The organism is Proteus hauseri (genome assembly GCF_004116975.1).
Taxonomy (GTDB): Bacteria; Pseudomonadota; Gammaproteobacteria; order Enterobacterales; family Enterobacteriaceae; genus Proteus; species Proteus hauseri.
The window spans coordinates 3,460,286-3,517,956 of the sequence record NZ_CP026364.1 but is presented as its reverse complement, the minus strand read 5'-3'; the positions used below and the strand labels follow the sequence as shown (position 1 = coordinate 3,517,956).

The following is a 57,671-nucleotide window of genomic DNA, read 5'->3' as shown; positions in this document are numbered from 1 at the left end:
ATCTGGGGCTTATCCAGATGTATGATGGTAATCAGATCTCTCTTATTGATCCTCTTGCTATTACGCAGTGGGCGCCTTTTGTTGAACTATTAAATAATCCAGATATCGTTAAGTATCTTCATGCTGGTAGTGAAGATCTTGAAGTGTTCTCTCATCAATTTGGTTGTGTGCCAACACCCATGATTGATACTCAAGTTGTAGCGGCTTTTCTTGGGCACCCAATATCTTGTGGTTTTGCAACGTTAGTCGAAAAATACGAAAATGTAGCATTAGATAAAAGTGAATCTCGTACAGACTGGTTAGCGCGTCCGTTAACAGAAAGGCAGTGCCAATATGCCAGTGCAGATGTGTTTTATCTGTTACCTTTGGCTGAAAAACTGGTAGCAGAAGCGCAAGAAGCGGATTATCTCGATGCTATTCGTGATGAATGCGAAATGATTGCAGAACGCCGTCAAGAAATAGCACAACCTGAATTTGCTTATCGTGATATTGGAAATGCTTGGCAATTAAGAGGTCAACACCTTGCTTGTTTACAGATGTTAGCGCAATGGCGATTAAATCAAGCAAGATCACGTGATTTGGCTTTAAACTTTGTTGTAAGAGAAGAGCACTTATGGTCTGTCGCTCGTTATTTGCCTTCGTCATTAGCCGAATTAGATGCTTTATCGCTTTCAGGACAAGAAATTCGTTGTCATGGACGCCGATTACTTGATTTTGTGGTTAAAGCCAAAAACATTAACGATGAGGATTGCCCTGAACCCGTTCATAATTTAATTGAACAGCCTAATTACAAAAAAGCGTTTAAAGAAATTAAAGCGGTTATTCAAAAGGTGAGTGAAGGAAAGCGTTATAATCCTGAATTATTAGCATCTAGAAGACAAATAAATCAGTTGCTAAATATTCATTGGAAAATAAAAGAAGGCGAACCAGAGCTGTTTTCTCGTTGGCGGAAGGCATTACTAGAAGAACCCATTACGGAAATTTTAGCGCAATACCCTTAATAGAGATTTTATTAGAGGATTGCTACACGTAAGTGTAATAAATCGCGATAATAGGTAGAGAGAGTTTCTTATATTGATATCTTATTTTGTCCTAAAGATATCGATATATAGAGCTCTTATTTTTTGCCTATTTTGGGCATGAAAAAAAACGCCTATAAAATATAGGTGGTAATTTCCAGTGTAATAAATAGAAAAAGATTAATAGCTGTTTATTGCAATGTTACTCCCTTACTTATCGCCAATGATTAAAATAGCAATGAGATATGACGCTATTTGACCATTCGGATATATAGTTTCCCTATATAATTAAACACAGAGCCAATCAAATTAATTATAGTTCATGGCTGGCTCTGTGAATAATGGCTTATAGAGAGTGTTAAATGTAATTACTTTGTTGGCTCTTCATTTTCAGGCAAAGTGACATTCAGCTCTAAGACAGAGATATCATCGCCTTTTTGCTCAAATTGAACTGAAAGCATCTCTGGGTCTATCTGCACATATTTGCAGATAACACCTAATAAATCTCTTTTCATATCAGGTAAATAAGCTGGCTCGCTATCACCACGGCGGCGTTCTGCGACAATAATTTGCAGACGTTCCTTGGCAATATTGGCTGTCGACTTCTTACGCGACAAGAAAAAATCTAGTAAAGCCATCTTTTACCCCCCAAAAAGGCGTTTCAGAAAGCCTTTTTTCTCTTCTTCAATAAAACGGAATGGATGTTCTTCACCTAACAAACGATTTACGGTATCTGAGTAAGCTTTACCTGCATCAGATTCATGATCTAAAATTACAGGCTCGCCTTGGTTAGATGAACGTAAAACGGATTGATCTTCTGGAATAACACCCAGTAGCGGAATGCATAAAATTTCAAGGACATCTTCCATACTTAGCATATCACCCCGGCTGACTCGGCCTGGATTATAACGCGTTAATAGAAGATGCTCTTTAATTGGATCTTGGCCACGTTCTGCCCTACGTGACTTAGATGCTAGAATGCCCAAAATACGGTCTGAGTCGCGCACAGAGGAGACTTCTGGGTTAGTTGTGATAACAGCTTCATCTGCGAAGTAAAGTGCCATTAGCGCGCCACTTTCAATACCCGCCGGTGAATCACAAATAATAAAATCAAATCCCATTTCATCGAGTTCATCTAACACTTGCTCTACCCCTTCACGGGTAAGAGCATCTTTATCTCTTGTTTGTGAAGCTGGCAGAATAAACAGGTTTTCAGTGCGTTTATCTTTAATCAAGGCTTGATTTAAAGATGCATCACCCTGAATAACATTAACAAAGTCATAAACAACTCTACGTTCACAACCCATGATAAGGTCTAAGTTACGTAGCCCTATATCAAAGTCGATAACAACCGTTTTATGACCTTTTTGAGCGAGGCCGGTAGAAATGGCCGCGCTGGAAGTTGTTTTACCAACCCCACCTTTACCTGACGTAACAACAATAATGCGTGCCATGGAGTGATTCCTTGTCGATGCTCTAAATTAAGTTCTCGATAGTTAATTCATTCTCTTGCAAACTTAGTTGGACAGATTTTCCAACAAAATCAGCAGGAATTTGGTCGCTTAGCCAATATTGACCAGCAATAGAAACAAGTTCTGCAGATAAATGCGTACAAAAAATTTGGCTTTCTTTATCACCAGATGCACCAGCAAGTACGCGCCCACGTAATACGCCGTAGATATGGACATTGCCATCCGCAATTAATTCAGCGCCGGCACTGACATTGCTAATAACAACTAAATCACTATTTTGAGCATAAATGCGTTGGCCAGAACGCACTGGTGTATGGATGATTTTTGTTTTCTGACGTACCTGAATTGGTACATCATCCGTTTTATCGTTATTTACCTGAGTTGTTGGTTTGGTTATTTTACCCTCATTTAAGATAGGTAACTGTGCGGCAATTATCGCTTCTTTCTGTTGAGCGTCTGAACTGCCACTAATTCCCACAACGCGTAAGCCAGCATCTTCTACAATTCGCCTCAGTTTTTTAAAATCAATATTTTGATCTGCTAATGCAGAAACATTAATAACCACAGGGGCGTTTTTCAGAAATTGAGGCGCTTGTGCGATTTTTTCTGAAATAGCCTGACGAATAACCTTCGGTGTTCCATCATTTAAATGAAGTACCGAAAGGGTAAAATTACTGCCTTTTAACTCAATGGGCGTGTTTGACATCTATCTGACTCAGTAAATTTTTTATAATCTGGCACAAAAAACCAGAGACGATATTACGAAAGTATATAAGCATGTTATATTTACTAAAATATTCAGGCAAGTCGCTTATTTTAATAATTAGAGTTTAATGAAAATGATTTGTGCAATTTACCGTAGTACCAAGCGTGATCAAACTTATTTATACATCGAAAAAAAAGATGATTTCTCTCGAATTCCAGATGAATTATTACAAAGTTTTGGCGAACCTCAATTCGCAATGCTGCTGAATCTCGCGGATAGACAGCGTTTAGCACATGCGGACATTGAAAAAGTCAAACGGGCGTTAATTGATCAAGGATTTTATCTTCAAGTACCACCACCTGTCGAAAGCATGTTAAATGCTTATTTAGATGAATTGAAAAAATCAGAAAAAACTGAATAAATCATCGAGATAAAAGGAGCCTCAATGTTCAAATATTCGCTCATTGGCATAATTGTTTCTGGTTTTGTGCTATCTGCGTGTGCAGATAGCCAACAAAAGCAAGTGGAAAAAAGTGTGATAACAAGTGAAACAACTCCACTTGGAACACCCGCGCCACTTCGATGGAAACAAATCAATGTTAGTTCACTTGAACAAACATTTCCTAAAGATTCGCGTACACCGGCACAATTTCCTGCTTATGTTGAGGCGTTAAAATTAAAAGCAGCTCAATTAGGTTATAAAGCAGAAACGATAGATTTTGCATTTGCAGAAGTTCATTTTATTGAACGTGTGGTGAAATCAGACCGTAATCAGCCAGAAAAAAAAATAACGCTAGATGTTTATCTTCCCCGTATTGTGACGAATGGTCGCATTAATGAGGGGGCTAAATTATATCAGGCGAATCAAGAAGCCTTAAATCGTATCAGTAATAAATATGGTGTGCCTGCAAACTATATAGTTGCATTATGGGGACTCGAAAGCGGTTTTGGTAAAGTGCAGGGCAAAGAAGATGTTATTTCTGCATTAGCAACCTTGGCATTTGAAGGTCGTCGAGAAGAACTATTTAGCCGCCAACTAATGGCAGCACTTGAAATAATTGAAGGTGGTCATTTACCTGAAGGGCAACGCTTAAAAGGTTCATGGGCTGGGGCTATGGGGCAAACTCAGTTTATGCCTTCATCTTTCCTTACCTATGCGGCGGATGGCGATAATAATGTCACCATTGATATTTGGAATAGCCGTGAAGACGCATTTGCTTCAGCCGCGAATTATCTGGCAACAGAAGGTTGGAAAAATGGACTTCCATGGGGTGAACAGGTTACTTTAGCGATAGATTTTAACCAGCAACTCGAAGGCATTAAAGCTGAGCAGCAAAAAACGGTAGCACAATGGAAAGCGTTAGGCGTTCAATTGCCTGCTAATAGTCAGCTAACAGATAATATGCCTGTTTGGTTAATCATTCCTGATGATGATATGCACAGAAGCTATTTAGTGACACAAAACTTCCGTACTATTATGCATTGGAATAGTTCTTACTTTTTTGCACTTAGCATAGTCACAATGGCTGATGGCGTTGCTAATAAAATAAATTCACTACCTACTAAATAATAATCGGCTCTATAGTGAAATAAAACACAGCAAATTACCTATAAGGAAAATATTATGTATCAACACAGAGATTGGGAAGGTGCGTTGCTTGATTTTCCAGTCAATAAAGTGATTTGTGTAGGAAGTAACTATGCAAACCATATTAAAGAAATGGGTTCAGTACGTTCTGAAGAACCTGTTATTTTTATCAAGCCCGAAACCGCAATGTGTGATATTCGTCAACCTATTGCTATTCCAAAAGAGATGGGGGCTGTTCATCATGAAATCGAACTCGCCGTATTAATTGGACAGCCGCTTAAACAAGCCAATGAAGATCGTGTTGATCGTGCTATTGCGGGTTTCGGTATCGGTTTAGATCTTACTTTGCGTGATCTGCAAACCAAATTAAAAAAAGCAGGACAACCTTGGGAAAAAAGTAAAGCATTTGATGGTTCGGCACCATTATCCGGTTTTATTCCCGTAAACTCATTTGGTGATCCACAAAATGCAGATTTAACGTTACGTGTTAATGACGAAATTCGTCAGCAGGGCAACAGTCGTGATATGCTAACCCCTGTTTTACCCCTTATCAGTTATATGTCTCGCTTTTTTACCCTGCGTCCTGGTGATGTTATTTTAACGGGAACACCTGAAGGTGTTGGTCCATTAGAATCAGGCGATATGTTGGTATTAAGTATTAATGAGCATCAGCTGACAACGCGGGTTATTTAATTCGTTTTGATGAGCAATAAGGTAATAACGTAGAGATGACACAGGCTTTTTGGCAGACTAAAACTTTAGATGAAATGAGTGATGATGAGTGGGAATCACTGTGTGACGGATGTGGACAATGTTGTTTACACAAGTTAATGGATGACGATACTGATGAAATTTATTTCACTAACGTGGCTTGTAATCAGTTAAATATTAAAACCTGCCAATGCAGTAACTATGAAGATCGTTTTCGTTATGAGCCAGATTGTATCAAGCTTACTCGGCATAATTTACCTACCTTTGAATGGTTGCCAATGACTTGTGCTTACCGTTTATTAGCAGAAGGCAAAGCTTTAGCAAGCTGGCATCCATTAATTGCGGGTAATAAAGCAAAAATGCACCAAAGTAATATCTCAGTAAGATATATTGCTGTGCCAGAAACTGAAGTAGAAGATTGGGAAGATCATATTCTTAATCGACCTAAAGGTCGCGGTTAAATAAAAACCTATATTGATAGCCAATAAATAAAAAAAGAAGCTGAAGCTTCTTTTTTTATTTAGTTGAGTACAAGTCAAAGTCAGTATTATTGGTTATTTAACACAATTAACTGATGACGTTGATTGAAAAATTTCTTATAGGTTAAATAGCAGGCAATAATTGTTGAAAGGCTTGCGGTTGCCATCAACATAAAAGTAACCATAATTTGATATTTAACTGCCTGTAAAGGGTCGATACCAGCAAAAATAAGCCCTGACATCATGCCTGGTAAGCTGACAATACCCACTGTTTTTGCTGCATCTACAGTCGGAATAAGAGATGATTTAATACTATCTCGAATAATGCTCATTGAGGCTAATTTAGGTGTTGCGCCTAAACTTAGCATCTCTTGTATTTGTTGTTGTTGATTCTGAAAACGTTGACCCAAATTATTATAACAAAGACCCGTTGCTATCATAGCATTACCCGCGATCATACCGGTAATGGGTATAATTTGAATTGGCGTAAATGCAATTGAACCTGTTAATAATAAAATAGTTAACGTTAATAGTGCACCTGTTGTAATGGCGGTGAAAGAAATAATAAAAATATCTTTTACATATTTACTGCGTTTTTTCGCATTATGTGCTGCGTTATAACAGATAAACAACACCATTAAAAATGTCAGAATAAAATGGTCAACATGAAAAATATAAGTAAGGACATAACCTACAATCAGCAATTGGATAATTGCTCTGGCGGTGCTCCAGATAATGTCTTTTTCTAAAGAAAGCTTCTCTTTATGACTAATAAAAATAGCAACTAGCACAAGTAAGAGAGAAAAAATAAGGGATTCATTACTTATCGTATGTTCGTTCATAATAGTATGTTCGCTCATAACAAAATGATTACTCATAAAAATGCATTAATTCACAATTAAAAATTTTTTTCAAAAGAGTGAGATTAAGTACCAGAATGTGAAGGTAAGTGAATAACATCATCAGCATGTTTTATTTCATTCTGATCATGAGTCACCCATAAAACGGCAAGTTTTTGCTCTTTTACATATGTGTGAATAGTGTCGTTTACCTTCGCTTTATTATCTTCATCTAAAGCGCTAGTTATTTCGTCTAATAATAAGATTTTAGGTATAAATTGTAGATTTCTTATTAATGAAATACGTTGGCGCTCACCGCCTGATAGTTCATTAATGCTTTTTTTTACCATGGAACTTGGTAAACCAAAATAATCTAGATCAGCGATGATCTTCTTTTCATCAACGGCGAGCTTTCGTAAGAAATAAGGAAATTGCAAATTATCATAAACAGTACTGCCAAATAGCATGGGTGTTTGGGTACAGTAAGAGACTTGTTGGCGATATGATTCTGGCAACATCGTTAAATAATCTTTGTTTTCAAAAAATAGCGTACCATTCGTTGGTGATAACAGTGATGAAATAATCTTTAGTAGGGTGCTTTTTCCACAACCAGAAGGACCCGTGATAAGCTTAAATTCAGCTGGTTGCAGCGAAAAATTAATATTATCAAGAATAGTTTTGTTATCTATTTGATAGCCGATTTTATCAAGACGTAAAAGCGAATTATTACTTTCCATTCTTATCCTAAACCTAGAAGAGAGAATATTATCATTATACACAAATGACGCTTTAGCATATCTGAGCTATATCAGTCATTGGATAATTATACTTACCTTAAAGAGTAGGTGTCTTGAAAAAATTGGCAAGTGCAGAGTGTCAAAGCATTTTTCGAACAATAAAATAAAAAGCATTGTTATTAAAAAACGAAACAATACTTTTTATGATGAATATGAAGATCAGTTATGTTTTAGTACTATTTTTATTGTTTGGCATACCACTGTTTCATCATATTAATAATTTCATCAGTATGACGTAAGCCATCTTTTCCATAAAAACCATGATCTAACTGTTTATAACTCATAAATTGAATATTAGATTGCTGGATATTGCGGCTTAATTGATCAAATGCATCAACATCTACATTAATATCGTTTAGTGTTTGAACAATTAAAACGGGAGTGTGATTATTTTTTTGCATGACTGCTTGTAAATCGATAGATAAAAATTGGTGCCACCATAATTTACCATGCTCACTGATTATTTGGTCATTATCTAGCTCATTGTTTTTAGCGCTAATGGCAAATTGCTGAAAACCTTCTGTCGCCTCTTTAACGTATTCTGACGGTGTTGTATGACGAATATTATAAATAACATCATCGATAAAAAAGCGCCCACCACCATTTAATGCTATACCAGCTTTAATGTCGTTACGTCGGTCAATAATGAGGTGAACCATTATTGCACCTTCGCTGCCGCCAACTAACACTAGGTTAGGATAATATGGAGATAATTTATCTAGTACTGCTGAATAGTCATTAGTACGTTGTGTAGGATTGTCTTTTAACATGTATTCTAAAGGGCAATCTTTACGTTCGTCGTAATTTTTAAGATAGGGCAACTGTGCTGTAATACCATATTTTTCTACCATCAAAATATCGCTATCAGGTAGCCATTGACCAAAAGTTTCCTGAATAAACGTATTATTTTTAATACTATTACAATCTGAGCCTTGCAGAAGAACTAACAAGGTTTTATTGTTTTCGCCGCGTTTATCAATGTAATAGTGGATGTCACTTCCATCTTCACGTGTTAATTGATGTGTGGAAATATCTGCGTAACTTATAATAGGCTGTATAAATAGCGCTGAAAATAATAATAGCGATGAAATACGCATAGTTACCTTATTTAGTAGAAAGTCACAGGATAGTAAAATAGGGGATTAGATGGACTAAAATTAAAAATAGCCTGAGTAAATCAGGCTATTGAAACCAAGTATTAATGTATAGGTACATAGTAGTCAATTTCTAATGTTTTAGGTAATTTCGTTAAATCAATATCCGTTTCTATACAAATATAATTTTCAATATCAGCGCCTAGGCGGCGACATAAACCTAAAGCAGGTAATGTATAAAAATAGATTTTCATCGCAAATTGCTTATATTCTTCTAGCGTTCCTTTAAACTGGAATCTGACATAACGACCTGCTGGAATACGTTTTTTTCTAAATCCACCTGTTTTTGTAAAATGGGTTAAGTCACGTAAACCAATTTCATAATCAATTTGGATCTTATTTTTACGCTCAGTATTTGGTTGATAAGAAATAAGTACGGTACTTTCAGTAAAGTTTTTATCGGTATACAGTAAAAAATCATTCCAGAATTGATGACGGATCTCTTCGTGTAACTTGCCAATATCTTCAATGGAGCAAAAATATTGATATTGCATTACATAAACATCGCTTTCTGGTAAATCCATTATTTTGGGGATCGGTAAATCAGTAACCGCAAAGTTTATTGGTGGCTGAAAATTATCACCACATAAGATATCTATTCTACGATATTCAGTTGGAGTTACGCCAAATATTGCTTTAAATCGGCGAGTGAAAGATTGCTGAGAATCGAACTGATAACGTAATGCGATAGTTAGCACTGGTAGTTTAGTTAAACGTAATTCAGTTGCTGCTTTGGTAAGACGTCGCCCGCGAATATAAGATGCAAGGGTTAATCCTGTGGCTTGTTTAAAAACACGCTGTAAATGCCATTTTGTATAGCCGGATTTAATTGCAACATCGTCAAGTAACAACGGTTTTTCCAGATTCACCTCAATCCAGAGAAGTAATTCCTTGATAATTTCTATATTAAATGAGGATAAAGAATTGGAAGGGATAAGCCCATTGTACTGAGATGACATGATAATTTCCTGAAAAATATTTTGTACAGTTTACACAAAACTGATACCCATATATTATTACATACTTATGGTATGTTTTAAGGGTTTTATCATGGAAATAAAATCGCGGCAACAAGAGAATTCAGAACAAACACGCACCGCTTTAATCGAAGCAGCTCAATATTTATTTGTAAATCAAGGCTATTACGATGTTTCCATTGATGAAATATCACGTTATGCAAGAGTAACTAAAGGTGCATTTTATCATCATTTCAGTAATAAAAAGGCGCTATTAAAAGAGTGCTATCTTTTACAGGTTGAGTGCGCTGTTGAAAAATTAACAAAAATTCCTGTTAATGAAGATAAATGGGTTGAGCTAGAAGAAATTTTTTCACTTTGTGTCGATCATATCTATCAGCATAAAAATGAGCTGATCCCTTTACAAGATATTATTTCAGTACTGGGTTGGAAAGAGTGGGATGAAATAGATGCAAATATTCTTATTCCTCGAATTCAATCTTGTGTTAATGCTCTTTTTGAACGAAAGGAAATTGACACTTATTCACCCGCCATTGTTGTTAATCTTATTTATGGTTTTGTTACACATATTTCTATTAACTTAAAAAATGAAGCGACATTACCAGAAGATGCATGTAACGATTTTAAAGCTATATTTGCAGATTTCTTGGCTGGAATAAAGCAAGCATCAAATCGAGTAAAACAAGAAAACAAGCTTAAATAGCAGAATATGAAATGGCTATAACATTTTAATAAGTAAAACAAAAGGTAATAACAGATGGAGTTAAATAATATAAAAAGCCATTTTACTGCTACTGGTATTGTATTTAATAAAAAAGGGCAATTTTTATTTCACTTTCACCCTAAAATAGCGTGCTGGTTACCACCTGGTGGGCATATTGAAGAAAATGAAGAACCACAAGATGCGGCTTTAAGAGAAATAGAAGAAGAAACAGGGTTGCAATGTGAATGTCTTAGTTATCAGCCTGAATTAGCGCTTAATTTGGTGAACAAAGATGTTGTTGAGCTTATTAAACCTCTGGCTATTTTAAAAGAGCCCATTAATGATAAAAAAGAAGGATTTCACTATCATATTGATATGATTTATCTCTGCCGCCCATTACTGCATAGTAAATTAACCAATAATTCTTTTCATTGGCTGACTTTGGCTGAACTTAAAACAAAAGAAACCCCTGAAAATGTGATAAGACTTATTGAACTGACAGAAAAATTATTAAAACAAAAATTTATTAAGCTTTCTTAATAAATAAGAATAAAATTGAATTAATAATAGAATAAGGTGGTTATAAGAAACCACCTTATTTTTTTGGAAATTAATAATAAACTTCATTTGATTTTAAATGACTACTATGATTAATATAATTAACCTAATTAGGTGTTTATACCTATTCGTATATTAAATTTAAATTGAATAAGAAAAGAACTAAAACTAAAAAATAATTAATGACTTATCTTTTTATGAGTAAAATCATGGGCATAGCAGGATATTGTATAGCTAATTTTTTGCTTGGAAGTTAAATGAAGTGTTTATTTCATAAATAAAAAATATATTTCACTGCACCCTAAAGTTTTTTGTAAAAATTACCGACATTATAGATATGGGCAGTATTCAAACTGTCTCTATATTCTAATGAATGACTTTTAATCTTATTTTATTTACACCAGGGAATACTCTTTTTGTATTATAGGGTATTCCAATATCTTACAAATGTGCAGAAAAAAAACACCTGTATATTTTGATGGAATATGACCATGTTTAAGAACATCAGTATAGAAAAGACCGTAAAGGTCATGCTGGCCATTTTATTCACACTTATTATGAGCATCATTTATTTTAGTTATGATGCATCCACTCGATCTTATAATAACTTTGTTTCATCAAGCAATTTAAGCCAGCAAATGTTGCTTATGGGTAAAGCGCGTTATCAAATGGCTGTTATCCGAGCTAATATTAATGGTCTTGATGGACAGTTAAGAGTTAATGAAAAACCCTCGGCAAAATATTTTCATCAAACCGCCGAGTATATTGAAGTCACTCGTGAAGAAATTCATCGCTGGGCTGATGCCGAAAAACTCACAGTAGAAGGGCGTGAGTTAACAGATGAAATGACAAAACGATTTGATGAACTGCTTGATATTTTTAGTGGTGCGCTTGATAAATTGCGTAAAGGTGAATTAAGTACCCATTCCGCTAGTGCTAAAATGGATGAACTTAATGATATTACGATGACTTATTACGCATTAGCTAATAGCATTGAAAATAATTATATCGAGATTGCGAAAACATCACAGCAGCGCCTTATGATTATGGCAACTATAGCGGGTGTTATCGTTATTATCTTATTTATCTTTATATTACGTTGGTTCTCACATAGTTTTATTGGCAATATTAGGATCTTAATTAATATCTTCAGTAAAATGAGCCAAGGTGATCTCAGTATGAGAGTTGATAATCATGGTACCAATGAATTTGGACAATTATTCAATGAAATGAATAAGATGAAAAACTCATTGAGTCATATGATTTCATCAGTTAAAAATGCAGTTAACACAATTAGTGTTAGTGCGAGTGAGATAGCAACAGGAAATACCGACCTTTCTTCACGAACTGAAGAACAAGCGAGTGCATTACAAGAAACTGTTGCAAGTATGGAACAGATTAAAACAACGGTTGAGAAAAATGCAGATAACTCACGTGAAGCAAGCAAACTAGCATTAACCGCGACAAGTTCAGCACAAAATGGCGAAACGGTGATGGATAGTGTGGTAGAAACAATGTCTTCTATTTCTGAAAGTGCGAAGAAAATTTCAGATATTAATGACATTATTAATAGTATCGCTAACCAAACCAATATTTTGTCATTGAATGCCGCAGTAGAAGCAGCAAGAGCGGGTGAACAAGGGCGAGGATTTACGGTTGTTGCTGCTGAAGTGCGTAATCTAGCAAGTCGAAGTGCTGATGCGGCAAAAGAGATAAATGAATTAATTACTCATTCTGTTAATAAAGTTCAAGTAGGCTCACAGCAAGTCGCTCAAGCCGGTCGCTCTATGACTGAGATTGTAACAACAATTACACAGGTGAATGATTTTATGCAGCAAATTGCCCTTGCTTCTAATGAGCAGAGCATGGGAATTAACCAAATAGCAATGGCAGTGAGCGAAATGGATACAGTCACACAACAAAATGCGGCATTAGTTGAGGAATCTGCAGCTATTACTGCGAATATGGATGACGAAGCACATCAACTTGCCGACTTAGTCGCACAATTTAAAGTAGAAGAAGATAATCAAGACACCTATACCCGTGGTGTTATTGAGTCGATATCTACTGAAAAAGATAAAAAATAAAAGTTGTTATTTGTTAGTAATACAATAAAAAAATCCCCTTTCAAAGTAAGTAATGCTAAATGAAAGGGGATTTTTTATTTTTTGAAGATATATCTTATACAAATAGCATAGTTTTAATCTTAACTAGCTGTTTATTAAGCTTTTATTTGATTAATACATTCAACGCCGTTAACAACTTCTTTAATATTATGTAAGGTTGTTTCACTAATACTGATCAAGGCTTCTTCAGTTAAAAATGCCTGATGGCCTGTAAATAATACATTATGACAAGAAGAAAGGCGGCGGAAGATATCATCTTGAATAACGTCGTTTGATTTATCTTCAAAAAAGAGATCACGTTCATTTTCATAAACATCCATACCTAATGCACCTATTTTACCTTGTTTTAATGCATTAATTGCAGCCGCAGAATCTATTAAAGCACCGCGACTGGTATTGATGATCATCACACCATCTTTCATTTGTGAAAAAGCTGACTCATTAAGCAAGTGATGATTATCTGCAGTTAATGGACAGTGCAAAGAAATAACATGAGAATTAGCATACAGTGTTGCTAAATCAACATACTCGGCACCTAAATCTAATACGGCTTGATTTGGATAAGGATCAAAGGCAAGTAATTTCATGCCAAATCCTTTTAAAATACGTAGCGTCGCTAAACCTATTTTACCTGTGCCAATAATACCTGCGGTACGGTTATGCATATTAAAACCCGTTAATCCTTCTAACGAGAAATTAGCATCACGAGTGCGTTGGTAAGCGCGGTGAATACGACGATTTAAAGAGAGCATCATGCCCACTGCGTGCTCAGCTATTGCTTCAGGAGAATAAGCAGGAACACGTACAACAGTTATTCCTAATTCTGCTGCAGCTTGAAGATCTACATTATTAAATCCAGCACAACGTAATGCAAGAATACGAATATTTAAACTGGCAAGCTCTTGTAAAACAGGGCGGCTTGCATCATCGTTGACGAAAATACACACAGCATCAGCACCAATGGCATTTTTTGCTGTCTGTTCAGTTAAATTAAAATCAAAATATTCGATATCATAGTGATATCCATTATGCTGATTAACCCATTCCATGTGTTTCTGATCATAATGTTTAGTACTATAAGAAACGATTTTCATCTAGTCTTCTCTACTTTGATTAAATTTTTATTCTGAGGCTGGAAAATCAAGAATTATCCATCCTCAATATGAAAGAAATTAATACTATTATTATAAACGATTTTAACGAGATAAGTGGATGATTCTGGTTTGTTTAAAAGGAATACGATGTGTTGTTAAAAAAAACAATCAAATGGACAGGTACCATACTACTTGGTGCAGCTATAATTAGCACTACGTTATGGGTAACGATTCCCCATTGGTTGCCTGTTGTTGCAAAATCTTATTTACCAGAAGGGATATCCCTTACGCTAACCCAGCCTAAATTACAACAAATAGGCCTTTCAATTGATAATATTTCATTAAAAAGTGAAAGTTGCATATTAGCCAATATTGATGGCTTTGCTTTTCAATATAAAAAACAGCAAACAGACTCTTTTCAATTTAGTAGCCACAATTTGATGCTTGATGAGCAGTGTTTTTCTCAATTATCAGCAATAGAAAAAGAGAAAACGGCACAAGCTCCTCTTGAATTACAAACGTTATTAGCATCTATTCCAGCACTTTCTATTAATATTCAAAGTGTATTATTGAAAGGCTATGATGATTATCAAGGCTCGTTAAATTTAACAAGTGAAAAGAATGGGCGCTCAATCATTTATCAAGGTGATAAAGCTGAAATCCGCCTGTTTATTCGTGATAACCAATGGCTAGATATCCAACACTTTAAAGTAAATTTACCTGATGATAATTATATTGAACTTGCGGCTGAAATAGAATTACCTCTCGATATTGCTTCATTACCTGAAAATGGCTCAATTAACGCCACTCTATTAACCTCTCATTATACAAATCCGCTTGTTTTTGTCGGAGAGTGGAAAGGAAATGAGGGTACATTATCGTTAGCAGAGCAAGGTGGTGGACAAGCATTAATGCTGCTTCCTTGGCATGTCGATGCTAAGAATATTACTATTAAAAAAGGGCGTTGGGAGTGGTTTGGATTAGATCAACCATTACGTGGAGGTGTTGATATTAATCTAGCTCAGTGGCGAGAAGGTTTAGCTAATTTACGATTAACTGCACGACTGAATATGATGACAGAAGGGCGAGCAGGAAAAGGTAATTTAGTTATCTCTATACCAGAAACGCCAATTGACTTATTAGATGCACAAATCCCTATTCAGATAACCGGTGTTGTAAATAAAGAATTAATGCAAGCCAATGCACAATTACCAGTAAAAATAACAGGAATGTTGAGTGATCCAACGATTGAGTTTCTATCAGGCTCTTTATTACGGTTTAAAGGGCCTTTAACTGAAACATTAACTATCAAAGATGCAAGGTTGCCTCTGGCGGGCACAACATTTTCATCTCAAGGATTTAATGGCCGTTTAAATGCCATTGTAGTGGCTCAAGATTCAATTTGGGGTGATTATCGTATTCACTTTGATGGTAAAGCGGAACATTTCTTGCCTGATAATGGAAATTGGCAATGGCGTTATTGGGGAGAGGGTGATCTATTACCATTAAAAGCCCGTTGGGATATTGCGGGTACAGGTTATTGGCGGGACAAGACTGTCAGTTTTGAAACTTTAAACACTGGTTTTGATGTTTTAAAATATCAAAACACCACAATGACTGCGCCAAGGTTAACATTATTAAGTCCATTTCGTTGGTTACGGGATGATAAGAAACCAGCTTTTGATGGGAAATTAAAATTAACAAGCCAACGTGTTTCTTTTCCTTCTGGTGGTTTTTTAGATAAAACAGATTTTATTGCAACAGTTAATGGTGAGTCACCTTTTAATTTTAATCTAAAAGGTGAAATAAGCGCTAAACCCAATATCGGACCAATTGCAATAAATACACGTTGGGATGGGGCGCGATTAAGAGGTCAAATGCGTTGGCCTTCACAAGCAATTAATGCATTTCAATCTTTATTACCTGCAGAATTAGGTATTACGCTAGATAAAGGTGAATTTTATACTCAAGCTGGCTTCTCTATTGCACCAGAGCAAGGATTAGTTGCTGGTGGACATTTAGTTGTAAAACAAGGTGGAATGTGGCTAAAAGATGGTGTGTTAGAAGGATTAGATTTTATTCTGCCTTGGCGTTTACAGGGTGATGAATGGCAATTAGGTGTTAAGCAGCCAGTTCAACTTAGAATTAAACGAATTAATAATTTATTTGAAGTGACTGATATTACCGCTGACCTTCAGGGATTTTATCCAGCAACAGAAACAAAGCCGTTAGTCTTGTCTAACGTAAAACTGGCGATGTTAGAAGGCACTCTTTCAATGAAAAAGTTAGCTATCCCACAACAGGAAGAGGCAATTATTTCATTAGATAATATTGAGCTTAGTCATTTATTTACTTTATTAAAAGTGACCCAACTTGCAGCATCAGGCAAAGTAAGTGGTGAATTCCCATTTTATATAAATAATAATCAATGGATTATTAAAAATGGTTGGTTAGCCAACTCGTCTTATTTAACCTTGAGGCTTGATAAGGATTTTGTTGATTCAATAGATGACAGCAACATGTCGGCAGGTGTTGCTATTGCATGGTTGCGTTATTTAGAAATAAGTCGTTCTTGGACGAGAGTCAATTTAAGTAATTTAGGTGAGTTGATTTTAGAAGCAGAAATACAAGGAACCAATCCATTAGAAGATAAGCGACGACAAGTGAATTTAAATTATCATCACGAAGAAAATGTCTTTCAATTATGGCGAAGTTTACGTTTTGGATCGCAATTGGAAGAGTGGTTAGAGAAAAGCCTATCAGATTTAGGGAGTGAGTCAGAGTGAAACCATTATTTTTAAAAAAACTATTTTTATTAACGATCTTAATGATGGGAATATCGGCGTTAACAGGATGTATTCGACTAGAAGTCGCAACACCAGATAAACCTATTAATATTAATATGAATGTTAAAATTGAACATGAAATTAATGTCAAAATAGATCGACAAGTTGAAGATTTATTAAAAGATAACAGCGCAATTTTTTAAAGGATAAAAAATGAATTATAAACGATATCTACTAAGTGCTGTGTTAATGTTTTTATTTTGGAGTACTGGCGTTATAGCGCTTACTCTTGATGAAGCGAGATCACAAGGGCTGGTAGGCGAAACCTTTAAAGGCTATATAGAGCTTGTTCAACCTAATAACAAACAAGCACAAGTTCTTGTTGATGAAATTAATCAAGCAAGAAAAGCAAAATATGCTGAGATAGCAAAAACGAACCAAGTTGCACCTGAATCTGTTGCAAGGCTAGCAGGGGAGAAATTAGTTGCTAGAGCAAGTGAAGGGGAGTATGTAAAGGGAATTAATGGGTTATGGGTTAAAAAATAACTTATTCTAAATTTTTTTATTTTTTTATTTTTTGAAGCAGAACGTTATTTTTATTAACGCTCTGCTTTATTAGTTATATTTCGACAATTTCTTCACCAATCATTAAATTAAAAATAATGTTAGACTGTATTTTTCCAGGTTTGGGAGGGAGGTTATCTGTTTTGACATAATTTATAGCAAAATAAAACTCAGCATCACCATCAGTAATATTGGTAATAAATGTATTTTCACTGTTTAAATTAATAGCTCTTTCGTCATCATCGTAAAATAATTGAAATGTAACATTCTGACTGGCAGAGTTATCTAAAATATTATTTTTTAAATAACCCGTATTGGGATCAATTGAACGTGGATCTATTGTAAGCTTAATATCACCATTCTTAATTGAGCAGTCTAGCACTTCTAATATGATTGTGATGGTAGCATGTGTGGCTAATGCACCAGCTTGTTGAGAGGCAAAGTCATTAATACTAATAGTATTGTTATTAGCATTAATATATATATCAACCATACAATTTAGTGGCAGAATATCATCACCTCGTTGCTGCGCAGATGAAGAAAAAGAGATTAAAGAAATAAGTAATGTTATAAAAATATTTATTTTTTTCATAATTTATTACCTGTAATTAATTTAATTAAACTTATTGACAAACAATGTCTTTTTTAATTAACGTATCAACTTTCATTTCATTGCTAATATCATAATTAAACTGACACTGTTGATGTTGTTCATCACCCCATTTTACTTTTATCCATCCAACTTCAGATAAACCCGAAAAAAATATTCGATTATTATCAGAGACAAAGCTTTGTGCAATCATATTATTTTGGCTATCGAATGCAGTTGTTGTTGCAAAAAAAGGAATTTCTGAGGTAGATTGAAATAAAACTTTTTTATTTATTTTTAATGGGAATGTGATCTTGGAAATTGCACCTAATGTAGGTACGATTGATTTTGTATAATGAGTTGCTTCACTATATTTAGGTAATGTCGATGACTGCAATGTGATTTTATTTATTTTATAAGGCGAAATATTAGGTAGTATTAAATAACCAAAATTATCTGTTTTAAATTTAGTAGAATAATCTGTTTTTATACCAGAAAATCCTTGTGTATCTACTAGAACGAAAGTTTTTCCTAAGTATGGAGATAATGTAACACCTCCATTATGGATTAAAAATGCACCACTTACACCAAAATTTAAATGATAAAATTGATTATTTGATGAATGTGAACCACTTATTCTATAAGATTGATAATTTCCTTTGTATTGCATATTTGCCGAATAATTATGACTTTTATTTTTAGGTGAAAACTTATTTCTATAACCTATTGAATAATTAAATTCTGAATGTGGTGAAAATGAGCCGCCAAAACGAGTATTATTCGAATAGTGGTTGTTGTTATAACTAAATTGATTATTTATCCAATGGTAAGTATTTCTATGATTAAATAAGGGTAGTTGAAAATAAAATGAAAAGTGATTGTCATTATTTTTTTTATTATATTTATATTTAATTGAATAATTTATATTTTTAATATAAGAAGAAAAGGTTGTATCGATGATGTGGCTATTCTTATCAGTTAAGTAAGAGAAGTAATAGTAACTTAAAGATAAATGACCAACATTTATAAATGGTTGAGAAATAGAGAGTGTATATTTTTTTTCAGGAGCATTTTTTAATAGTTTATTTTCATGAGGTTTATTATATTTATAATATAACGAAGATAGTGTTAAACTTGTTTTTGTTGAAGTAAAAATTTTATTATAACGGATTCGATATTTTATATGACTATTATCTAAATAACTGACATCTGCTGCCAATCCACCTAATTCACCTAAACTAAAAATTAGGCCAGCTAAATAAGTGTGATGTTCTGTTTTTTTTCTAAATGCCGCATAAGAAGTAATTTTTTGATTAATACCATAAGCAAACTCACCAAGAAAATAAGGATGTTGGCTATCTTTTTTTTTGTAATAAGATTGCTGACTATAACCTGCAACTAAATTGTATTGATAATGATTAGTATTTAATTGATTAGGCATCATAGTAAAATAGTGAGTTGATTTTTTTATACGGCCATCAGCTTCTTTTATTTCGAGAGTTAGCTCAGAACTTCCTGTCGTAGGTAAGGCATTCAATACAAAAGGACCTGGAGGAACAGATGTTTCGTAGATAATTCTATCTTGTTGTTTAACACTTACTAAAGCGTATGTTTCTGCAATACCTTCAATAATAGGTTTATTCGCATAAAGAGAATGACTGGAAAGTAAATTATTAGAAATTAACTGTACTCCCATAATATTTTCACTAGCCAATAGACGGTTAGTGGGCGTAAATTTACCACCATAAATAAGTGAAGAAAGTGAATCTAATTGCTGATAAGCATAAAGTGTCTTTATTTTAATTTGGTTATTGTGGCCATTATAGATATATTTACTATTGTTGCGAATACGGACATAACCTAAGTTAATACCTGAGTTAAAATTGATTTCATGTATAATATTTCTGTTTTTTTGATATGAGCCAAAATAGTCATAATGGCTAAATAAAGCATTAATGCCATTGTCCCACAGCGATTTATTAGGTAAGTTAATTCTATTATTTGTTATTCCTTTTTGTGGAATGGTTAAATAAAGGGATTTGGTTGAAAATATATAATTAAATGAAATTCCAATTTCATTTAATGATAATAGCTCTGTTGAATTGCTTTGGATATTATAAAAGTCAGTATTAATATCTAAATTGATTAAATCTTCAATAGATAATTTAGGCGTAAGCTTGCCATCAACATTATCAAAGATAATGTTTTTAGTGAATTTTTTCTGATTATTGACAAATAGTGTTGTCGGATATGTGCCCGCTAGTTGTTGATTTTCAATTAATTGAGCAATAAGTTTAGCATCGATATTAGGTAAACTATATAGATAAAATGATGAATCATTATCAGCATATATATTGTAACAATAAAACATACTAAAAAATGAAATGGTAATACTATTAAGCTTAGCAATTTTACTCTTCATTAATAACCTCTTTAGATGGCATCTCAATAACATTTTCAAACTCATTTCTGATACTATAATTAATTATTGAAGAAGAGCTTAATTTAACTTTTGTATTATATTTTTTAAAAGGAGAAATAGTTTTGCTGTTCTCAATAAAATTAATATTATTATTTTTCACTGAAGTTAGTGTTATATAATAAGGTGTTGGGTTTTTAATAATAAGATAACCATTTTTGTTTTTTGAAAAAACAATATCACTGTAATTTTTTTCTTTATTACTTAATTTACTTGGTCTATAAAAAAGATTGTAAATCATATTTAATGAAACATGTAATAAGTTTTCTTTTTCTTCTTTATTTTTAATGATAGGAACTGATTTTATATTTATTTTATAAAGTGATTCTTTTTCTTTAATATTGATATCATCAATTTTAATTATATCTAAAAAAAAAGTTTCATTAGCACCAAGTTTGAAAAGAGGAGGGGATATAATAAAAGGTGCTGGGTCTTTGTTATCAATATTTGATTGTGTGACTACACTTTGAATAAAATATTCTTTATCTGAAGTGTTTTTTATTTCTATTCTTTCATTTTTAGTGTTTTCAATATAAATGAATTTATTATTATTTAGTTGAATTCCAGAAAAACTAAAAAAAGGGAAAAGTAAAAAAGTTAAACCAGTGACTAAGAGACTATGTTTATTCATGATTTTTTTCTTTAATTAAAATCACAAAGCCTAGAAACGACCTTGTGATTTGTACAAATATAATATAGCTGATAAGATAATATTTTATTATCTATTTTTACTCACTAAATAATATCACCATCTGATACCATAATAGATAGCGGTAATACTACTGCTACATTCCCTGGAGTTACCGCGTCTCCTTCGGGTTTAATATAATTTACAGGAATGCTTAAACTTGCGTCATTAGTGTCTGGAGAAATAACAAAATTATATGATACGTTCTCCGTGAGGTTTACTACCGCTCCTAAGTTATTAAGTACAGCCACTCCAACATTGCTACCCTCAAGATCTATATTTGTCATAGTCTCAGATCCTACTGTAGCGGTAATCCGGCCGTTTATTAGTCCTACTGAACAGTCTGTTAAATTAATTGAAACATTAGCACTGTCTTTGTTTGAAATACGACTTATGTCATCAAAGTCACTCACTTTAATGGTACCAAGTCGGACATTCTCAGTTATATTAACTAAGCAAGAGGAAGCATCCGCATCTACCCGCCCAGTGATAGTAATATTCTGTTGATGAGCTATTTGCGAGCCTACTCTTACATCTACAGCCATAGCCAAATTTGATACAGTGAGAGTAGATAAAATAACTAGTGAGATTAGCGATTTTTTCATTTTTAAATTCCATTTAAGTTTAAATTAAAAAATGCTCTAAATATTCAATTATCATAAGAGCCAAAAAATAATAAAAACAATACTAAACTATTACAATGAAATTTATGGTTATTATAAATATAATATGGATGAATGGATTATAAAAATTTGTTACCATAAATGTAAAGTAAATAACTTGAAGTTTTATTTCTATTTATTTTGGATAATTGGATTAAAATATTGTTAATATATTATCTTTATGGTTTTAATTGTTTGTTTTTTTAAATTAACTTATCTTTATTTTATTTGGTTCGTTTTTAAGTTATTTTTATATATAACATTAATGTAAGGTTGTTTTACATTTATTTTAATATAATAAAGGAGCTACTATAGCAGTGTTTTATTAATTGGTGAGAATGTTAGTCTAATTTAATTAATAATATGTTGTTAGCGAATAAGGATATCAATTTATTTTTCAGCTTGTTGCTCAGCTTGTTGAGCATGATCTTCACCATAAACGATATCTTCGGCTAAAATAAATTGGATATTCTTAATGCTAATAAAACTTAAAAGTTGGCTTAAAAATGATAAAACTAAATTAGAGGGGTGATCTTTATAAATAATATCACGGTCTGTGAGTACAATGACTTATTTATTTTCAATTAATCTAATAGCCTTGTCTCATTATGGCTAAAGGTTTTACCTGTGCGCACGATAAAATCAATGTCGTATTTTTAACTATTATAGATATTGAAAAATTATACATCGGGGCTGTAATAATAATCACATCATGTGTGTTAAACCCCACTATCAATTTTTCAGATAATACGCTTGCCATTTTTGTTCATTAGAAAGTATTGATGTATCTTTACCAGATACAAATATTGCGGCTTGATTAAATATTGGGACAGGATTTTTAACAAGTTCACGTATTGTAAATAGGTCATTAGGATTAATTACTTGCCAATTTTCAATAAGATAATCGGCCATTTTATTGCTATAAGATCCGTTATCTAAAACGCTTGATTTCAGCATAAGGATCTTTTTCATTTATATCTCTTTGTTTTATTTTTTTTAATGTAATTAAATATTATGTCAATAATTATATTTATCTGATAACAATATCTTATCTAAAGGTAAAAATATCACATCACGATCCTTTGACGGATCTATTCAAAATTCGGAGTATCACTTAATAAGCACAAGATAAGCACAAGAAATTTAATGAAGCCTTTATGTGCTGATAGGGTGTTGTGATATCATATAGCTAATAAATTAGACATAAAATGAGCTATAAAAGGACAATAAAAAGGTGACATTATCATCTGCCTCGCTCTATCAAGAAATAGAGCAATTATCGTTGCGTGATCAGCAGCGATTAAGAAAACGTCTACGTGGCGTTGCTAAAATTAATAATGAAGAGTCAAAACAAGCTGTATTAAATGCAATTAAGCAAGAGATTATCTTAGCACAACAATTAATTAGCTGCCGCAGAACTAACTGCCCTGAAATTACATATCCTGAAAATTTACCTGTTAGTCAGAAAAAAAAGGCTATATATGATGCAATAAGAGATAACCAAGTGGTTATTATTGCTGGGGAAACAGGGTCAGGTAAAACAACACAGATCCCTAAAATCTGCCTTGAATTAGGGCGAGGAATAAAAGGTTATATTGGGCATACTCAGCCTAGGCGTCTAGCTGCGCGTTCTGTTGCGGAACGTATTGCTCATGAATTAAAAAGTACATTAGGAGAATCTGTAGGTTATAAAGTTCGGTTTAGTGATCATGTGGGTGATAATACATTAGTAAAATTGATGACTGATGGGATTTTATTAGCAGAACTACAACAAGATAAACTGTTGTTACAATATGACACGATTATTATCGATGAAGCACACGAACGTAGTTTAAATATTGATTTTATTTTGGGGTATTTAAAACAATTATTACCTAAACGTCCTGATCTAAAAATTATTATTACCTCAGCAACTATTGATCCTGAGCGATTTTCTAAGCACTTTAATCAAGCTCCTATAATAGAAGTATCAGGGAGAACTTATCCGGTTGAAGTGAGATATCGTCCTATTGGTGGTGATGAACTTGATAGTGACAAAGATATGACGGATGGCATCGTCGATGCTATCAATGAACTGGGTAACGAAAGTGCGGGCGATATTCTCATTTTTATGAGTGGTGAGCGCGAAATTAGAGATACTGCTGATGCGCTTAATAAATTACAACTTCGCCATACTGAGGTGTTGCCATTATTTGCTCGACTTTCTAATAGTGAGCAAAACCGTATTTTTCACTCACATAGTGGTAGACGTATCATATTGGCGACTAACGTTGCTGAAACATCGTTAACTGTGCCTGGTATTAAATATGTAATAGATACGGGTTATGCGCGTATTAGCCGTTATAGCTATCGAACTAAAGTCCAACGATTGCCAATAGAACCCATTTCTCAAGCTTCAGCTAATCAACGAAAAGGTCGTTGTGGCCGTGTATCTGACGGTATTTGTATTCGCCTTTATTCAGAAGATGATTTTATTTCTCGCAGTGAATTTACTGATCCTGAAATATTAAGAACCAACCTTGCTTCTGTTATTTTGCAAATGACATCAATAGGTTTGGGAGATATTAGCGCATTTCCATTTGTGCAAGCACCAGATAAACGAAATGTACAAGATGGTGTTCGTTTATTAGAAGAACTAGGTGCTTTACAAAATGAAACGGATAGCCAGGGGGCGTATCATTTAACCCCTATGGGGAAACAACTTGCACAACTTCCTATTGATCCTCGTTTAGCGAGAATGGTACTTGAAGCACGAAAATATGGTGCTGTTAAAGAATTGATGGTAATTACATCTGCGCTTTCTATTCAAGATCCACGGGAAAGACCGATGGATAAGCAACAGGCCTCAGATGAAAAACATCGTCGTTTTCAGGACAAAGATTCGGATTTCCTCTCTTTTTTAAATATGTGGGATTACTTAAAAACTCAACAAAAAGAGCTGAGCCAATCGCAGTTTCGCAAACTTTGTAAGCACGAGTTTTTAAACTTTATGCGTGTACGAGAGTGGCAAGATGTTTATACCCAATTACGTCAAGTAGTTAAAGAATTAGGATTCCCAGTTAATAGCGAACCTGCTGATTTTAGAAGTGTTCATGTTGCACTATTAAGTGGTTTATTATCTCACGTTGGTCAAAAAGATGCTGAAAAGCAAGAGTTTACGGGGGCGAGAAATGCACGTTTTTCTATTTATCCCGGCTCAGGGTTATTTAAAAAACCACCAAAATGGACAATGGTGGCAGAACTGGTAGAAACTTCACGTTTATGGGGACGAATAGCTGCTCGTATCGACCCAGAGTGGATTGAACCTATTGCTGAACACTTAGTAAAACATCACTACAGTGAACCTCATTGGTCAAAAGCACAAGGTGCGGTGATGGCTAATGAAAAAGTGACATTATATGGTTTACCTATTGTTGCTTCTCGATCTGTAAATTACAGCCAAATTGATCCGCTATTATGCCGTGAACTTTTTATTCGACATGCTTTAGTTGAAGGGGATTGGCAAACTCGTCATGCTTTCTTTCGTGATAATTTGAAATTACGTACTGAAGTGGAAGAACTAGAACATAAATCTCGCCGTCGCGATATTTTAGTCGATGACGAGACTATGTTTACTTTTTATGACCAACGTATTCCTCAAGATATTGTTTCCTCGCGCCATTTCGATAAGTGGTGGAAAGAAGTTCAAAAAGCATCACCAGATTTGCTAAATTTTGAAAAAAGTATGCTTATCAAAGATGATGCCAAAAGAGTTAGTGCATTAGATTATCCAAATTATTGGCAACAAGATAATTTAAAATTACGATTAAGCTATCAATTTGAACCGGGTACTGCGGCGGATGGTGTAACAGTACATATTCCATTAGCAATATTAAATCAGGTTAAAGAAGAGGGATTTGATTGGCAAATTCCGGGTATTAGACATGAATTAATTGTGGCATTAATTAAATCATTACCTAAACCAATACGTCGTAATTTTGTGCCAGCACCTAATTATGCATCTGCATTTCTAGAGCGAGTACCAAAGCCAGAGGATCAATTGCTTGATCGGCTTGAAAAAGAGTTGCGCCGGATGACCGGGGTAACAGTTGATAGAGATAGTTGGCAACTTGATCAAGTTGCAGATCATCTAAAAATAACATTTCGGGTTATCGATGATAAAAATAAGACACTTGCTGAAAGTAAAGATCTTAATGCATTAAAGGAAAGCTTAAAGGAAAAAGTGCAAAAAACATTATCTGCTGTAGCTGATGATGGTATTGAACAACGAGATTTGCATATTTGGAGCTTTGGTGATTTACCACAACGCTATGAACAAAAACGAGGTGGTTATTCGGTTAAAGCATATCCAGCATTAGTTGATGAAAAAAATAGTGTTGGTATTAAGCTTTTTGAAACGGAATCTGAGCAACAAACTTCAATGTGGGAGGGGGTGAGACGATTATTATTATTAAATATTCCATCACCTATCAAATATCTTCATGAGAAATTACCCAATAAAGCTAAATTGGGTCTTTACTTTAATCCTTATGGTAAAGTATTAGATCTTATTGATGATTGCATTGCATGTGGTGTTGATAAACTTATGGCATCTTATGGTGGTTTGATTTGGCAAGGATCTGAATATCAAAAACTGCAAGATTATGTAAGAGCTGAATTAAACGATACTGTTGTTGAAATAGCTAAGCAAGTTGAAGCTATTTTGACTCAAGTATTCGCAATTAATAAACGATTAAAAGGGCGTGTTGATATTAGTGTTGCTTTTGCATTATCAGATATCAAGGCTCAACTTAGTCAGTTAGTTTTTCCTGGGTTTGTAACGTCACATGGTTGGAAACGACTTGCTGATATTCCACGTTATTTAAGTGCTATTGAAAAACGTATGGAAAAATTAGCTATAGATCCTAATCGTGATAGGGCACAAATGAGCCGAGTTGAAAATGTGATCCAACAGTGGCAGCAATGGCTAGGAAAATTAACCGAAAAGCAAAAGCAGCAAGATGATGTACAAAATATTCGTTGGATGATTGAAGAGTTAAGGGTGAGTTTATTTGCTCAACAAATAGGAACTCCTTTTCCAATTTCAGATAAACGTATTTTACAAGCAATTGAGCAAATAAGTTTTAATTAGTTTATAAATTGTAGTTACAAAAATAAAAATGGCCCATAAAAATTGTCTAAATTATGAGCCATTTTTTTACTGATAATTTAAATAAACATTTAACACTTTATTATTTAAACTAGTAGCAAACATATTATTTTTATTTAATATAAAATAACCTATTTCATTGTTATTTATTGATAAAGGATAAATTATTCCATTTTCTATTATTTTTATCATTTTTTTATTATAATTGAATAAAGATGGACATTTGAAAACTTCCAATATAATGTCTGATTTATATAGATGTGAAATAGTAAGGTTATATTCACAACTTGATTCATAAACATAATTGGCATATGAGCGTGGTAAAGATTGAAAAATACATAAACTAATAAAAGTAAGCACATGAATTTTCATATTATACCTTAATTATATTCTAAAGTAACATTTGCAAGAGAGTGTACTTTACCAGCTAATATTTTTTTATTTATCTTTATATAACCAACGGAGAAATTAAAAATATATTTAGATGTGGGTGTTCTGATGCTATTTATTATTTTTGAACCAAGAATATAATTTTTATTATTGTGCTTTATTAATAATCCAGTACCAGAAGATTCTTTGTTTAATAAAAGAGCTAAAATACTTTTACTCTCTGTTTTATATATTTCTGGACTGTCTATTTTCAATGTTATTTGTGTTTTATTTTTACAATCAACATCAATAGAAAAATTCTTTTCATTAATAGTTGTATAATAGTTCAAACGGTCTTTATCTACTGGCTCTAAATGAATGCTTGGTTCATTAATACTTAATTTACAATTAGCTACCCTGGGTAAGTCAATAAGTAATTGCGTATTATTGTATTTTTTACCATCTAAATATGCACTTATAGTAATAGGTGAGATAAAATTAAAGGATTTTAACGAGAGGTCTAACTCGCCGATTTTGACTAAATGAAGGTGAATACCATTCCAGCTTTCTTGACAATATCGAAAATCATAGCCATTTTTAACTTTTTGATAATTACAGTTATTGATATATGTTTTTTTTACGGTAATAATATTTTTATTTAGAGAGAAAATATCTCCATTACTAATTAATTTAAATCCTATTCCTGGGATCCCAGATTCAAAAATATTATCTTTATAATATTTTGCTGATATGAACCATTTTAGTTCAATGTTTTTTTTGCAATGAACAATTGTTAAACTTTCTGGTGCATAACGAAAATATGACTCGGACATGGTTTCATCAATATTCGCATCTAAATTAATATCTTGAGAATTAATTCTGAATAAGCTAGAAGAAATAAACTCACTATCATTTGAATTTTCATAAACACAGTTTTGACTATATGGCTTATCTACTGCATTAACGTAATAGCAGTTTAATAGTAAAAAAAGCAAAAATAATAGATGGCTAATTTTCATTCGTTATTCCTCCTTGTTACAATTTACTCTTTTAAAGTAAATATCGCTTTTTAATTCAGTTTGATTCAATTGATAATTGAAATAGCATTGTTTTTCTTTTCCTTTCCCCCATACCACTTTAACTCTTCCTGCAGGTGGCAAGTTAGACATATATAATTCATTATTTTCACTAATATAGAATATTTCAGATAAATAATCATTAGCTTCTTCTATATAGGCAGTAGCACCAAATGGAATATTTTCATTAAAATTAAATAACGCTTTTTCACCTGTTTTTACATTAATAAATTTAGAAAGAATAGCACCTTTAGTTGGTGTAAGGTGATATTTATAATTATTAATATTATATTTATTGTCTAATGATTTATCATCAATATAAAATGTATTTTTATTATATTCACTTAAACTTTGGATGATTAAATAGCCTCGTGAGTCTGATTCTGTAGTAGGTTGTCCGATATTCTTTATTTTTTTTCCACCATTAAAATTAACAATGGCAAAACTATTACTTAAACTTTGAGATAATGTAAGTCCGTTGTTATGAATGACCATTCCACCACTTAATCCATAACCTAATTGATGATTATTTTTATTAACTTTAGTATTTAATTTTAATTTAGCAATTCTACTTAAGTAGTTTGTATTTATTGATGTGTCGATTACTCCTTTATTATTTTTTGAAAGATTAACATTATAGCTTAATCTATTATTTTTTAGAACATGACCATTAATCGATAGATTATGCTCAAAACCTTTCTCTTTACTATTATATAAACTGCGTATCGTTAGCCAATGAGCTGAGTTTTGATCAAGAGGGTAATTGAGTAAAATAGAAAATTTATTGTTTTTATTATAATTATGGCTTTCACTACGATCATATTCAAATGAATAAGATAGGTTGTGATAATTTGATGTTCCACTAATAAAAAAACGATTTTCTTTTTTATTATAGTCAGAGTAATTAATAGTGCTATATCCACTTTGTAATGATAATTTATTATTTATCGGCTGAGAAAAATAAAATTCCACTTCATGTTTTTTGTTCCTAAGATGTGTATTTTTTCTCTTTTTCTCTAGATTATAAAAAGATGAATTAAAAAATAAACTTGTGTTTGTATAAATTAAATTTGTTTGATATTTAATATTATATTGTATAGACCTTTGTTTTTCTTGATCTTTTTTGTAGCTGGTATCAAGTGAAATAATACCAAATGAGTTTAGACCTATTGCAGTTCCTAATAACATATTGATATTATTCTTTTTTGTTTCTAATCCTCCCAAAGCAGTAAGTTGATTATTAATGCCATATGATAAAGTAGTTTGCGTTAGGAATTCTTTTTCCTTATTATAAATGTTGTTTTTTTTATCTATAACACCCAAAGAAAAATAGTAATTCCATTGATTTGGCCGTAATAAAGAAGTGGAAGAAAAATTCCAGATTTTAATTTTTCGAATTTTTCCATTTTCTTCTTTAATGGTGAGTATTAGCTCTCCATCAGAACCAATAGATGGAATATTATCAAGAATAAAAGGGCCTGAAGGTACAGAGGTTTGGTAAATAATTATCCCATCCTTCTCAATTGTTATATCAGAATAAGTATAAGCAATTTCTTTTATAATGGGAGAATAACCAATTAAAGATGACGGTTGCATAGATATATCGCTATTTAACTGTATACCAATTAATCTATAAGTATTTAAGTTTGGTGAATATGTAAAAAAATCACCTAATTTAAATATCGAATTTATTTCTTTAAGCGTTTTATAGGCATATTGTTGATTCATGGAAATTTTTTTATTTCTATTTTCATAACTTAAATATTGCCGAAAGCGCCATGCATATATATTAACACCATTATGGAGGATTAAATTATGTACATACTCTTCTGAGAAGTTGGATTTTTTGTTTTTATAGTAATGACCTTGATAATCATACTTAGAAAAAAAAGCATTGATGCCTTCATCCCACTCATCTCTGGAACTATTTAAATTATTACTTAAAGCAATAAAAGGTACTTTAAAATGAATTTCTTGTTTATTAAGATCTATATTTATTCTAAAAATGTCTTTTAAGATTTCATGTTCAATAATGTCATTCTTATCTTTAATTGCTAATTCTTTATAGTAATTAGTATTTATTCCCCATTCCTGTAACTCTAAAACTGTAATGATGGGATATAATTTACTATTTTCACTTTTGAAATTTATACTATGTTCACTCTTTTTTATATTGTTTATATAGATTGTGGTTTTATAGTTCCCCTCAAGAAAGTTTTCGTTAATAAGTAGAGATACATCGATATCCCCATTGAAATTTTCTATAGCTTGTAAATAGTGAGCATCTGCTTTTGTATATGATGAAAAAAACAGAAAAAGTGTAATTAATGGTAATTTTTTCATAATGTAAAATTACTTATTATCGATAGCAGTTACATTAACTTCATTTCCAAAATCATTAATATAACTCCAATTTAAAATATTAGTCTTAAAATCTACAATGCCAATATTTAACTCACTAAAAGGTTCTATCATAAATGAGATATCTTTCTTATTATTGGAGGTGAAAATACTAAGAATAGTAAAATGATAAACTGATTTGTTTTTTATAACTAATTCTTTTTGACTATTTATACAAAAAAATACTTTCTTTGTTGCTTCATCAATAGATTCTGGCAGCCCCGTAGGGCGGTAAAATAATTTAAACACTGATTTCAAAGATATATGCAAACTATTATTATCAGATTCTTTTAACGGTATTGCTTTACTATTTAAATAGAAAATACTTTCACGATTATTTTCTATTATAGGTTCTATTTTAGTTAATTTTAAAACTGAATCTTGAGAACCTTTTAATTTAAATAAAGGCGGGGTGATGATAAATGGTGTTTTTTTATTATTTTCTTTTGTTATCCAACTTTGAATTAAATAATTTTCTTGAATATTTTTATTTTTAACACTTATGGTTATATGATTGTCTGATTCATTGTAAATAAAACGTGTTCCACTATAAATGACATTTGCATATGTCAGAAAAGAAGAACACAGAATTATTGTAAATAAAATATATTGGTTATATTTTTTCATTTTATAATCCTGTGTTTTATTATAATTATTTATAAATAATATTAAAATTTGCTATAGCTGCAACTTTACCTGATGTTGGATTTAAACCAGTAGCAGCATAGTTTGCATAAAATTTATATGTTGTAGTACCATTTTCTATAGTGCTAACTATTTTTCTACTTTCATCTAATATAATAGCACCTTTTCCTTTGGCGTTATTATTATGAATACTAATACCAACATTATTAGCGGCTGAAGATGTATTATCTGTATTCATCAATATGTTTTTTTGTGGTGATAAATTATTACTGGTTATTGTTAACTCAGTAGTTTTATTTGAGGGGCCGCAATCTTTTAGTACAATCTCAAATTCTTTTCCTTTTGTATTTTCAGTCGCTAAATTATTATATTTAGGTAAATCTGATTTATTAATTGGAGGTAATGAAATGGTAAGATTACTCTTTTCTAAATTACAAGATGTAGAATTGATAGAACCATAAAAATTAATGGTACCAGATGCATTGCTAGCCATTACATTCATATTTGAAGAAAGTAGTAATATTGTAGATGCGATAGTTATGTGCAACTTAGTTTGCATTTTAATTTCCTTTATAATTTTTACAGGTGTGCTTTTAAGATAAATTAACTTGATTTAGTTCTATTCCATTTGGATGAGGCGAGATAATACAATTCATTGTAATTATATAAAAGTCAGAATTAATGCTTGTCATTGATTGTATTTTTAGTTATATGTGTCGAAATCGAATTGCTTTTTAGTTTAAATTTCTTTCGTTTATAATAATTTAAGTTCTATTTGCTAAAATATAAGAAAGTAACACAGCAAAAATGGCCTTTATATTAAAATAGTAATTCATCTTTTTTAGTTACAACATACTAATTGCTTTAACTATTTATACTTAAACTTCAGTGAATAAAAAAATAGCTTAACAGCATAAAAATATTGGTTTTTTCATATATAGCGGATATGCTATTTTGATAGAAGATAGAAGATAGAAGATAGAAGATAGAAGCCCCTATATTTCTCAGGGGCTAAGATTAATATTAAGCAATAGCTAGATAGCCAAGGGCTGGTATAGCACCAAACAATACCAGTCCTAGCATAATTTTTTCACTAGTATGTAATGGCTGTTTGTTTTTATATTGCTTACGGGTATATAAAAACATCAAAATACCAGGTGCGTAGAGAACAACAGACAGTAGTAAATTAATTACACCTGAAGCATAAAGTAACCATAACCCATATAAACTAGCTGGAATAGCGATAAGTAGTAAGGCTCTACTGCTACGAGCGATAGCGACTTTAAATAAAAATGCACCGACAAGAAAATAGGGTACTAGTATCATCTCAGATGCGATAGTTAATAACGTATTATAATTGCTACCAGTTAACCAAATGATAACTAGTGAGAGCTGTACAGCACAGTTGGTAAACCATAGCGAAGATGATGGAGCATCATTTTTATTTTGCTTGCTTAATTGTTTTGGAAAAGAATGATGTAAAGATGCAATATAAGGTACTTCAGCGGCCATTATCGTCCAACTTAAATAAGCACCACATACAGATAAAATAAGACCTGCTGCAATAATAATTTCACCTATGCTACCGACCAATTTAACTAATAGCGGAGCCATTGATGGGTTTTTCATCATCGCTAATTCTGGTTGGCTAACTAGCCCTTGAGATAATAAGGTGACAAGAATATAAATAATTAGCGCTACAACAACAGCAAGCACGGTTGCTAAACCGACATCTCGTCTATTTTTAGCTCTTGCAGATACTACTACCGCACCTTCGATACCAATAAATACCCATAAGGTAATTAACATGGTATTTTTTACTTGATCCCAAACGGGTACTCCCATATTTATGCCTTTAAAATCTAGCGTAAATATATCCATATTAAAAGCAAGTAGGGCAATAATGATAAATAGTCCTAAGGGGAGTAATTTTGCCATTGTTGCCATTAAATTAATGCTTGCTGCCGTTTGTACGCCTCTTAGCACTAAAAAGTGAACAATCCACAATAATATCGATTCACCGATTAATGCATAGAATGTATTTCCATCACCAAAAATGATGTTATCAGGTGTATCAGTAAAAAAACTGAACGCAGCAAAGACAATGACAAGATATGAAACGTTCGCGACCACAGCGCAAACCCAATAACCCCATGCAGAACAAAAACCAATAAATTCACCAAATCCCTCTTTCGCATAAGTGAATATGCCACCATCAAGATCAGGTCTAAGGCGCGAAAGTAGTAAAAGAGAAGTTGCGAGAAAGAGGATACCAATTCCGGTGATCACCCAGCCAATTATAAGCGCTGCAGGGCTAGCGACTTGCGCCATATTCTGAGGCAAACTGAATACGCCAGCACCAACCATCGAACTTAATACCAATGCAGTTAGTGACATTAAGCCAAGTTTTTTATTCAAAGATAATTTCCTGCGTGATTAAAATTGTAAACAAATAGCGTATTTTGTTGTTTTTAGCTTAATAAACAGAATAAATATGAATATATAAATTTTAGACAAAGGTAAAAACACTAAAAAACAGCGAGATTTTACGGAGAGTTGACTTTGTTGTCTATGCATAAAATCATAAAATTTATGCATTTTTATTAGTTGGGTGTGTTGGCTCAAATTTAGAATAAAAAAAACCTTGCATAAGCAAGGTTTTTTAATTGATACGCTGTGATGTTTTATTTAAACAAGTCAGCTGTAATGGTAACCGTACCACCATCACTCTGCCATTCATTCGTGATATGGTAGAATTTAGCACCTTTCTCAGCTGCACGTTTTGCAACTTGATAAGAAATTTCTGGTGAGTTAACAAAGTAGCCACTAAAAGTAATAGTATCAAATGGATCCATTAATGCTGCGGATGCTTTGTTAATTTCTTGAATCGCTGTGCCATCAGGTAAAGTTACAGTGTAACGACCGCCCATCGACGTTTGTGTTTCGGTAAATGTACCTACACTTCTGTCATAGTCGGTATTAGAATCCAACCCTGGTTTTTCAACTTTATTTGCAGCTTCACCGCCTTCAGCCATAAGAGCACGGCCTGCATCTGAGTCAAAGGGAACGATTGCTTCTGGAGCTTGAATAGCACGTTTAGGCGCATCTTTTTTATAGATATAAGCAGTAACTTCTTGGTTGCCACCATCATTTGTCGATACATTACGTACGATAAAGAATGATGCAGCACCTTTGCTTGCCGCTTTTTTCGCTATGGCATCGTTAATATCAGGAGTCGTTGGGTAATAACCTCTAATAGAAACGGTATCAAAAGGTTGCAGCATAATTGCTTCTGTTTTCGGTAGTTCTGTTACACCATGAAATACGCGATAGGTATCATCATCTGCTTTAGGCGCATCTTTTCGATACAAATCAGCAGTAACACTCATGTTACCACTGTCACTGACATCATCTAGGCCTTGAATATAAAAGCTATCAGCACCGATTTTATCGGCACGACGAGAAACTGCGTCAGCGGCTTCATAAATCGCGTTAAAACGACCGATAACTGTAATTCGTTCAAATGGTTTTAATTCTGCTGCCTGTTCTGGTGTCAATTCCTGTGCAGCCTGCGCAACAGTGATACTCGTTAAAGACAACATCGCTGCTGCGATGACTGAGGTTTTCAGCTTCATACAAAATCCTTCCGCCTTGCGCAATTAATATTGGTCATGTGCTGAACATAGTGATCTATCACATAGAGTGCAATTATTACATGTAATAATAGCATTTGTCGCATTATTTTATTTAGTGACTAACCACTTGGTCAAATGACCAGTATATGTTACCAGATATTTATCTGAAAATAGTGAATAATTCATTAATATGCCTTTTCGACTAAAATGATCTAATTAAGTTCAATTTTAGCTTTACACAGATATAGATTATTGGTTTTATTTTCAGTAGGTTATTAGAGCTCTTATTAATAGTATGCAAATGACTATTTTTAACACTACTTTTGCATATTTATGATATTAATAGAGAAATTTTAACAAATTTTGGATGGATAAGAAGGGAAAATTATGCGAATTGGTATACCCAAAGAGCGACTTTCTAATGAAACAAGGGTTGCAGCAACACCAGCTACTGTTACTCAACTCATAAAATTAGGATTTACGGTCGCTATTGAAAATGGAGCTGGAATTGCATCTAGCTTTGAAGATAAAGCGTATCAAGAAGCAGGAGCTGATGTTGTTAATCATCAAGATATTTGGCAATCCGATATTATTTTGAAGGTTAATGCTCCACTTGATGATGAAATCACTTTATTGAAAGAAGGCTGCACACTTGTCAGTTTCATTTGGCCTGCACAAAATGCGGCTTTGCTCGAAAAACTGACAGAAAAAAATATCAACGTTATGGCGATGGATAGCGTACCTCGTATCTCTCGTGCACAATCATTAGATGCTTTAAGCTCAATGGCAAACATTGCAGGTTATCGTGCTGTTGTTGAAGCGGCTCATGAATTTGGTCGATTTTTCACAGGACAAATTACAGCTGCCGGTAAAGTACCACCAGCAAAAGTAATGGTTATTGGTGCCGGTGTTGCAGGACTTGCTGCTATTGGTGCAGCAGGCAGCCTTGGGGCTATTGTGCGAGCCTTTGATACACGTCCTGAAGTAAAAGAACAAGTGCAAAGTATGGGGGCTGAGTTTCTTGAGCTGGATTTTAAAGAAGAAGCAGGCAGTGGTGATGGCTATGCCAAAGTCATGTCAAAAGCATTTATTGATGCAGAAATGGCATTGTTTGCTGAACAAGCAAAAGACGTTGATATCATTATTACAACAGCACTTATTCCAGGAAAACCAGCTCCTCGTTTAATCACGAAAGAAATGGTTGATTCAATGCGCCCAGGAAGTGTCATCGTTGACTTAGCTGCTCAAAATGGCGGCAACTGTGAATACACAGTACCGAATAAAGTTTTCACTACAGAACATGGTGTGAAAATTATTGGTTATACAGATTTAGCCGCACGTTTGCCTGCACAATCTTCTCAGCTTTATGGTACTAATTTAGTTAACTTGTTGAAATTATTGTGTAAAGAAAAAGATGGTAACATCAATATTGATTTTGATGATGTTGTGATCCGTGGTGTTACCGTTATTCGAGCCGGAGAAATTACATGGCCGGCGCCACCAATTCAGGTTTCAGCGCAGCCCAAAGTTACCCCTGCTGCTAAACCACAAGAAAAATCAGTGGCAAAACCGGTTTCTCCTTGGAAAAAATACGGTTTATTAGCTATCGCGTTTTTATTATTTGCATGGCTTGCTAATGTTGCACCAAAAGAATTTTTATCTCACTTTACGGTGTTCGCGCTATCTTGTGTGGTAGGTTATTACGTTGTTTGGAATGTAAGTCATTCATTACATACACCATTAATGTCAGTAACTAATGCAATTTCAGGCATCATTGTTGTTGGCGCATTATTACAAATTGGTAGTGGTGGTTGGGTAAGTTTATTTTCATTTGTCGCTATTTTAATAGCGAGCATTAATATTTTTGGTGGGTTCACCGTTACTCAACGTATGTTGAAAATGTTCCGTAAAGGATAAGGGAGGCAATTATGTCCAGCGGAGTTGTTACAGCGGCATATATTGTCGCCGCAATATTATTTATTTTTAGTCTTGCTGGTTTATCAAAGCATGAAACCTCTAAACAAGGGAATTACTTTGGTATTGCAGGGATGGCAATTGCGTTATTTGCCACTATATTTGGGCCTTATGCGGGCAATGTTGGCTGGATCATTATTGCAATGGTAATTGGTGCCGTTATTGGTATTCGCCTAGCAAAAAAAGTCGAAATGACTCAAATGCCAGAACTTGTTGCTATTTTGCATAGTTTTGTTGGTTTAGCTGCTGTTTTAGTCGGTTTTAATAGCTATCTAGATCACAATACAGCTATGGAACCCGTGATGGTTAACATCCATCTGACCGAAGTATTTCTAGGTATTTTCATTGGTGCAGTAACATTTACAGGTTCAATTGTTGCTTATGGTAAATTAAGTGGAAAGATGTCATCTAAGCCGATGATGTTACCTAATCGTCATAAATTAAACTTAGCAGCATTAGTGGTCTCTTTTTTATTAATGGTTTGGTTTGTAAAAACAGACAGTGTAGGTTTACAAGTTTTCCTTATTATCGTAATGACATTAATCGCATTAGCATTTGGTTGGCACTTAGTGGCATCCATTGGCGGTGCTGATATGCCCGTTGTGGTTTCGATGCTGAACTCCTATTCAGGATGGGCAGCCGCGGCGGCTGGTTTTATGCTAAGTAATGATCTGCTGATTGTCACGGGAGCTTTAGTGGGTTCTTCAGGTGCAATTCTTTCTTATATTATGTGTAAAGCGATGAACCGTTCATTTTTCAGCGTAATTGCAGGTGGATTTGGTACGGATGGTTCTGCCTCTGCTGAAGAAAGTGAAATGGGTGAATACCGTGAAACAACGGCTGAAGAAGTTGCTGATATGCTGAAAAACTCGACTTCAGTTATTATCACCCCAGGCTATGGACTTGCTGTTGCTCAAGCACAATATCCAGTGCACGATATTACAGAAAAACTACGTCAACGTGGAATTAAAGTTCGCTTTGGTATTCATCCAGTCGCAGGGCGTTTACCAGGACATATGAATGTGTTGTTAGCTGAAGCCAAGGTACCTTATGACGTAGTATTAGAAATGGATGAAATCAATGATGATTTTACCGACACTGATACTGTATTAGTTATTGGTGCTAATGATACCGTTAACCCAGCAGCTCAAGATGATCCAAATAGCCCAATTGCAGGAATGCCTGTATTGGAAGTGTGGAAAGCACAGAATGTTATCGTATTTAAACGTTCAATGAATACGGGGTACGCAGGTGTACAAAATCCGCTATTCTTTAAAGAAAATACACAAATGCTATTTGGTGATGCAAAAGCTAGTGTTGATGCAATATTAAAAGCACTGTAATACACAACAAATCACAACCATGTAATACAAGCATGTAAAATAAAAAACGCCCAATAGGGCGTTTTTTATTGGTTAGATTAAACGATTATTGCTTAATCGTGATCTTTATCAACTGTGATAGGGCAATTAAAACCATCTGGCTTAATTGCTAGCAAATCACATTTTATATGATCGATCAGCTGTTCTGCTGTGTTACCTAAAAACGCGGCCGAAAGTCCTGTTCTTCCTAAGATACCTAAAACAACAATACCCGCATTAAGCTCTTCACACATATGAGGTATCACTTGCTCGGGTAATCCTTCCTTAACATAGGTTTTTTCTTCCGGAATAGAAAACTTCTGGCGAAGTTCTTTCATCGCAATAAGATGTTGGCCTCGTAATGCATTGTTATAAAGATTAGGATCAAAATCGGGTAACTCAATAGCAATATTGATAGGGGCGACGGGATAAGCACTTAATAAACGCACATCAGGATCTTTCTGTATGCGATGAGATAAATCGTTAGTTAACTCAATTAATTTTAAATTAAGTGCATCGTGATAAGACTCTTCGTTAGATAAATTAGCTGCAACAACGATAGAACCGTATTCTGGCCACTCTTTATCTTTTACCATCCAAACTGGGCAAGGGCATTTTCTTAATAGTTGCCAATCGAGCGGTGTAAAAATAAGCGAACCTAATTTATCGTGCTGATGAGCCATCTTCAGTAATAAATCATGCTCATGAGCAATAACTTCTTCGATAATAGCTTCATAGGGACGATTATGCCAAATGACTTTGATATCAATTTCGATACCCGCTTCAAGGTAATAGCGTGCTTGCTGTTTTATCCAAGCCGCTTTTTGGCTAATAACACCTTTGCGCATTGCATTGCGTTCATCAGGAGATAAAAGGGTGGTCATATCATACGAGAGATCGTAAACCGGTAGAAAAGCTTTTATCCGCCCACCATTACGCTGAACGATATAGACCGCACGACGAAGTGCAGGTTGGTCATCTTGGTTAGGATCAATGACAACGAGAAGGTTTTGATATTTTTCCATTGTAATATCCTCTTTAGGGCTGGATTTATCCATCTACTTTTTAAAGATAACCCAAGAAGATAAAATGCAATAGTACAAAATAGAAAACGGGTCACAAATTTGTGTGACCCGTTATAAAAATGAAATATGTTAAATGAAAATTAGACTTCTGTAGAAGAAGGAAGCTTACCAGCCAACTCACTCAACAGCGTATTATCTTCAATGGTAATATATTTACCTTTCACGCTTAGCATTCCACTTTTTTGGAAACGACCTAGCAACCGACTAATAGTTTCAACAGTAAGACCTAAGTAGTTACCGATATCACCACGAGTCATCGTCAAACGAAACTCACGAGGTGAGAAACCACGCTGAGCAAAACGGCGAGAGAGATTATAAATAAATGCGGCCAGACGTTCCTCTGCATTCTTTTTCGATAACAGTAAGATCATCTCTTGGTCGCCCTTAATTTCACCACTCATTAAGCGCATCATTTGTTGACGAAGGTTTGGCATTTTGCCTGACAAATCATCTAACGTCTCGTATGGAATTTCACAAACCATTGAGGTCTCAAGTGCTTGCGCGAAACTTGGATGCTCTGTATTAATAATGGCATCAAATCCAACCAAGTCACCAGCCAGATGAAAACCCGTAATTTGCTCGTCGCCTTCTTCCGTTATAGTGTAACTTTTAATCGTACCAGAACGGATGGCATAAAGTGATTTCAGCTCGTCACCGGCTTTAAACAAAGTTTGACCTTTTTGGATGGGCTTTTTACGCTCGATAATATTATCGAGTTGATCAAGCTCATGCTCGTTTAAAGTAAACGGGATGCAGAGCTGGCTAATACTGCAATCTTGACAATGGATTGCACAACCGCCAGATTGGATTCGGCGAACGACGCGTTTTTCTGGGATCATAAGCTTGCTCATTACAAATAAAAATATTGATATGCGTCAATTTTAACACATACTGCTGTATTTAGTAAGGGGAATAATGGTACGCATAGAAATAATTCTGAATGTAACAAATCATGTATATTGATAAAAACAATGTTTTGTTTGGAGGCTGATTTAGAACAATTTGCGCTAACCCTATACTGAGTTGGTATATTATTCGATTTTTTAGGTAAGTCATAGCGGTATTGCTAAATTATCCCCGCCAAAAAGCAAAAATCAAGGTAGGCTCCAAAAAATTCTATCTTTATATTGACATTTCATTTACCTCTTTACCTTAAATTAGTGTTTTTTCTACAGTTCCTTTTATTTTATTAACAATCTTTAAGTGAGCTTAACTAGATGTATTTTTGATACAACTTAATACTAACTAGAGTTAGTTTTTCGTTATAAAAGCGTAGTTATACTGAGAATAAATCGCAATGACTGAAATATTCAATTACCTATTTAGTGGTATTGATATGTATCAATAAGGGTAAACCACCATATCCTATTATTTTCACTGACAAAAGTCGTTATGTGAGAATTATATGTTTATAAAAAAACAGAACAAAATCAACAAAGTGAAGGCGTTATAAATTTAACTCTCCGTCATTTTGTACAAGCTAGCGCAGCGTTATCAAGTTGCATGTAAAGATAAACATAATTTAGAAGCCGGTCGCCGTTTTCGCCTACACACTAACAATTTCTTGTAACCATTGTGACGACCCAGTATGTGTGAAGAATTGCCCAACAACAGCAATGCAGAATAAAAGATTTAAGAGAGAAGTATGGCTATTTAAGCCAAGTTCAAGGATTACTCAATGTCACAATAACTAATCCGAATTTAGTTATCAAACCACATACGGGGACGATAAAAAAGGAGGAAATCAAGCATGAGTGAATGGCCACTAGTTACTTTTACTTTGTTTGTTCAAAGCTCTGTTGGTGTCATTATTCTAACTGCACTTTACTTTTGCTGCCATTTATCTAGGTGCTTTATGTCTTTATACCTTATTGGTATTAATTAAAGGGCATATAAATAAAATCATTCTGGCTGTAATTGGTATATTGGGCATCATTGATATCTTCTGCATGGCATCTCTTTATTACCACACATCAATGCTGACATGGATGCATGCTAATACATACTTTATGTTTATTGGTGCACTATTTTCAACCGGTGCTGCAATTACTTTCCCTCACATGCCTATCATTGCGTATAATGAAACATTCGGATTAAGAATATCTGCATGGATATTGTTTATTCTCAGTATTGTTATGATTGGATATAGTTTGTGGAAATATCGCGCAGCTGTATTTACGTCAGGTTCACATCTGTTTTTAGCCGGTTGTGGTGTAACAATTATTGGTGAGATGCTTAATCGGTTTGCATTTCTTATAGTTAAGTAACGGAGTAGTAATGTATGAGGCGTTTTATTAAGGTGGATCTTCCCCCTGAACCTGTAATTAATGATAAATGTGTCAGGAAACGCCTCAAACAAAGCTTATGTGATAGCTGTTTAAGAAGTTGCCCTGTGGGTGCTATTACATTTGGTCATTTAAATGTTGAAATAGATAATGAGCTTTGTTTTCAATGTGGTAACTGTTTATTTACTTGCCCCGTTGATGCAATAGAAAATATCACCCCCCATGAAAGAACTTACCAAGATAACTTGTTAGTCGTTAGTCATGATGAGCCTCTCGCAAGCGTCGAAGAATTATTAGTTTGGCATCGCCAATTTCAAATTCGCGGTATGAAAATTACCGAACCTTTAGTCGACAAATGGCTTTCAGTTTTGGCTAAATTAAATTTACAACTTAAAACATTACAAGAACCTATTTGGCAGTTAGTTATTACTGAACCAATGGATGTGGATAGTGGGCGGCGCTTTATGCTTTTTCGTCAAAAACTTGATGAAAAGCCACTGAATAAAAACCATGTAAAAACAGGGTTAAATGCAAGAAAGCAGCTTTATCCTGAAGATAGTTGGTTTCAAATTAAGCTTGATAAAGAGAGTTGTATCCTTTGTTCTGCTTGTGCCAAGGTATGTGATGAAAATGCAATTGAACTTGAAAATAATGTTTTTACATTAGATGAGAAACGCTGCACAGGTTGTATGAATTGCCAAATTGTTTGTTTTCCTAAATCAATAATGATCGATGAACAAGCCGCAAAAAATAGTGAACCAATGCGTTATCATTATTATGATGCTCATTGTGAAAAATGCCGTTTAGCATTTCTAGCATGGGAACCTGAATCAAAACTATGCCCAATATGCACTCAGCATAAAAAACAGGGATGGTTATAATTTTCCATTCGTGCGCTAATATTTTACTTGTCAGTTTGATAAAACTATTATCGATTATATTGATAATAGTTTTTATTTAGTGGTTAAAACATCATTAAACTCTGATGACGAGTAAAATAGATAAGGGAAAACTAATGACTCAAAATCACTCCTTACCCAAAGAAATGGTCGAAATTGCGATAATTGAACCGGGTGGTATTGATAAACTGCAAGCACAAGTCGCTCCATTACCATTATTAGCACCTCACTACATGTTAGTTAAAGTAGGGGCTGCTGGTGTAAATCGGCCCGATATATTCCAACGACAAGGCAGTTATCCTCCACCAGCAGATGCATCTCCTATCCCTGGATTAGAAATAGCGGGAGAAATTGTTGCTTTGGGAGAAGGATGCTCTCAGTGGAAATTAGGTGATCGTGTTTGCGCATTAGTCGCGGGAGGGGGATATGCGCAATATTGCCTTGTACATGAAGATATCGCACTACCATCAATGAACATGAGTGATATTGAAGCTGCCGCATTGCCTGAAAATTTATTTACAGTATGGGCAAATCTTTTTCAATTAGGTAAATTGAAAAAAGGTGAGTCTGTTCTTATACATGGTGGTACATCAGGTATTGGCTCTATCGCTATTATGCTTGCCCATGCAATAGGTGCAAAAGTATTTACAACAGTTGGATCGGCAGATAAAGAAGCTGTGGCATTAAAGTTAGGTGCTGATTATGTTATCAATTATAAATTAAAAGATTTTGCTCATGAAATTCCTAACTTAACGGAAGGGAAAGGTGTTGATGTTGTCCTTGATATCATTGGTGGCGATTACGTTGAGAAAAACTACCAAGTCGCAGCTAAATTCGGCAGAATAATACAAGTTGGCATGATGAAAGGGATGCCTAAAAATTTAAATATGATGCCAATGATGATTAAACGCTTAATTCATACTGGTTCAACAATGCGTTCTCGAACAGTAGAAGAAAAAGTCGAAATAGCGCAAGAATTAAAGCAACAAGTCTGGCCATTGATTACTAGTGGTAAAATAAAACCTATTATTAATGCCATTTACCCTTTAGACGAGGTAGGAAAAGCACATCAATTAATGGAGTCGGGTGACTTAATTGGTAAGGTCATGCTCGAACTCTCTTGATATAACATAAATAGATGATATCAGACTTATAAAAAATAATTTGTTATAAGCAGGGCGACAATATTTAAGTCGTTGATCACGATTATTCTGAAAAAACACACATCTAATCTATTGTGTGTTTTTTTGTATCGAAATAAAAGCTAATGACTCTTAGTAAAAAAAATCCTCTTTATAAGAATAAAATAAATAATTATTACTTTGGAATAGATATTAGTCGATAAAAACAGTTGTATATTTAAATTAAGTTAGAGCTAAGTATTGACCACAGTGAAAATAAAATAATTTTTATAAAAATATAACTTAAATCAAAATTGATAATGAAATAGTGTAATTAACGAATAAAATTGATTGGTTTGTCATAAGATAGTGAAAATGTAATCATAGAATCTTAAAATCTTATCTGATATCAATAAAATAAAGAAGATTATTACTCATCATGTAGTATATCATTTAAAAAGATATATATTAATTATGCTAAATAAGCACAATTTTCATTAGAATTAATAACAAAAATTTATATATAGGTGCGATGATGGCAAACAATAAAGAAATCTGTCTGAGTGCTACAGAACGTGTATATCATTCTAGAGCGACCGATACTCTCGTATGTTATCATCGAGAGATGACAAAAATATTAATGGATAGTGAATATCTTTTTTCTAAAGCCCAAAAAGCAAAAATAAATAGTAGCGATAACATTGAACACAAAACAAAAAATAACGCTTTGGAAAAAAGAATAGTTGATAATGCTTATGACAATATTCTTACTACATTAAAACAGCAAATATTTAATAACCAACCCAATATAGAACCTTATTTTTCGCATCATAATTCACAAGTGATGCAGTTGGCAAAATTAGGGTATCTTAGCGCATTAGCATATAGCTCAGATAATGTATTTAACAATCACTCGCCGCTACAAAAACAACAAGAAAAAGAAATTACGAGTGATCTTTTCCAATTAATTGGATTTGATGCAGATAAAGCTTTTGGTCATATCACCACAAGTCATATTCTTGCATGTTACGAAATACTTTGGGCGTTACGAAATTTAAAAACATTGCCGATGGCAATTGCAAGACATCCAAAATCACGAGATTTAGTCGCAGATAAAAAAGCATTTGAATTATTTAATATGTCTGTAGGTGATATTTTATCGATAGGTGAAAAATTGTATGAACGAGGTATTTTTGATGATGTGAGTCACCTCACTTGCCGAGGTACAGGTATGACTCGAACAATGCATTTAGGTAAATTACTTGTTCCTATTTCTCGGTTTGAATTTTGGAAAAAAGCAATGGATATCTTAGGGTTAGGTTATGATAATCTAATTGCATTACCTATAGACGAAACATTTAGAACAGATACAAACAAAACGAAAGAAATAATTTTACGACTGATTGAACAGGGAGAGCCGATTCTTGGCGTGATAGGCGTTTTAGGGTCGCCCACTTACGGTAGTATAGATATGTTAAAACCACTGTTTGAATTACGCGAAGAGTGCAGTCGGAAATTTAATAGTTCATTCTATATTCATATTGATGCGTCGCAACTTGGTTATATGAGAAGTTTATTTCTTGATAAAAATAATAGAATAATTCCTTATGAAATATTGAGTAAAAAACTAAAAAAAGAAGTTCCTGAACTCGAATTACAGCCGGATGTTTATGATAGTTTTACTTATTTATCATTAGCTGATTCGGTTTCATTTGAGCCTTTCCAAGCAGGATTCTCACCATATCCTACTGGGATCGTTTGTATTAAAGATGCACGTATGAGCCGTTTTTTAGCAAATCCACCCAAAGTTTGCCCTGAACAAGCAGATGCCGCCTATGAAATAGATGGAATTCAATCCGCACCAGCTGTTGCATCAATTTGGAGTATTCATCAACTTTATTCATTTAATTCTTTAGGTTTTGGTCTACATGCACAAACATTGTGGGCAGCCAGAGTAAAACTTGAACAAGTATTAAATAAGGCAAAGGAAATAAAAAGAAATGGTAAGTCTTATATCATTAAGCCATTACTGACTTCTGATTTTAATAAACTTAGCTTCGCGATAGTTATCAAAGGTAATCGTTCTTTAGATGTACAGAATAATCTAAATAAGGCTATCTATGAAAATTTGATTTTACAAAGTAATCATAAACAAGATTTAAATTTACTCACACTTTGTGCTCGTAATAGTGATGATATCCCTGCCAAACTTTGTCATGACTGCGATTTAGATAAAAGTGAATGGCAAGAGGTTAAACATTTAAACCTACTTCAATTAACCATGAAAGATGCTGAAAAATGCGGAGATCAACAAATCGAAGAAGGGTATCAATATATTAAACAGGTTATCTTATCTGCATTAAAAAACAGTTTATAAAGAGTAATATTTTATTGATATTATGTTGCTCAAACAAAAGGTGGATGGAAAATCCACTTTTTTGTTATGCATTATTTATCAAAAACACATTAGTGACAGTGTCGCTTATATTCACTGCAAATTCCACAATCCTTTTATTCCTACATTTTTTCTTAATTTTTAATTTCGATAGCGCTATCTCTATAGATATTTACGTTTTTATCTAATTTTAGTGAGATTTTCATCGTCAGTTCACTTGTATAGCACAGAACACTAAGTTAGATAATGAGAATCATTCATAATAATTACCATTATTTAAAATATATAATCATAAATAAATCAACTCGTTAAATTGAGTTATAATTTATACCCCAAAATAGATATATCTAAAACTTGATCATTTAGATATATCGGATTATATTGCTATACATAATTTCGATATATCTAAAACAATGAGGGAATATTTATGATGATTCGAGCATTAAACTCACTTTACCAACAACATGCTGATGATGGCGAACATGGTGGTTATGGTAAAGGTCGTTGTGGTGGAAAGGGTAAACATAATAAACACCATGAAGGTCACGGCGAATGTTGCCATGGTGAGCACGGTGAACACGGTAGACACCATGAAGGTCACGGCGAATGTTGCCATGGTGAGCGCGGTGAACACGGTAGACACCATGAAGGTCGCGGTGAATGTTGCCATGGTGAGCGCGGTGAACACGGTAGACACCATGAAGGTCGCGGTGAATGTTGCCATGGTGAGCGCGGTGAACATGATAAACAACATGGCCGTGGTGGTTGTGGTAGTCGAGGTAAAGGCCAAGGCCGTCAGTTAAAACGTATGTTTGATCATGGTGATTTACGTGTTTTATTACTTAGCATGATTGCGAATAAACCTAGTCATGGTTATGAAATAATTCGTGGTATCGATGAAGCATCCTCAGGTTTATATGTACCAAGCCCAGGTGTTATTTACCCAACATTAACATTGCTCGAAGAGCAGGATCTCGTTGTGGCAAACATTGCTGAAAAAGGCCGTAAAAATTACAGCATTACACCTGAAGGAAGTGCTTTTTTAGCTGAACATCAGCAAATTGCACAGAATATTCAAACTAAACTTGCCTACGCAAGAGATTTATCTCAAAACGCAGGTGGAGTATCTGAAGAAATTGAATCTGCTGTTGGTAAATTAAAAGCCGTACTGCGCCATAAATTGGTATTAAAAGAGCTCTCTGTTGAAAAAGCAGAACGTATCGCATCTATTCTTAATGATGCGGTGGAAAAAATTGAATCTATTAATGAGGCCTTGATCTCTGAGGAAAGGGAAGATGAATAAAACGGAAACTCAACCGCAAGGTAGAAGAAAAAATAGTGATATAGAAAGAGAGGATTTAGAAAATAATCCTGCTGTAAAAGAACAAATTTGTCCTAAAATGCCAGTATCTTATTTTCGCCGAGCATTACGTAAACCCGGTAGAATATAATGATAGATAGACGGAGGTTATAATCTCATGACCTCTGTCAATTTTTAATCTTTGCTGTAACAACCCCGCCTCAACAATCTAGCATCTAGTTAAAAATAGTGACTAAAACGAGTTGTTCAATTGCAAAAGCCAATTATCACTTCATCTTCCACTACATATAAATATCTGTGCTAACTTCTCTTAGTCAAATACATATTCATCACTTTAAGATGTATGAACATGTAATTTATCCTCAGTTATTGAACTCACATCAAAAAAAATAAAATTGGTTATGGAAATGTTCCATATTAACGACTATTTTATACAAATCATTTCTATAACTAATAAAAATAGAAAACACAAACCAGAACTAAACTCAGAAGAAGCATTAAAAACAGAACACCTTTAAATAGGGCTTGTTAAGAAGCACTTAAGCGAGAATAAGTGTACTTATTTAATTTGAATAACAAGCTTTATGTGGCGTAACCATTTTTTAACTGCTTAATGAAGAGAGTAAGATGTGAATAACTATCTGATACTAAGGTGAAAAGTACAGAAGAGAAAATCATAATAATAATTCCATCAATTAAAGCAATAGGTCACTCAATTGAGTGCTCTGAGTTTCGTTATGCCAATTTAAGTCCACTTTGCTGATTTTAGGAATATTTGAATGAAAATGAAGTCATTATCGCTAGCTATTGGTTTTGCCTTAACAATACCGCTGTCTGCGTATGCTCAAACAGATATGAGTGCAATTGAAGCAAGATTAAATGCACTTGAGCAACGAGCGGCCAATGCTGAAGCAAGAACGGCTGTTGCTGAAAAAAAAGCGGCTCACCTTGAACAACTTATTATGTCTGGTACAGGTTCAGGTAAATTGATTCAGTTAGAAAATAATTCATCAAACAATATGGAGCAGAGGATCGCTGTATTAGAACAGCAATCTGAAGATACTCAAGCGAAAGCAACACAAACCCAAACAAGGCTGGATGAATTAGGGCAACAACAAGTATCGACATCTTCGAATAAAGAAAACCAAGGTCTTTTTTCTACCAATACAGATTGGGGAAATCTTAAATTATATGGAGACGTTGAATATAATATCGACGCTGCAAGTAAAAAAGGTCAGTTAACATCAATGCGCTCAATGCCAGGAAACCAAAAAGAATTTTCTGATAGTGAAAAATGGAGCCTTAATGGACGCATATTAATTGGTGTTGATGGTGAGCGAGAATTACAAAATGGCAATTATGCTGGATTTAGTGCTCAACCAATGGCTGATATGACCGGAAAAATGAATCTTGATGATGCTGTATTTTATTTTGGTCAACGCGATAAATGGCAATATAAAATTGGGCGTTATGAAGCTTATGATATGTTCCCGTTAAACCAAGATACCTTTGTTGAATATTCAGGTAATACCGCCAATGATTTATATGGTGATGGTTTCGGTTATATATATATGATGAAAGAAGGGCGAGGCCGTAGTAGTGACGGCGGTAGCATGATGGTAAATACTCAATACGATAATTGGTATTTTGAGCTTAATGCGCTAGTTGAAGATGGTACTTCTGTATTTAAAGATAGTGAGTATCACGGGCGCAAACTTGATAATCGTAAGAATGTTATTTATATGCGCCCAGTGGTGGCATGGCAAAAAGATAATTTTACTATTGCCGCGGCTGTAGATGGTAACGTTATCACTAATGCTTATGGTTATGAAGATGCGGATGGTAATTTTCAAGACCAATCACGCCGTACTGGCTATGGTCTTACTTTAAAGTGGGACACTCTTTCAGAAGATCCAATTAATGGAATTGTGGCTAATTTAAGTACAGCCTATCTTGATGCCAAAAATGAGAATGATTTCTCTATTGGAGGAAACGTTTTATGGCAAAAATTCCAACTAGGTTATATTTATGCGCATAACGATATCAAAGCTTATGATAAAAAAGTAATAGGCAGCAATGATAGTTATCTCACAATTAACCCTGGAAAATATAACATCAATACTGTTTTTGCCTCTTATGAACTTCCTAATATTTTAGGCATGGATAATTTTAAAACTTACTTAGGTGCTTATTATTCCCACATTGATGGCAAAGATGACATTAATGTAGAGAGTGGCGATAAAGATCGCTATGGTGCAAGAGTTCGTTTTAAATATTTCTTTTAATTCTTATACCATTATTAATACCGGTCTACTGTGTAGATCGGTACTTTTTTTTCATAATTTCATCCCATATTGCCCAAGTTGTGATAATCCTCGAAATTTTGAGTCGCAGTAAGATAGATGACTGATTTTTCAGATGCTAATGTTTTTATTCTTGTCATAATATTGCAAATCAGCGTAACCAATAATAAAGAATAATGTAGCAATATATTATCATTGACTGAGTAATAAATTATGCTTCTATGCACGCACACCAACTTACTAACACTATTACTACTAACAACAGTTTTACTGCCAATAACCTCTTTTGCTAATGATCTTTCAATTCTGCCACAAAAAGATCGTGTCGAATATTTCACTCAAGCACAACAAACAGGCATAACAGGATTAGCCATAAAAACAAAGCCAGTATTAGCTCGGCTTGCTCAAGAAGGTGAAGTTATTACCACTGTTATTAAAGGTGAAGGGGTTGAAACTATTTCTGCACCAGCGAAACAAGGTGACTGGGTTGTACAAAATATTTGCCCAGAAACGGGTAATGAAGAAATTTTAGTAAGAAAAGAGAAGTTTGCTCAACGTTACAATGCCGTTGAACAGAGCGAGGCAAAGATAAATTCTAACACGAATCAATATCAGCCATTTATCCCTAAAGGTGTTGAAATGAATTATTTTATTGTTCCTGACTCAACACCTGCTTTTGTTATGAAAGCGCCTTGGGGAGAGCTACAACGTTTTCAATCAGGTGATGCGGTTGTTCAATCCACTACTGATAGCCAAGATATTTATCGTATTCAAAAATCCGCGTTTGAGTGTACATATACAATTATTAAAAAAGCAAAATAAAATCAATAGATTATATTTTTTATTGCTGTAATTAATTTATAACATTGGTCAAGATAATTACTTGAGTTTATCAGCGCAATGAATAAATTATCTTTTATGATTGATATGCGTTATCAGCTACATATTGTTAACTTATCTCTATCAATTTCTTCAACTCATTAGGCAAAACCTATTGATACGATAGCGGGAATGTATTAGCTATTACCAAATGGAATAGGTACATTAGGTCCATACCAAACAGGAGGAAATACAATGTCTTTAATCAATACCCCAATCAAACCATTCAAAAACATGGCATTTAAAGACGGTCAATTCGTAGAAGTGACTGAAAAGGACGTCGAAGGCAAATGGAGCATTTTCTTCTTCTATCCAGCAGATTTTACCTTTGTTTGTCCAACTGAGTTAGGTGATTTAGCTGACCATTATGATGAATTTCAAAAAATGGGTGTAGAAATATTTTCTGTTTCTACAGACACTCATTTTACTCATAAAGCATGGCATAGCAGCTCAGAAACTATTGGCAAAATCAAATATGGCATGATTGGCGATCCAACAGGTGCATTAACTCGTAACTTCGAAAACATGCGTGAAAACGAAGGTCTTGCAGACCGTGGTACTTTTGTTGTTGACCCACAAGGTATTATTCAAGCAATTGAAATCACTGCTGAAGGTATTGGTCGTGATGCATCAGATTTGCTGCGTAAAGTTAAAGCGGCTCAATATGTAGCTAGCCACCCAGGCGAAGTTTGCCCAGCTAAATGGAAAGAAGGTGATGCAACTTTAGCTCCATCACTGGATTTAGTTGGTAAAATCTAAAAAAGAATTAAGCCACTAAAAAAGTTGTTTATCGGGTGTTTCGGCACCCGATTTTATTGAGGGTGCAAAAATGTTAGATAATAATTTAAAAGCTCAACTGAAAGCTTATTTAGAACGATTAACCCAGCCAGTTGAGTTAGTAGCAACATTAGATGACAGCAAACATTCTGTTGAAATTCAATCTCTATTAAAAGAGATTGAAATATTATCCGATAAAGTGACTTATCGTGAAGACAATAGCGCCAATGTGCGTAAACCATCTTTTCTTATCACCAATCCAGGGAAAGAAACAGGTGTTCGTTTTGCAGGTTCGCCACTAGGGCATGAATTTACATCATTAGTCTTAGCATTACTGCAAACAGGTGGTCATCCATCTAAAGAAGCACAAGATTTACTTGAACAAATTCGTCAGTTAGACGGTGAGTTTCATTTCGAAACCTATTATTCGCTCTCTTGTCATAACTGCCCAGATGTTGTTCAGGCATTAAACTTAATGGCGATTTTAAATCCGAAAATCACACACACTGCGATTGACGGAGGCATGTTCCAAAATGAAATTCAGGAACGTAATGTGATGGGCGTTCCTGCTGTATTCTTAAATGGTAATGAGTTTGGTCAGGGTCGTATGACACTCGCTGATATCGTTAATAAAGTAGATAGTAATGCAGAAAAACGTGCTGCTGAGGCTTTAAATAAGAAAGATGTTTTTGATGTTCTTATTGTCGGTAGTGGTCCAGCAGGTGCATCAGCAGCAGTTTATTCAGCACGTAAAGGCTTAAATACGGGCCTTATCGGTGAGCGTTTTGGTGGGCAAGTTCTTGATACTGTTGATATTGAAAACTATATTTCTGTACCCAAAACAGAAGGTGCTAAACTTGCAGGTGCATTAAAAGCGCATGTTGACGATTATCAAGTCGATGTAATTGATAGCCAAACTGTTAGTCGTTTGATCCCGGGGGTTTTAGAAGGTGATTTACACCAAATTGAAACTGCATCGGGTGCGACATTAAAAACACGTAGCTTAATTATTGCAACAGGTGCTCGTTGGAGAAACATGAATGTTCCCGGCGAAAATGAGTATCGTACTCGTGGTGTAACTTATTGCCCACACTGCGATGGTCCATTATTTAAAGGCAAAAGAGTTGCTGTTATTGGTGGTGGTAACTCAGGTGTTGAAGCCGCTATCGATTTAGCTGGCTTAGTAGAGCATGTCACTGTATTAGAATTTGCGCCAGAAATGAGAGCAGATGCCGTATTACAGAAAAAACTGCGTAGCTTAAGTAATGTTGAAATCATTTTAAATGCACAAACAACAGAAGTGTATGGTGATGGTACTAAATTAACAGGACTTAAATATAAAGATCGCACTAATGATTCTATGCATGATATCGCTTTAGCGGGTATTTTCGTTCAAATTGGCTTATTACCTAATACACAGTGGCTAGAAGGCACTGTTGAGCGTAATAAAATGGGCGAAATTATTGTTGATGCTCGTGGTGAAACGAATATTAAAGGTGTATTTGCAGCGGGTGACTGTACAACCGTTCCTTACAAGCAAATCATTATCGCAGCAGGAGAAGGTGCTAAAGCCTCACTCAGCGCCTTTGATTACTTAATTCGCACCACTGCAAAATAAGCAAATCTAAAATAATCAATATGTTATACAGAAAGGCGTCTTTTTTAAGATGCCTTTTTTTGTACATAAAATCATCAAAAAGGGCTAAAAAGTGCTCCTAAGCATTCAAGTGTGGACAATATGTGGACACTCTAAACCAGTAATTCTGTACACCCTTTCAATGGGTTATATTGAATCGCATCTTGTAAGAAGTCTGGAGCAAAGTGTGCATAGGTCAACGTTTGTTGCAAATTAGAGTGTCCTAAGATGCGTTGTAACGTAATAATACTTCCGCCGTTCATCATAAAATGCGTGGCGAACGTATGACGTAATGCGTGCGTTGCCTGACCTAATGCCATACTCGGTTTCACTTTTTTAATTGCTCTACGAAACATATCATAAGACGTTTCAGTAAAGAGCAATCCTGATTTCTTTGTACAAATCATGTCTGCAACAGCTTGAGAAATTGGTACAATTCTTGGCTTATTGGTTTTGGTGTACGTAAATCTCACCTTATTTTGGATCACATGTTCACGTTTTAGTTTGAGCGCTTCACCCCAACGGGCGCCAGTACTTAAACAGAGAACGGCAACTTTTAGGTTGTCACCTTTCAATAATGCTAATAATTGCTGAATTTCCTCATCTGTTAGATATGACATTTCTGTTGTTTGCTGTTTTAATCGTGATATTCCTTGAACGGGATGTTTGCTTAAAAAGAAATCCGTTTTTTTAAGAGCGGTAAACATGCCACTGAGTGCGGATATATCTCTATTTATCGTTGAGGCCTTTACGCCAGAGGCCAGTCTAAGCTCACGATAGAGTACCAATTGCTTATCGGTTAATTGGCAAACAGGGGGATTATTCAGTGATTCAGCAATACGTCTCACCCTTAGATGTGTCATTCTTCCATAAGGTGTATTTTTGCCGAACACTTCCCACCAAATATCAATTAAATCGCTAAGAGGGCGAATATCGGTTGATGTTTCTACCCAATCTTTTGTTTGCTGATTAGCCAGTGAATAACGTTCAAATAAAATTGCTTCTTGCTTCTTTTCAAAGCGTCGTCTGATCCGTTTTCCGTGACGGCCAGCCGGTCTAATGTCCACTTCATATTGACCATTTTCGAGTTTCTTAATTGTCATAAGAAAGCCCTCCAATGGAACAAATACTTTGCGAATCAATAAATTCACAAAATGCTTGATGTATTGTTATCCAATTTTCTTTTCTGAGTGGGATGATTGCATGTTGTCTTGCCCACTGTGTGCGAGAGCTGGTGCGATTTGCCCAGCATCGGGATTCACTTCATCAAACATAAACCAGTCTCGATACTTTCTAAATTGTAGATGTTTGAAGAACTTCATTGCAGATTCTAAAGACATTTTAGCTTTTCCACTTTCATAACCATGATAAGTAACATAATTAATACCAACTAAATCTGCCGCTTGTTTAACATTTAGTCTTTCTGATTCACGTATGAGCTTTAGTTTTTCATTATCGTACATTGAATTATCCTATTTTTTTGTCTGGGTTTATTTCTTCCATTCTATCGTGTGCCAGTGCCGGCGCGATTTGCCCAGCATCAGGATTCACTTCATCGAACATAAACCAGTCTCGATATTTCCTGAAGATTTGGCGGAAAAGATTTTCACACCTGATTCAAACGTCATTTTCGATTTGTCACTTTCATAACCGTGGTAGGTTGCATAATTTAGCCCAACCAAATCAGCGAGTTCCTTTTTTGTCATCTGTTCGGAGTTACGCATTAATCGTAATTTCTCACCTTGTGATCTTGACATTATGTGGAGTTCTCCATATTGCATTGAGTGTTAGATGTTTCCTTGCAATAAAGCAAAGAGTCCCAAAGCGCCTGATATAAGGAGGGTAGCAGTTGTCATAAGAAAGCCCTCCAATGGAACAAATGCTTTGCGAATCAATAAATTCGCAAAATGCTTGATGTATTGTTATCCAATTTTCTTTTCTGAGTGGGATGATTGCGTGTTGTCTTGCCCACTGTGTGCGAGAGCTGGTGCGATTTGCCCAGCATCGGGATTCACTTCATCGAACATAAACCAATCTCGATACTTTCTGAATCGTGGATGTTTAAATAATTTCATGCCAGCTTCCATAGGCATTTTAGCTTTTCCTGTTTCATACCCATGATAGGAATAGTAGTTTAATCCAACTAAATCAGCGACTTCCTTTACTTTTAGTCTTTCTGACTCACGAATTAATTTTAATTTCTCGCCTTGATCTATTGACATTTATTGGAAGATCTCCAATTATAAAACCAGATATTACACTCTTTTGCAATAAAGCAAAGAGTCCCAAAGCGCTATAAAGCGCCCGATATAAGAGGGTAGCAGATGAGAGAGAAAATCGTAAGTCTGTCAGATGGTGTGACTGAGGAAAAATTTGCTGAATTAATTGGTAAGCCGGCAAGTGCAGTTGCAGATATGCGCAAAGCAGGAAAATTACCCATTATTCAAATGAAAAGACCGGGTTCAAGTAGAGCCGAAAACTATGTTTATCTGCCTGCATGGAATCACGGTTTAAAGATGGCTTATGAATCTTTGCCAAAAGAGATGCGTGACGGTTGGTTAGTGTGGTTAGGGCTGAAATCATGATACGACAAATAACTGAGCATAGTTTTCTGTATCGTGGCTTTACGATTATTAAGTTACCAAGAAAAGCAGTAACACCGATAACTCGTTATCACGTTTGGTTAGATGATCAGTCATTCGGTAAGTTTGATGCAATGGCAGAAGCAACTAACTATATCGACTTATTAAAAGGTGACATTCAATGAACCAATTAATTAAGCAAAGAAATAAATATAAATTAAGCAGTGAATCTTTTACTAATAAAAGTAAAAAGTATTCAAAAGCTGATAAAGCAACACTGGTTTTATGTGCCATTGTTATTGTTTCGTTTCTTGTGAAAGTTTCTATTTAGATGTTGTTATGAATGCCACGGAGCTTATTCAAGCAAGAGAGCAACTACAAGGCAATGATGATTTTTATCAGTCTAAAGTTGTAAAGCACTATCGCAATGATGGTCTTTCATTTGATGAGCGCGTCAGTGGTATGAATAAAACAGCAGAAGTTAGGGCTGATTTATTAAGTAAGTTAAATAAAAATAGTGATGATATTTTGATTGGTGAGTTTCTTGATTATTTAAGAAATGAAAATAACCGTATATATCAGATGATTTATTACCTTGCTGAGATAGAAAAAGAAAAGAACGGGATAGATTATTTATTATTAAAGAAGAAAGACAAAATAAAAATAATTAATGGACTTCATCAAATAAAAGTATTGAGCGCATTAATCCCAAATAAATTAGTAATGCCTATTTAATTACACCTAAAAAATAAATGACATTTATTTGTCAGGACTTTTTATATCTGATTATCAGAGGTCTGATTATGTCTAAAGAAAGTGATGTAACCGATTTAATTAATGCCGTTCGAGAAGATGAAAGAAAATCTCGGGCGGTTCTTTTTTCTGCCCGTTTACGCAAATTAGCATCAAAAGCACTAAGTGAACGAATGGAGCCCTCACAAGTATTTCAATTATTAGAAGGTGAAGCCGAGTCTATCGAACATCAAGCACAGGAATGGAATTATGTCTAAAGAAATCGATTTAGCCTGCGAACAATCACAGTTATTGCTTGATAAACAAATAAAAGCAGTAACGGGGCGTTACGTCGGTGTATCAGCGTTTGAATTTGAAGATTGCGGTCGTGAAATACCCGAAAAGCGTCGTATTGCAGTAATGGGATGTATCTGCTGTGCGGATTGTCAGACGGTGTATGAATTGAAATCTAAGCATTATCGGAGTGTGTGAAATGGAGAATAAAACCATTCTGAAATGGGCTGGCTCAAAAGCTCGTATCATGGATAAATTAATCCCGCATTTGCCAAAAACAAAGCGCTTAGTTGAACCGTTTGCGGGTTCTTGTGCTGTTATGATGAATACGGAATATAACGAATATTTAATTGCAGATGCCAACCAGGATTTAATCAACGTATATGAAATCATAGCAATACAATATCTAGAAGACACGGCTAATAATCCTGCGCAAAGATATTTTTTATCTGAACTCGGTCGGATATTCGAAAATGGGAATAATAAAGAAACATATTACGAATACAGACAAAATTTTAATGAGAGTAATAAAGCAAAGCTAAATGCAGCATATTCATTTATTTATCTAAATCGTCATTGCTTTAATGGGTTATGCCGATATAACGAAAAAGGTGAATTTAACGTACCATTTGGAAAATATAAAAATGTTTATTTTCCAGAAAAAGAAATTTATCAATTTGCTGAAAAAGCCACTAATGCCATTATCGCCTGTTTAGAATGGCAAGATACTTTATCACTCGTTGACTTTGAGGATGGTGTTTA

At 34.2% G+C, this 57,671-nt stretch carries 55 protein-coding genes and 2 pseudogenes (2 of these 57 running past the window's edge); 32 read left to right on the top strand and 25 right to left on the bottom strand.

Going from position 1 to position 57,671, the window contains the following annotated elements:
* Positions 1 to 1,001: the 3' portion of a ribonuclease D gene (gene rnd / locus PH4a_RS16100; protein WP_129041204.1), read on the top strand. It extends 118 nt beyond the left edge of the window; only the last 1,001 of its 1,119 coding nucleotides appear in the window; the start codon falls outside the window, past its left edge; it ends in the stop codon at positions 999 to 1,001.
* Positions 1,002 to 1,387: 386 nt separating this feature from the next.
* Here the strand turns inward: rnd and minE are convergent, their stop codons facing one another.
* From minE to minC, 3 genes are read right to left on the bottom strand one after another with little or no spacing between them, the layout of a single operon-like run.
* Entirely contained in the window at positions 1,388 to 1,657 is a 270-nt protein-coding gene (gene minE / locus PH4a_RS16095) for a cell division topological specificity factor MinE (RefSeq protein ID WP_064720015.1), read from the bottom strand.
* A 3-nt stretch (positions 1,658 to 1,660) separates the two neighbouring features.
* The gene (gene minD, locus PH4a_RS16090; protein WP_064720014.1) at positions 1,661 to 2,473 is read right to left on the bottom strand and encodes a septum site-determining protein MinD; all 813 of its coding nucleotides are present in this window, start codon (positions 2,471 to 2,473) and stop codon (positions 1,661 to 1,663) included.
* Between the two features lie 22 nt (positions 2,474 to 2,495).
* The gene (minC, locus tag PH4a_RS16085) at positions 2,496 to 3,197 is read right to left on the bottom strand and encodes a septum site-determining protein MinC (RefSeq protein WP_129041202.1); all 702 of its coding nucleotides are present in this window, start codon (positions 3,195 to 3,197) and stop codon (positions 2,496 to 2,498) included.
* Positions 3,198 to 3,330: 133 nt separating this feature from the next.
* Between minC and PH4a_RS16080 the strand changes: the two genes are divergently transcribed.
* The 4 genes from PH4a_RS16080 to PH4a_RS16065 are packed head-to-tail and all read left to right on the top strand — an operon-like array spanning position 3,331 to position 5,957.
* A complete protein-coding gene (locus PH4a_RS16080; RefSeq protein ID WP_064720174.1) occupies positions 3,331 to 3,618 on the top strand; it encodes a YcgL domain-containing protein in 288 nt (95 codons plus the stop codon).
* 24 nt (positions 3,619 to 3,642) lie between these two features.
* Complete coding sequence (locus PH4a_RS16075; protein WP_129041200.1) at positions 3,643 to 4,767, top strand: lytic murein transglycosylase; 1,125 nt, start codon at positions 3,643 to 3,645, stop codon at positions 4,765 to 4,767.
* 54 nt (positions 4,768 to 4,821) lie between these two features.
* Positions 4,822 to 5,478 carry a fumarylacetoacetate hydrolase family protein gene (locus PH4a_RS16070; RefSeq protein WP_129041198.1) on the top strand — a complete coding sequence of 219 codons (657 nt, stop codon included), beginning with the start codon at positions 4,822 to 4,824 and terminating at the stop codon, positions 5,476 to 5,478.
* A gap of 35 nt (positions 5,479 to 5,513) precedes the next feature.
* Positions 5,514 to 5,957, top strand: coding sequence for a YcgN family cysteine cluster protein (locus tag PH4a_RS16065; RefSeq protein WP_129041196.1), 444 nt, complete (start codon positions 5,514 to 5,516; stop codon positions 5,955 to 5,957).
* A gap of 86 nt (positions 5,958 to 6,043) precedes the next feature.
* On the opposite strand, the gene fetB is transcribed toward PH4a_RS16065, so the two are convergent.
* The 4 genes from fetB to PH4a_RS18430 all read right to left on the bottom strand — a co-directional run bounded on the left by fetB (position 6,044) and on the right by PH4a_RS18430 (position 9,724).
* Positions 6,044 to 6,817: an iron efflux ABC transporter permease subunit FetB gene (gene fetB, locus PH4a_RS16060; RefSeq protein WP_129041957.1), complete on the bottom strand. Its 774-nt coding sequence runs from the start codon at positions 6,815 to 6,817 to the stop codon at positions 6,044 to 6,046.
* Between the two features lie 83 nt (positions 6,818 to 6,900).
* Positions 6,901 to 7,551 carry an iron efflux ABC transporter ATP-binding subunit FetA gene (gene fetA, locus PH4a_RS16055; protein ID WP_129041194.1) on the bottom strand — a complete coding sequence of 217 codons (651 nt, stop codon included), beginning with the start codon at positions 7,549 to 7,551 and terminating at the stop codon, positions 6,901 to 6,903.
* Positions 7,552 to 7,793: 242 nt separating this feature from the next.
* A complete protein-coding gene (locus tag PH4a_RS16050; RefSeq protein WP_129041192.1) occupies positions 7,794 to 8,708 on the bottom strand; it encodes an alpha/beta hydrolase family protein in 915 nt (304 codons plus the stop codon).
* Positions 8,709 to 8,809: 101 nt separating this feature from the next.
* Positions 8,810 to 9,724, bottom strand: a complete 915-nt coding sequence (locus tag PH4a_RS18430) for a helix-turn-helix domain-containing protein (protein WP_064720007.1) — start codon at positions 9,722 to 9,724, stop codon at positions 8,810 to 8,812.
* Between the two features lie 91 nt (positions 9,725 to 9,815).
* Here PH4a_RS18430 and PH4a_RS16040 point away from each other — a divergent pair, with 91 nt between their 5' ends.
* The 3 genes from PH4a_RS16040 to PH4a_RS16030 all read left to right on the top strand — a co-directional run bounded on the left by PH4a_RS16040 (position 9,816) and on the right by PH4a_RS16030 (position 13,090).
* Positions 9,816 to 10,445, top strand: a complete 630-nt coding sequence (locus PH4a_RS16040) for a TetR family transcriptional regulator (protein ID WP_129041190.1) — start codon at positions 9,816 to 9,818, stop codon at positions 10,443 to 10,445.
* Positions 10,446 to 10,499: 54 nt separating this feature from the next.
* Positions 10,500 to 10,985: an NUDIX hydrolase gene (locus tag PH4a_RS16035; protein ID WP_129041188.1), complete on the top strand. Its 486-nt coding sequence runs from the start codon at positions 10,500 to 10,502 to the stop codon at positions 10,983 to 10,985.
* 509 nt (positions 10,986 to 11,494) lie between these two features.
* Complete coding sequence (locus PH4a_RS16030; RefSeq protein WP_074379350.1) at positions 11,495 to 13,090, top strand: methyl-accepting chemotaxis protein; 1,596 nt, start codon at positions 11,495 to 11,497, stop codon at positions 13,088 to 13,090.
* A gap of 134 nt (positions 13,091 to 13,224) precedes the next feature.
* Here PH4a_RS16030 and PH4a_RS16025 read toward each other — a convergent pair whose 3' ends face one another.
* A complete protein-coding gene (locus PH4a_RS16025) occupies positions 13,225 to 14,223 on the bottom strand; it encodes a 2-hydroxyacid dehydrogenase (protein WP_129041185.1) in 999 nt (332 codons plus the stop codon).
* Positions 14,224 to 14,372: 149 nt separating this feature from the next.
* On the opposite strand from PH4a_RS16025, the gene PH4a_RS16020 reads away from it, so the two are divergent.
* The 3 genes from PH4a_RS16020 to PH4a_RS16010 are packed head-to-tail and all read left to right on the top strand — an operon-like array spanning position 14,373 to position 17,555.
* Entirely contained in the window at positions 14,373 to 17,009 is a 2,637-nt protein-coding gene (locus tag PH4a_RS16020) for a YdbH family protein (protein ID WP_129041178.1), read from the top strand.
* Positions 17,006 to 17,212 carry a YnbE family lipoprotein gene (locus PH4a_RS16015; RefSeq protein ID WP_064720002.1) on the top strand — a complete coding sequence of 69 codons (207 nt, stop codon included), beginning with the start codon at positions 17,006 to 17,008 and terminating at the stop codon, positions 17,210 to 17,212. Before PH4a_RS16020 ends, PH4a_RS16015 begins: the two co-directional genes overlap by 4 nt.
* A 10-nt stretch (positions 17,213 to 17,222) precedes the next feature.
* Complete coding sequence (locus PH4a_RS16010) at positions 17,223 to 17,555, top strand: YdbL family probable chaperone protein (RefSeq protein ID WP_129041176.1); 333 nt, start codon at positions 17,223 to 17,225, stop codon at positions 17,553 to 17,555.
* Positions 17,556 to 17,628: 73 nt separating this feature from the next.
* Here the strand turns inward: PH4a_RS16010 and PH4a_RS16005 are convergent, their stop codons facing one another.
* The 5 genes from PH4a_RS16005 to PH4a_RS18365 all read right to left on the bottom strand — a co-directional run bounded on the left by PH4a_RS16005 (position 17,629) and on the right by PH4a_RS18365 (position 22,963).
* Entirely contained in the window at positions 17,629 to 18,165 is a 537-nt protein-coding gene (locus PH4a_RS16005) for a fimbrial protein (RefSeq protein ID WP_129041174.1), read from the bottom strand.
* A 31-nt stretch (positions 18,166 to 18,196) separates the two neighbouring features.
* On the bottom strand, positions 18,197 to 20,584 hold the full coding sequence (locus PH4a_RS16000) for a fimbria/pilus outer membrane usher protein (RefSeq protein WP_164971554.1): 2,388 nt from the start codon (positions 20,582 to 20,584) through the stop codon (positions 18,197 to 18,199).
* Complete coding sequence (locus PH4a_RS15995; protein ID WP_129041170.1) at positions 20,574 to 21,272, bottom strand: fimbrial biogenesis chaperone; 699 nt, start codon at positions 21,270 to 21,272, stop codon at positions 20,574 to 20,576. The genes PH4a_RS16000 and PH4a_RS15995 overlap by 11 nt, the downstream gene beginning before the upstream one ends.
* Before the next feature lie 104 nt (positions 21,273 to 21,376).
* Positions 21,377 to 21,934: a fimbrial protein gene (locus PH4a_RS15990; protein WP_129041168.1), complete on the bottom strand. Its 558-nt coding sequence runs from the start codon at positions 21,932 to 21,934 to the stop codon at positions 21,377 to 21,379.
* A 789-nt stretch (positions 21,935 to 22,723) separates the two neighbouring features.
* Complete coding sequence (locus PH4a_RS18365; protein ID WP_244212908.1) at positions 22,724 to 22,963, bottom strand: NADPH-dependent FMN reductase family protein; 240 nt, start codon at positions 22,961 to 22,963, stop codon at positions 22,724 to 22,726.
* Between the two features lie 262 nt (positions 22,964 to 23,225).
* Between PH4a_RS18365 and hrpA the strand changes: the two genes are divergently transcribed.
* Positions 23,226 to 27,122, top strand: a complete 3,897-nt coding sequence (hrpA, locus tag PH4a_RS15980) for an ATP-dependent RNA helicase HrpA (protein WP_129041166.1) — start codon at positions 23,226 to 23,228, stop codon at positions 27,120 to 27,122.
* A gap of 398 nt (positions 27,123 to 27,520) precedes the next feature.
* Here the strand turns inward: hrpA and PH4a_RS15975 are convergent, their stop codons facing one another.
* The 6 genes from PH4a_RS15975 to ydgH form a co-directional block, all read right to left on the bottom strand.
* Entirely contained in the window at positions 27,521 to 28,528 is a 1,008-nt protein-coding gene (locus PH4a_RS15975) for a fimbrial protein (protein ID WP_129041164.1), read from the bottom strand.
* Positions 28,529 to 28,531: 3 nt separating this feature from the next.
* The gene (locus PH4a_RS15970) at positions 28,532 to 30,928 is read right to left on the bottom strand and encodes a fimbria/pilus outer membrane usher protein (RefSeq protein ID WP_129041162.1); all 2,397 of its coding nucleotides are present in this window, start codon (positions 30,926 to 30,928) and stop codon (positions 28,532 to 28,534) included.
* A 9-nt stretch (positions 30,929 to 30,937) separates the two neighbouring features.
* The gene (locus PH4a_RS15965; protein ID WP_129041160.1) at positions 30,938 to 31,612 is read right to left on the bottom strand and encodes a fimbrial biogenesis chaperone; all 675 of its coding nucleotides are present in this window, start codon (positions 31,610 to 31,612) and stop codon (positions 30,938 to 30,940) included.
* A gap of 25 nt (positions 31,613 to 31,637) precedes the next feature.
* Positions 31,638 to 32,189, bottom strand: coding sequence for a fimbrial protein (locus PH4a_RS15960; RefSeq protein ID WP_129041159.1), 552 nt, complete (start codon positions 32,187 to 32,189; stop codon positions 31,638 to 31,640).
* Positions 32,190 to 32,653: 464 nt separating this feature from the next.
* Positions 32,654 to 34,048, bottom strand: coding sequence for a basic amino acid/polyamine antiporter (locus tag PH4a_RS15955; protein ID WP_129041156.1), 1,395 nt, complete (start codon positions 34,046 to 34,048; stop codon positions 32,654 to 32,656).
* A gap of 266 nt (positions 34,049 to 34,314) precedes the next feature.
* Positions 34,315 to 35,265 (bottom strand): DUF1471 family protein YdgH, encoded by a 951-nt coding sequence (ydgH, locus tag PH4a_RS15950; RefSeq protein ID WP_064719994.1) that lies wholly within the window; start codon positions 35,263 to 35,265, stop codon positions 34,315 to 34,317.
* A gap of 387 nt (positions 35,266 to 35,652) precedes the next feature.
* On the opposite strand from ydgH, the gene pntA reads away from it, so the two are divergent.
* Together pntA and pntB are read left to right on the top strand one after the other, a co-directional pair.
* The gene (pntA, locus tag PH4a_RS15945; RefSeq protein ID WP_064719993.1) at positions 35,653 to 37,182 is read left to right on the top strand and encodes a Re/Si-specific NAD(P)(+) transhydrogenase subunit alpha; all 1,530 of its coding nucleotides are present in this window, start codon (positions 35,653 to 35,655) and stop codon (positions 37,180 to 37,182) included.
* A gap of 11 nt (positions 37,183 to 37,193) precedes the next feature.
* Positions 37,194 to 38,582 (top strand): Re/Si-specific NAD(P)(+) transhydrogenase subunit beta, encoded by a 1,389-nt coding sequence (pntB, locus tag PH4a_RS15940; RefSeq protein ID WP_129041154.1) that lies wholly within the window; start codon positions 37,194 to 37,196, stop codon positions 38,580 to 38,582.
* Between the two features lie 92 nt (positions 38,583 to 38,674).
* Here pntB and uspE read toward each other — a convergent pair whose 3' ends face one another.
* Both uspE and PH4a_RS15930 read right to left on the bottom strand, forming a co-directional pair.
* Positions 38,675 to 39,625, bottom strand: coding sequence for a universal stress protein UspE (gene uspE, locus PH4a_RS15935; RefSeq protein WP_129041152.1), 951 nt, complete (start codon positions 39,623 to 39,625; stop codon positions 38,675 to 38,677).
* A gap of 140 nt (positions 39,626 to 39,765) precedes the next feature.
* Positions 39,766 to 40,524: an FNR family transcription factor gene (locus tag PH4a_RS15930; protein ID WP_109406092.1), complete on the bottom strand. Its 759-nt coding sequence runs from the start codon at positions 40,522 to 40,524 to the stop codon at positions 39,766 to 39,768.
* A gap of 656 nt (positions 40,525 to 41,180) precedes the next feature.
* On the opposite strand from PH4a_RS15930, the pseudogene PH4a_RS18510 reads away from it, so the two are divergent.
* The 11 genes and pseudogenes from PH4a_RS18510 to ahpF form a co-directional block, all read left to right on the top strand.
* Positions 41,181 to 41,313 (top strand): annotated as a pseudogene (locus PH4a_RS18510) (DMSO/selenate family reductase complex B subunit); the annotation flags it as partial.
* Between the two features lie 321 nt (positions 41,314 to 41,634).
* Positions 41,635 to 41,952, top strand: coding sequence for a hypothetical protein (locus tag PH4a_RS18355; RefSeq protein ID WP_244212907.1), 318 nt, complete (start codon positions 41,635 to 41,637; stop codon positions 41,950 to 41,952).
* Between the two features lie 14 nt (positions 41,953 to 41,966).
* On the top strand, positions 41,967 to 42,851 hold the full coding sequence (locus PH4a_RS15915) for a 4Fe-4S binding protein (protein WP_129041150.1): 885 nt from the start codon (positions 41,967 to 41,969) through the stop codon (positions 42,849 to 42,851).
* A gap of 134 nt (positions 42,852 to 42,985) precedes the next feature.
* Complete coding sequence (locus PH4a_RS15910) at positions 42,986 to 43,993, top strand: NAD(P)H-quinone oxidoreductase (RefSeq protein WP_129041148.1); 1,008 nt, start codon at positions 42,986 to 42,988, stop codon at positions 43,991 to 43,993.
* Between the two features lie 622 nt (positions 43,994 to 44,615).
* On the top strand, positions 44,616 to 46,367 hold the full coding sequence (locus tag PH4a_RS15905; RefSeq protein WP_244212906.1) for a pyridoxal-dependent decarboxylase: 1,752 nt from the start codon (positions 44,616 to 44,618) through the stop codon (positions 46,365 to 46,367).
* Positions 46,368 to 46,812: 445 nt separating this feature from the next.
* A complete protein-coding gene (locus tag PH4a_RS15900; protein WP_129041144.1) occupies positions 46,813 to 47,688 on the top strand; it encodes a PadR family transcriptional regulator in 876 nt (291 codons plus the stop codon).
* The gene (locus PH4a_RS18155) at positions 47,681 to 47,836 is read left to right on the top strand and encodes a hypothetical protein (RefSeq protein ID WP_164971553.1); all 156 of its coding nucleotides are present in this window, start codon (positions 47,681 to 47,683) and stop codon (positions 47,834 to 47,836) included. Before PH4a_RS15900 ends, PH4a_RS18155 begins: the two co-directional genes overlap by 8 nt.
* A 649-nt stretch (positions 47,837 to 48,485) precedes the next feature.
* Entirely contained in the window at positions 48,486 to 49,991 is a 1,506-nt protein-coding gene (locus PH4a_RS15895; protein WP_129041142.1) for a carbohydrate porin, read from the top strand.
* A 231-nt stretch (positions 49,992 to 50,222) separates the two neighbouring features.
* Positions 50,223 to 50,831: a hypothetical protein gene (locus PH4a_RS15890; protein ID WP_129041140.1), complete on the top strand. Its 609-nt coding sequence runs from the start codon at positions 50,223 to 50,225 to the stop codon at positions 50,829 to 50,831.
* Positions 50,832 to 51,083: 252 nt separating this feature from the next.
* Positions 51,084 to 51,647, top strand: coding sequence for an alkyl hydroperoxide reductase subunit C (gene ahpC, locus PH4a_RS15885; protein WP_064719985.1), 564 nt, complete (start codon positions 51,084 to 51,086; stop codon positions 51,645 to 51,647).
* Between the two features lie 70 nt (positions 51,648 to 51,717).
* Entirely contained in the window at positions 51,718 to 53,283 is a 1,566-nt protein-coding gene (gene ahpF / locus PH4a_RS15880) for an alkyl hydroperoxide reductase subunit F (RefSeq protein WP_129041138.1), read from the top strand.
* A 131-nt stretch (positions 53,284 to 53,414) separates the two neighbouring features.
* Here the strand turns inward: ahpF and PH4a_RS15875 are convergent, their stop codons facing one another.
* The 4 genes and pseudogenes from PH4a_RS15875 to PH4a_RS15860 form a co-directional block, all read right to left on the bottom strand.
* The gene (locus PH4a_RS15875) at positions 53,415 to 54,404 is read right to left on the bottom strand and encodes a phage integrase (protein ID WP_129041136.1); all 990 of its coding nucleotides are present in this window, start codon (positions 54,402 to 54,404) and stop codon (positions 53,415 to 53,417) included.
* Between the two features lie 66 nt (positions 54,405 to 54,470).
* Positions 54,471 to 54,764 (bottom strand): helix-turn-helix domain-containing protein, encoded by a 294-nt coding sequence (locus PH4a_RS15870; RefSeq protein ID WP_129041134.1) that lies wholly within the window; start codon positions 54,762 to 54,764, stop codon positions 54,471 to 54,473.
* Positions 54,765 to 54,768: 4 nt separating this feature from the next.
* Positions 54,769 to 55,058 (bottom strand): annotated as a pseudogene (locus PH4a_RS15865) (helix-turn-helix transcriptional regulator).
* Between the two features lie 165 nt (positions 55,059 to 55,223).
* Complete coding sequence (locus PH4a_RS15860) at positions 55,224 to 55,523, bottom strand: helix-turn-helix domain-containing protein (protein WP_129041132.1); 300 nt, start codon at positions 55,521 to 55,523, stop codon at positions 55,224 to 55,226.
* A 102-nt stretch (positions 55,524 to 55,625) separates the two neighbouring features.
* Here PH4a_RS15860 and PH4a_RS15855 point away from each other — a divergent pair, with 102 nt between their 5' ends.
* From PH4a_RS15855 to PH4a_RS15830, 7 genes are all read left to right on the top strand, one after another.
* Entirely contained in the window at positions 55,626 to 55,886 is a 261-nt protein-coding gene (locus PH4a_RS15855; RefSeq protein WP_129041130.1) for a Cox family DNA-binding protein, read from the top strand.
* On the top strand, positions 55,883 to 56,068 hold the full coding sequence (locus tag PH4a_RS15850; protein ID WP_129041128.1) for a hypothetical protein: 186 nt from the start codon (positions 55,883 to 55,885) through the stop codon (positions 56,066 to 56,068). The genes PH4a_RS15855 and PH4a_RS15850 overlap by 4 nt, the downstream gene beginning before the upstream one ends.
* Positions 56,065 to 56,214, top strand: a complete 150-nt coding sequence (locus PH4a_RS18150; protein WP_161802127.1) for a hypothetical protein — start codon at positions 56,065 to 56,067, stop codon at positions 56,212 to 56,214. The genes PH4a_RS15850 and PH4a_RS18150 overlap by 4 nt, the downstream gene beginning before the upstream one ends.
* 8 nt (positions 56,215 to 56,222) lie before the next feature.
* Positions 56,223 to 56,618 (top strand): DUF5347 family protein, encoded by a 396-nt coding sequence (locus PH4a_RS15845; protein WP_129041125.1) that lies wholly within the window; start codon positions 56,223 to 56,225, stop codon positions 56,616 to 56,618.
* A gap of 68 nt (positions 56,619 to 56,686) precedes the next feature.
* Positions 56,687 to 56,893 carry a DUF2732 family protein gene (locus PH4a_RS15840; protein ID WP_223878651.1) on the top strand — a complete coding sequence of 69 codons (207 nt, stop codon included), beginning with the start codon at positions 56,687 to 56,689 and terminating at the stop codon, positions 56,891 to 56,893.
* Positions 56,886 to 57,107: a TraR/DksA family transcriptional regulator gene (locus PH4a_RS15835; protein ID WP_129041123.1), complete on the top strand. Its 222-nt coding sequence runs from the start codon at positions 56,886 to 56,888 to the stop codon at positions 57,105 to 57,107. Before PH4a_RS15840 ends, PH4a_RS15835 begins: the two co-directional genes overlap by 8 nt.
* Position 57,108: 1 nt before the next feature.
* Positions 57,109 to 57,671 carry the 5' portion of a DNA adenine methylase gene (locus PH4a_RS15830; protein ID WP_129041121.1) on the top strand. The gene runs 277 nt beyond the window's last position, so 563 of the gene's 840 nt are visible here — the first part of the coding sequence; it begins with the start codon at positions 57,109 to 57,111; the stop codon falls past the right edge of the window.

Coding starts and splice junctions, on each gene's coding strand:
- PH4a_RS16010 (WP_129041176.1), top strand. CDS start 17,223: ATGAATTATAAACGATATCTACTAAGTGCTGTGTTAATGTTTTTATTT.
- PH4a_RS16035 (WP_129041188.1), top strand. CDS start 10,500: ATGGAGTTAAATAATATAAAAAGCCATTTTACTGCTACTGGTATTGTA.
- PH4a_RS18365 (WP_244212908.1), bottom strand. CDS start 22,963: ATGAAAAAGATCCTTATGCTGAAATCAAGCGTTTTAGATAACGGATCT.
- ahpF (WP_129041138.1), top strand. CDS start 51,718: ATGTTAGATAATAATTTAAAAGCTCAACTGAAAGCTTATTTAGAACGA.
- PH4a_RS15970 (WP_129041162.1), bottom strand. CDS start 30,928: ATGAAAAAATTACCATTAATTACACTTTTTCTGTTTTTTTCATCATAT.
- PH4a_RS15855 (WP_129041130.1), top strand. CDS start 55,626: ATGAGAGAGAAAATCGTAAGTCTGTCAGATGGTGTGACTGAGGAAAAA.
- PH4a_RS15905 (WP_244212906.1), top strand. CDS start 44,616: ATGACAAAAATATTAATGGATAGTGAATATCTTTTTTCTAAAGCCCAA.
- PH4a_RS15835 (WP_129041123.1), top strand. CDS start 56,886: ATGTCTAAAGAAATCGATTTAGCCTGCGAACAATCACAGTTATTGCTT.
- PH4a_RS15870 (WP_129041134.1), bottom strand. CDS start 54,764: ATGTACGATAATGAAAAACTAAAGCTCATACGTGAATCAGAAAGACTA.
- PH4a_RS15875 (WP_129041136.1), bottom strand. CDS start 54,404: ATGACAATTAAGAAACTCGAAAATGGTCAATATGAAGTGGACATTAGA.
- PH4a_RS15990 (WP_129041168.1), bottom strand. CDS start 21,934: ATGAAAAAATCGCTAATCTCACTAGTTATTTTATCTACTCTCACTGTA.
- PH4a_RS15910 (WP_129041148.1), top strand. CDS start 42,986: ATGACTCAAAATCACTCCTTACCCAAAGAAATGGTCGAAATTGCGATA.
- PH4a_RS15900 (WP_129041144.1), top strand. CDS start 46,813: ATGATGATTCGAGCATTAAACTCACTTTACCAACAACATGCTGATGAT.
- PH4a_RS18155 (WP_164971553.1), top strand. CDS start 47,681: ATGAATAAAACGGAAACTCAACCGCAAGGTAGAAGAAAAAATAGTGAT.
- minE (WP_064720015.1), bottom strand. CDS start 1,657: ATGGCTTTACTAGATTTTTTCTTGTCGCGTAAGAAGTCGACAGCCAAT.
- pntB (WP_129041154.1), top strand. CDS start 37,194: ATGTCCAGCGGAGTTGTTACAGCGGCATATATTGTCGCCGCAATATTA.
- PH4a_RS15960 (WP_129041159.1), bottom strand. CDS start 32,189: ATGCAAACTAAGTTGCACATAACTATCGCATCTACAATATTACTACTT.
- pntA (WP_064719993.1), top strand. CDS start 35,653: ATGCGAATTGGTATACCCAAAGAGCGACTTTCTAATGAAACAAGGGTT.
- PH4a_RS15890 (WP_129041140.1), top strand. CDS start 50,223: ATGCTTCTATGCACGCACACCAACTTACTAACACTATTACTACTAACA.
- PH4a_RS16065 (WP_129041196.1), top strand. CDS start 5,514: ATGACACAGGCTTTTTGGCAGACTAAAACTTTAGATGAAATGAGTGAT.
- PH4a_RS16075 (WP_129041200.1), top strand. CDS start 3,643: ATGTTCAAATATTCGCTCATTGGCATAATTGTTTCTGGTTTTGTGCTA.
- PH4a_RS16005 (WP_129041174.1), bottom strand. CDS start 18,165: ATGAAAAAAATAAATATTTTTATAACATTACTTATTTCTTTAATCTCT.
- PH4a_RS16050 (WP_129041192.1), bottom strand. CDS start 8,708: ATGCGTATTTCATCGCTATTATTATTTTCAGCGCTATTTATACAGCCT.
- PH4a_RS15845 (WP_129041125.1), top strand. CDS start 56,223: ATGAATGCCACGGAGCTTATTCAAGCAAGAGAGCAACTACAAGGCAAT.
- PH4a_RS15840 (WP_223878651.1), top strand. CDS start 56,687: ATGTCTAAAGAAAGTGATGTAACCGATTTAATTAATGCCGTTCGAGAA.
- PH4a_RS16025 (WP_129041185.1), bottom strand. CDS start 14,223: ATGAAAATCGTTTCTTATAGTACTAAACATTATGATCAGAAACACATG.
- PH4a_RS15930 (WP_109406092.1), bottom strand. CDS start 40,524: ATGATCCCAGAAAAACGCGTCGTTCGCCGAATCCAATCTGGCGGTTGT.
- minC (WP_129041202.1), bottom strand. CDS start 3,197: ATGTCAAACACGCCCATTGAGTTAAAAGGCAGTAATTTTACCCTTTCG.
- PH4a_RS15850 (WP_129041128.1), top strand. CDS start 55,883: ATGATACGACAAATAACTGAGCATAGTTTTCTGTATCGTGGCTTTACG.
- fetA (WP_129041194.1), bottom strand. CDS start 7,551: ATGGAAAGTAATAATTCGCTTTTACGTCTTGATAAAATCGGCTATCAA.
- PH4a_RS15995 (WP_129041170.1), bottom strand. CDS start 21,272: ATGAATAAACATAGTCTCTTAGTCACTGGTTTAACTTTTTTACTTTTC.
- PH4a_RS15915 (WP_129041150.1), top strand. CDS start 41,967: ATGAGGCGTTTTATTAAGGTGGATCTTCCCCCTGAACCTGTAATTAAT.
- ydgH (WP_064719994.1), bottom strand. CDS start 35,265: ATGAAGCTGAAAACCTCAGTCATCGCAGCAGCGATGTTGTCTTTAACG.
- PH4a_RS18355 (WP_244212907.1), top strand. CDS start 41,635: ATGGCATCTCTTTATTACCACACATCAATGCTGACATGGATGCATGCT.
- uspE (WP_129041152.1), bottom strand. CDS start 39,625: ATGGAAAAATATCAAAACCTTCTCGTTGTCATTGATCCTAACCAAGAT.
- PH4a_RS16040 (WP_129041190.1), top strand. CDS start 9,816: ATGGAAATAAAATCGCGGCAACAAGAGAATTCAGAACAAACACGCACC.
- PH4a_RS15895 (WP_129041142.1), top strand. CDS start 48,486: ATGAAAATGAAGTCATTATCGCTAGCTATTGGTTTTGCCTTAACAATA.
- PH4a_RS18150 (WP_161802127.1), top strand. CDS start 56,065: ATGAACCAATTAATTAAGCAAAGAAATAAATATAAATTAAGCAGTGAA.
- PH4a_RS16080 (WP_064720174.1), top strand. CDS start 3,331: ATGATTTGTGCAATTTACCGTAGTACCAAGCGTGATCAAACTTATTTA.
- fetB (WP_129041957.1), bottom strand. CDS start 6,817: ATGAACGAACATACGATAAGTAATGAATCCCTTATTTTTTCTCTCTTA.
- minD (WP_064720014.1), bottom strand. CDS start 2,473: ATGGCACGCATTATTGTTGTTACGTCAGGTAAAGGTGGGGTTGGTAAA.
- PH4a_RS16070 (WP_129041198.1), top strand. CDS start 4,822: ATGTATCAACACAGAGATTGGGAAGGTGCGTTGCTTGATTTTCCAGTC.
- PH4a_RS18430 (WP_064720007.1), bottom strand. CDS start 9,724: ATGTCATCTCAGTACAATGGGCTTATCCCTTCCAATTCTTTATCCTCA.
- PH4a_RS15975 (WP_129041164.1), bottom strand. CDS start 28,528: ATGAAAATTAGCCATCTATTATTTTTGCTTTTTTTACTATTAAACTGC.
- PH4a_RS16000 (WP_164971554.1), bottom strand. CDS start 20,584: ATGAAGAGTAAAATTGCTAAGCTTAATAGTATTACCATTTCATTTTTT.
- PH4a_RS15860 (WP_129041132.1), bottom strand. CDS start 55,523: ATGTCAATAGATCAAGGCGAGAAATTAAAATTAATTCGTGAGTCAGAA.
- PH4a_RS16030 (WP_074379350.1), top strand. CDS start 11,495: ATGTTTAAGAACATCAGTATAGAAAAGACCGTAAAGGTCATGCTGGCC.
- ahpC (WP_064719985.1), top strand. CDS start 51,084: ATGTCTTTAATCAATACCCCAATCAAACCATTCAAAAACATGGCATTT.
- PH4a_RS15965 (WP_129041160.1), bottom strand. CDS start 31,612: ATGAAAAAATATAACCAATATATTTTATTTACAATAATTCTGTGTTCT.